45 protein-coding genes and 2 pseudogenes (2 of these 47 running past the window's edge) are annotated in these 57,671 nt (G+C 46.2%); 29 read left to right on the forward strand and 18 right to left on the reverse strand.

Going from position 1 to position 57,671, the window contains the following annotated elements:
* From NST07_RS17030 to NST07_RS17075, 10 genes and pseudogenes are all read left to right on the forward strand, one after another.
* Positions 1–836 carry the 3' portion of an AAA family ATPase gene (locus NST07_RS17030; protein WP_342479818.1) on the forward strand. Its footprint begins 670 nt before the window's first position, so 836 of the gene's 1,506 nt are visible here — the last part of the coding sequence; its start codon lies beyond the left edge, outside the window; the stop codon is at positions 834–836.
* Between the two features lie 19 nt (positions 837–855).
* Positions 856–1,257, forward strand: coding sequence for a DUF1257 domain-containing protein (locus tag NST07_RS17035; protein WP_342479819.1), 402 nt, complete (start codon positions 856–858; stop codon positions 1,255–1,257).
* 19 nt (positions 1,258–1,276) lie between these two features.
* On the forward strand, positions 1,277–1,453 hold the full coding sequence (locus NST07_RS17040) for a DUF2997 domain-containing protein (protein WP_342481953.1): 177 nt from the start codon (positions 1,277–1,279) through the stop codon (positions 1,451–1,453).
* Positions 1,450–2,064: a 4Fe-4S single cluster domain-containing protein gene (locus tag NST07_RS17045; protein WP_342479820.1), complete on the forward strand. Its 615-nt coding sequence runs from the start codon at positions 1,450–1,452 to the stop codon at positions 2,062–2,064. Before NST07_RS17040 ends, NST07_RS17045 begins: the two co-directional genes overlap by 4 nt.
* Before the next feature lie 102 nt (positions 2,065–2,166).
* A pseudogene (locus tag NST07_RS17050) lies at positions 2,167–3,207 on the forward strand (helix-turn-helix domain-containing protein).
* 96 nt (positions 3,208–3,303) lie between these two features.
* Positions 3,304–4,098: pseudogene (locus tag NST07_RS17055) on the forward strand (SDR family oxidoreductase).
* 262 nt (positions 4,099–4,360) lie between these two features.
* Positions 4,361–5,848, forward strand: a complete 1,488-nt coding sequence (locus NST07_RS17060; RefSeq protein ID WP_342479821.1) for a caspase family protein — start codon at positions 4,361–4,363, stop codon at positions 5,846–5,848.
* 75 nt (positions 5,849–5,923) lie between these two features.
* Positions 5,924–6,466 carry a GNAT family N-acetyltransferase gene (locus tag NST07_RS17065; RefSeq protein ID WP_342479822.1) on the forward strand — a complete coding sequence of 181 codons (543 nt, stop codon included), beginning with the start codon at positions 5,924–5,926 and terminating at the stop codon, positions 6,464–6,466.
* Between the two features lie 575 nt (positions 6,467–7,041).
* Positions 7,042–7,464, forward strand: coding sequence for a chemotaxis protein CheW (locus tag NST07_RS17070; RefSeq protein ID WP_076112872.1), 423 nt, complete (start codon positions 7,042–7,044; stop codon positions 7,462–7,464).
* 125 nt (positions 7,465–7,589) lie between these two features.
* On the forward strand, positions 7,590–9,245 hold the full coding sequence (locus tag NST07_RS17075) for a DUF6138 family protein (protein WP_342479823.1): 1,656 nt from the start codon (positions 7,590–7,592) through the stop codon (positions 9,243–9,245).
* Positions 9,246–9,254: 9 nt separating this feature from the next.
* Here NST07_RS17075 and NST07_RS17080 read toward each other — a convergent pair whose 3' ends face one another.
* A complete protein-coding gene (locus tag NST07_RS17080; protein WP_342479824.1) occupies positions 9,255–9,527 on the reverse strand; it encodes a hypothetical protein in 273 nt (90 codons plus the stop codon).
* Positions 9,528–9,932: 405 nt separating this feature from the next.
* Between NST07_RS17080 and NST07_RS17085 the strand changes: the two genes are divergently transcribed.
* Together NST07_RS17085 and NST07_RS17090 are read left to right on the forward strand one after the other, a co-directional pair.
* Positions 9,933–11,324: a DHA2 family efflux MFS transporter permease subunit gene (locus NST07_RS17085; protein WP_342479825.1), complete on the forward strand. Its 1,392-nt coding sequence runs from the start codon at positions 9,933–9,935 to the stop codon at positions 11,322–11,324.
* Positions 11,325–11,531: 207 nt separating this feature from the next.
* The gene (locus tag NST07_RS17090; protein ID WP_341093277.1) at positions 11,532–12,782 is read left to right on the forward strand and encodes an MFS transporter; all 1,251 of its coding nucleotides are present in this window, start codon (positions 11,532–11,534) and stop codon (positions 12,780–12,782) included.
* Positions 12,783–12,944: 162 nt separating this feature from the next.
* On the opposite strand, the gene NST07_RS17095 is transcribed toward NST07_RS17090, so the two are convergent.
* The 8 genes from NST07_RS17095 to NST07_RS17130 all read right to left on the reverse strand — a co-directional run bounded on the left by NST07_RS17095 (position 12,945) and on the right by NST07_RS17130 (position 22,368).
* Entirely contained in the window at positions 12,945–14,063 is a 1,119-nt protein-coding gene (locus NST07_RS17095; RefSeq protein WP_341378671.1) for an endospore germination permease, read from the reverse strand.
* A 16-nt stretch (positions 14,064–14,079) separates the two neighbouring features.
* The gene (locus tag NST07_RS17100; protein WP_342479826.1) at positions 14,080–14,319 is read right to left on the reverse strand and encodes a hypothetical protein; all 240 of its coding nucleotides are present in this window, start codon (positions 14,317–14,319) and stop codon (positions 14,080–14,082) included.
* A gap of 58 nt (positions 14,320–14,377) precedes the next feature.
* A complete protein-coding gene (locus NST07_RS17105) occupies positions 14,378–15,580 on the reverse strand; it encodes a Ger(x)C family spore germination protein (protein ID WP_341093281.1) in 1,203 nt (400 codons plus the stop codon).
* A gap of 40 nt (positions 15,581–15,620) precedes the next feature.
* Complete coding sequence (locus tag NST07_RS17110; RefSeq protein ID WP_341378673.1) at positions 15,621–17,216, reverse strand: spore germination protein; 1,596 nt, start codon at positions 17,214–17,216, stop codon at positions 15,621–15,623.
* 251 nt (positions 17,217–17,467) lie between these two features.
* A complete protein-coding gene (locus NST07_RS17115) occupies positions 17,468–19,519 on the reverse strand; it encodes a serine hydrolase domain-containing protein (protein WP_341093283.1) in 2,052 nt (683 codons plus the stop codon).
* A gap of 150 nt (positions 19,520–19,669) precedes the next feature.
* Positions 19,670–20,953: a GHKL domain-containing protein gene (locus tag NST07_RS17120; RefSeq protein WP_342479827.1), complete on the reverse strand. Its 1,284-nt coding sequence runs from the start codon at positions 20,951–20,953 to the stop codon at positions 19,670–19,672.
* Position 20,954: 1 nt separating this feature from the next.
* A complete protein-coding gene (locus NST07_RS17125; protein WP_342479828.1) occupies positions 20,955–21,695 on the reverse strand; it encodes a LytTR family DNA-binding domain-containing protein in 741 nt (246 codons plus the stop codon).
* Between the two features lie 253 nt (positions 21,696–21,948).
* Positions 21,949–22,368: a hypothetical protein gene (locus NST07_RS17130; protein ID WP_341378676.1), complete on the reverse strand. Its 420-nt coding sequence runs from the start codon at positions 22,366–22,368 to the stop codon at positions 21,949–21,951.
* 50 nt (positions 22,369–22,418) lie between these two features.
* On the opposite strand from NST07_RS17130, the gene NST07_RS17135 reads away from it, so the two are divergent.
* The 4 genes from NST07_RS17135 to NST07_RS17150 all read left to right on the forward strand — a co-directional run bounded on the left by NST07_RS17135 (position 22,419) and on the right by NST07_RS17150 (position 31,811).
* Positions 22,419–22,775, forward strand: a complete 357-nt coding sequence (locus NST07_RS17135; RefSeq protein WP_342479829.1) for a hypothetical protein — start codon at positions 22,419–22,421, stop codon at positions 22,773–22,775.
* A gap of 159 nt (positions 22,776–22,934) precedes the next feature.
* Positions 22,935–24,245, forward strand: coding sequence for a YheC/YheD family protein (locus NST07_RS17140; RefSeq protein WP_341093287.1), 1,311 nt, complete (start codon positions 22,935–22,937; stop codon positions 24,243–24,245).
* Positions 24,246–24,454: 209 nt separating this feature from the next.
* Positions 24,455–26,098, forward strand: coding sequence for a response regulator (locus NST07_RS17145; RefSeq protein WP_341093288.1), 1,644 nt, complete (start codon positions 24,455–24,457; stop codon positions 26,096–26,098).
* 4 nt (positions 26,099–26,102) lie between these two features.
* Positions 26,103–31,811 (forward strand): HAMP domain-containing protein, encoded by a 5,709-nt coding sequence (locus NST07_RS17150; protein WP_341378681.1) that lies wholly within the window; start codon positions 26,103–26,105, stop codon positions 31,809–31,811.
* A 160-nt stretch (positions 31,812–31,971) separates the two neighbouring features.
* On the opposite strand, the gene NST07_RS17155 is transcribed toward NST07_RS17150, so the two are convergent.
* From NST07_RS17155 to NST07_RS17165, 3 genes are read right to left on the reverse strand one after another with little or no spacing between them, the layout of a single operon-like run.
* On the reverse strand, positions 31,972–32,583 hold the full coding sequence (locus NST07_RS17155; protein WP_341378682.1) for a DUF4097 family beta strand repeat-containing protein: 612 nt from the start codon (positions 32,581–32,583) through the stop codon (positions 31,972–31,974).
* On the reverse strand, positions 32,580–34,178 hold the full coding sequence (locus NST07_RS17160; RefSeq protein WP_342479830.1) for a hypothetical protein: 1,599 nt from the start codon (positions 34,176–34,178) through the stop codon (positions 32,580–32,582). The genes NST07_RS17155 and NST07_RS17160 overlap by 4 nt, the downstream gene beginning before the upstream one ends.
* On the reverse strand, positions 34,175–35,050 hold the full coding sequence (locus NST07_RS17165) for an ABC transporter ATP-binding protein (protein ID WP_341093295.1): 876 nt from the start codon (positions 35,048–35,050) through the stop codon (positions 34,175–34,177). Before NST07_RS17165 ends, NST07_RS17160 begins: the two co-directional genes overlap by 4 nt.
* Positions 35,051–35,242: 192 nt before the next feature.
* Between NST07_RS17165 and NST07_RS17170 the strand changes: the two genes are divergently transcribed.
* The 3 genes from NST07_RS17170 to NST07_RS17180 all read left to right on the forward strand — a co-directional run bounded on the left by NST07_RS17170 (position 35,243) and on the right by NST07_RS17180 (position 38,110).
* Positions 35,243–35,971 (forward strand): response regulator transcription factor, encoded by a 729-nt coding sequence (locus NST07_RS17170; protein WP_341097675.1) that lies wholly within the window; start codon positions 35,243–35,245, stop codon positions 35,969–35,971.
* Position 35,972: 1 nt separating this feature from the next.
* Entirely contained in the window at positions 35,973–37,088 is a 1,116-nt protein-coding gene (locus NST07_RS17175) for a HAMP domain-containing sensor histidine kinase (protein WP_342479831.1), read from the forward strand.
* A gap of 146 nt (positions 37,089–37,234) precedes the next feature.
* Positions 37,235–38,110 (forward strand): DMT family transporter, encoded by an 876-nt coding sequence (locus tag NST07_RS17180; protein ID WP_341093299.1) that lies wholly within the window; start codon positions 37,235–37,237, stop codon positions 38,108–38,110.
* 98 nt (positions 38,111–38,208) lie between these two features.
* Here NST07_RS17180 and NST07_RS17185 read toward each other — a convergent pair whose 3' ends face one another.
* Positions 38,209–38,916, reverse strand: a complete 708-nt coding sequence (locus tag NST07_RS17185) for an alpha/beta hydrolase (protein WP_341093301.1) — start codon at positions 38,914–38,916, stop codon at positions 38,209–38,211.
* A 176-nt stretch (positions 38,917–39,092) separates the two neighbouring features.
* On the opposite strand from NST07_RS17185, the gene NST07_RS17190 reads away from it, so the two are divergent.
* The 5 genes from NST07_RS17190 (at position 39,093) to NST07_RS17210 (ending at position 45,278) form a co-directional block, all read left to right on the forward strand.
* Positions 39,093–39,551, forward strand: a complete 459-nt coding sequence (locus NST07_RS17190) for a MarR family transcriptional regulator (protein WP_341093303.1) — start codon at positions 39,093–39,095, stop codon at positions 39,549–39,551.
* Between the two features lie 151 nt (positions 39,552–39,702).
* Positions 39,703–40,347, forward strand: coding sequence for an SDR family oxidoreductase (locus NST07_RS17195; protein ID WP_341097676.1), 645 nt, complete (start codon positions 39,703–39,705; stop codon positions 40,345–40,347).
* Positions 40,348–40,429: 82 nt separating this feature from the next.
* Positions 40,430–41,458 carry an NADH:flavin oxidoreductase/NADH oxidase gene (locus NST07_RS17200; RefSeq protein ID WP_342479832.1) on the forward strand — a complete coding sequence of 343 codons (1,029 nt, stop codon included), beginning with the start codon at positions 40,430–40,432 and terminating at the stop codon, positions 41,456–41,458.
* A gap of 57 nt (positions 41,459–41,515) precedes the next feature.
* Positions 41,516–42,556, forward strand: coding sequence for an NADH:flavin oxidoreductase (locus NST07_RS17205; RefSeq protein WP_341093306.1), 1,041 nt, complete (start codon positions 41,516–41,518; stop codon positions 42,554–42,556).
* Positions 42,557–43,022: 466 nt separating this feature from the next.
* Positions 43,023–45,278, forward strand: coding sequence for an excinuclease ABC subunit UvrA (locus tag NST07_RS17210; RefSeq protein ID WP_342479833.1), 2,256 nt, complete (start codon positions 43,023–43,025; stop codon positions 45,276–45,278).
* Between the two features lie 93 nt (positions 45,279–45,371).
* Here NST07_RS17210 and nrdF read toward each other — a convergent pair whose 3' ends face one another.
* The 3 genes from nrdF to nrdI are packed head-to-tail and all read right to left on the reverse strand — an operon-like array spanning position 45,372 to position 48,802.
* A complete protein-coding gene (nrdF, locus tag NST07_RS17215) occupies positions 45,372–46,331 on the reverse strand; it encodes a class 1b ribonucleoside-diphosphate reductase subunit beta (RefSeq protein WP_341378689.1) in 960 nt (319 codons plus the stop codon).
* A gap of 40 nt (positions 46,332–46,371) precedes the next feature.
* A complete protein-coding gene (gene nrdE, locus NST07_RS17220) occupies positions 46,372–48,456 on the reverse strand; it encodes a class 1b ribonucleoside-diphosphate reductase subunit alpha (protein ID WP_342479834.1) in 2,085 nt (694 codons plus the stop codon).
* Positions 48,443–48,802 (reverse strand): class Ib ribonucleoside-diphosphate reductase assembly flavoprotein NrdI, encoded by a 360-nt coding sequence (nrdI, locus tag NST07_RS17225; RefSeq protein ID WP_038592234.1) that lies wholly within the window; start codon positions 48,800–48,802, stop codon positions 48,443–48,445. The genes nrdE and nrdI overlap by 14 nt, the downstream gene beginning before the upstream one ends.
* 439 nt (positions 48,803–49,241) lie before the next feature.
* On the opposite strand from nrdI, the gene NST07_RS17230 reads away from it, so the two are divergent.
* Positions 49,242–50,414 carry an MFS transporter gene (locus NST07_RS17230; RefSeq protein ID WP_342479835.1) on the forward strand — a complete coding sequence of 391 codons (1,173 nt, stop codon included), beginning with the start codon at positions 49,242–49,244 and terminating at the stop codon, positions 50,412–50,414.
* Between the two features lie 158 nt (positions 50,415–50,572).
* Here NST07_RS17230 and NST07_RS17235 read toward each other — a convergent pair.
* Both NST07_RS17235 and NST07_RS17240 read right to left on the reverse strand, forming a co-directional pair.
* A protein-coding gene (locus NST07_RS17235; protein WP_341377036.1) for an IS1182 family transposase occupies positions 50,573–51,933 on the reverse strand; the annotation gives its coding sequence in 2 pieces (ribosomal slippage) (positions 50,573–51,366 and positions 51,366–51,933; 1,362 coding nt in all).
* 186 nt (positions 51,934–52,119) lie between these two features.
* On the reverse strand, positions 52,120–53,007 hold the full coding sequence (locus tag NST07_RS17240; protein WP_038592247.1) for a LysR family transcriptional regulator: 888 nt from the start codon (positions 53,005–53,007) through the stop codon (positions 52,120–52,122).
* Between the two features lie 99 nt (positions 53,008–53,106).
* Here NST07_RS17240 and zwf point away from each other — a divergent pair, with 99 nt between their 5' ends.
* From zwf to NST07_RS17260, 4 genes are all read left to right on the forward strand, one after another.
* Positions 53,107–54,618: a glucose-6-phosphate dehydrogenase gene (gene zwf, locus NST07_RS17245; protein ID WP_342479836.1), complete on the forward strand. Its 1,512-nt coding sequence runs from the start codon at positions 53,107–53,109 to the stop codon at positions 54,616–54,618.
* Between the two features lie 39 nt (positions 54,619–54,657).
* On the forward strand, positions 54,658–55,326 hold the full coding sequence (gene fsa, locus NST07_RS17250) for a fructose-6-phosphate aldolase (RefSeq protein WP_342479837.1): 669 nt from the start codon (positions 54,658–54,660) through the stop codon (positions 55,324–55,326).
* Positions 55,327–55,361: 35 nt separating this feature from the next.
* A complete protein-coding gene (gene gndA, locus NST07_RS17255; protein ID WP_342479838.1) occupies positions 55,362–56,780 on the forward strand; it encodes an NADP-dependent phosphogluconate dehydrogenase in 1,419 nt (472 codons plus the stop codon).
* Positions 56,781–57,168: 388 nt separating this feature from the next.
* Positions 57,169–57,671: the 5' portion of a GNAT family N-acetyltransferase gene (locus NST07_RS17260; protein ID WP_341093315.1), read on the forward strand. It continues 16 nt past the right edge of the window; only the first 503 of its 519 coding nucleotides appear in the window; its start codon is at positions 57,169–57,171; the stop codon falls past the right edge of the window.

A 57,671-nucleotide genomic window follows, 5' to 3' on the forward strand; every position in this document is an offset into this window, starting at 1 on the left:
TCGGCGGGCTGGATTTGCTCAAATCATGGTTGTCTGAGAGAAAACGGGCCTTTTCCGAGGAAGCTCAAGCCTTCGGTTTGCCAAACCCAAAAGGAGTTCTGGTTGTAGGCGTGCCCGGCAGCGGTAAATCCCTTTCAGCCAAAGCGATCTCGAGCGCTTGGAACTTGCCACTGCTGCGCTTCGATATCGGGAAGGTATTCGGAAGCCTTGTAGGGCAGTCCGAGGAGCAGATGAGACGGGCGCTGAATTTGGCCGAGACGATATCGCCTTGCATTTTATGGATCGATGAACTGGAGAAAGGGATGGCCGGATTGCAGACATCGGGCTCCTCAGATTCCGGTGTAACGGCGCGTGTACTTGGGACCTTCCTCACATGGATGCAAGAAAAGTCGCGGCCCGTTTTTGTATTCGCCACGGCGAATAACGTGAATGCTCTGCCCCCTGAAATGTTGCGGAAAGGGCGGTTCGATGAACTGTTTTATGTAGATCTGCCCAACGAGCTAGAACGAAAGGATATTCTTCGCATTCATCTGATAAAACGCAGGCGGAATCCGGACGCTTTCGATCTGGGACAGCTTGCCCGGGAAAGCGACGGTTTTGGTGGAGCCGAGATTGAGCAGGCAATCGTGTCCGGGCTCTATCGGGCTTTCAGTGAACATCGCGATTTGCAGACGGGTGACATCTCGGAAGCATATCGGGCAACCAAACCACTTTCGCAAATTATGAAGTCGCATGTCGAGCGTATCCGGGAATGGGGCATGGCGAATGCGCGTCCCGCCTCATCCAGCATGGTGGAGATGAACGGCGACGACAATAAGAGACGCTTATTTATTTAAGCGGAGTTAGGAGGAACTGGTGTCACATTTTACAACATTGCAGACAACCATTAAAAATATCGAGGCGGTCCGTATGGCATGCCGGGAACTCGGATTAGAACTTGTGCAAGAAGGCCAGGCGCGGGGCTATGGGGGACGAACGATAAATGGAGATTATGTCATCAAATGCAAAGGACCGTATGACGTTGTTTTGAATAAGCAGCAGGACGGCCACTACGGAATTATCACCGACTGGTATCAGGGACATGTGGCCAAAGAAATCGGTGAGGGTGGAGGCCGCCTTCTGCAAACGTATGGTGTAGTTCTAGCCACTATGGAGGCCCGCAAATTGGGTTATTCGGTAAGCCGCCAATCCATGCCCGACGGGTCAGTGAAAGTGGTGCTAACGCAGGCGCTATCAGGTGGAGGAAGGGAGCTGTGAAATGAAGCAGATTATCATAATGGTCGGACCCGACGGTTCCGTTTCGATCGAGGCTCAGAACTATAAGGGTACTGAATGCGACGCCGCGACCCGGCCATTTGAGGTTGCCTTGGGACAGATAACGAAAAAACAGCGAAAGCCGGAATTTTATTCTGCGAAGCATGGAACTATGAACAAGTACGAAAAGCTTTTATGAATAGCAGATCACCATTTAATGAATCTGTTCAGGACACCGAAATTCAGCTCCTGCTTCATACTAGTGTTACTCCTTACTCCTTGGTGAATGGCCCGGGGCTGCGTTCGGTCATACATATGCAGGGTTGTACCCTTGCTTGCAATGGGTGTTTTAATCCGGCTTCTCACGAACCAGGAATTGGTATCAAAATGAGCATTGATGAGCTCTGCAAAAGCATTCCAAATGACGTGGAAGGCATAACCGTAAGCGGCGGGGAGCCTTTTCAACAACAGGATGGCTTGCTGCTACTGCTCAAGAAGCTACGTCAACATGGATATTCCATCATCGTGTTCAGCGGGTATACCCAAGAGGAAATTTCCAAGTTGCCGAAAGGGAAGAACATTATGGAGTATATCGATGTGCTGATCGACGGCCGCTATGAGGCAGACCAGTCAGCTGATATAGGCCTGCGAGGAAGCAATAATCAGGTAATCCACCTTTTGACGGACCGTTATCGGATGGAGGATCTGCAGGTTCGCCGGACGGAGCTAACTTTCCAGCAAGATGGCACAGCTACGTTGGCAGGGTTTCCAAGCAGGGCGTTACGAAAGGCTTTTCGGCAAATAAGATAAGACGAATAATAGACTAAACCTAATAAACAGCTAAGAGCCGCGCTCCGCGCGGTTTTCTTAATTTTAAGGGACCAGGTATTTCAGACAAGGAGGCTTAACAGCATGACATTCCATACCCCTGACCGTATAAAGCTCCCGCCAGGGTTCTGGGCTGGTTTGCGAGAATTAGGAATTGCCGCTCACGATGTTGTTCGTCAAGCGCGGCTGCCGCTCACCATTATCAACGGACCTGCAGGAGTCACGGTCGCCCAATATTTTGCGGTCTGGCAGGCATACTCTGATCTCGTCGGCGATATCTCCCAAGGAATCATCAAACTTTCTACTGCGTTTGATACAGCGCATTATCCGCCGTCCGTCATGGCGACATACCATGCTCGCGACTATCGCGATGCGCTTAACCGCATGGCCCGGTACAAGCAGTTGTGTCCTCCTGAGAGCTTACAGATTACCGAGCAAGGCGAAAGCTGCAGGATCGAACTGGATTGGCAGCCTACCGGACAAGTCGGTCCGGCATTGCTGGTAGGGATTACACTTGCCACGCTTCTGGAGCTCGGTCGCCGGGGCAGCGGACAGCCTTTAACCGCGAAGCTTGTTGAATTCTCACAGCCAATGGGCGATGTAAAGTCGCTTGAAACTTACTTCGGCTGCCCGATACGGACCGGCACGGAATGTAACCGGTTGACGCTGCGTTGAAGAGATCTGGACTGCCCTTTTGTTTCGTACAACGAAGAGTTGTTGTAGATTCTGACTCCCGCTCTGGATCGTACGCTGGATGAACGGCAATACGGCCGCTCCATGACCGAAACAGTCAAATGGATCATGAAACGCAGCCTCACAGGAGGGCGGCCCGACATTCAGGCTATCGCCAGGGAACTGGGTATGAGCGATCGCACCTTGCAGCGTCGCCTTACGGACGAAGGTACGAGCTTTAAGCAGCTGTTAATGCAAGCTAGACATGAGCAGGCGCTAGAGTATTTGTCTGACCCCTCACTAGATATTAAAGAAGTAGCCTTCCTTATCGGATATGAGGATCAGAACTCGTTCTACCGTGCCTTTCGCTCATGGCAAGGCGATACTCCATCCCATTGGCGTGCCGAACATATAGGTCCAAACATTCCGACAACCATAACATTGGCGCATTAAGCAAGAATAATGGCGTGAAAGGCTAGTTACCGGTCGACTCAGACAAGGTAATATAATCCCTATCTCGAACATCTAGAGAAAAAGGAGACAGATAACATGGATATGGGACTAGCCAATAAATCCGCACTTGTGACAGGATCGACGAAAGGCATCGGTAAGGCTATTGCCATCGAACTGGCCCGAGAAGGAGTTAATGTACTAATAAACGGGCGGAACGATGAAGAGGTAGAACGAACAGTACAGGAAATCAAGGCACAATTCCCGGCCACCTCTCCTCAGAATGCGACAGCTGATATCGTGGATATTAAGCAAAGGGAAGCTTTATTCAAGAAGTACCCCAGCGTGGATATTTTAGTAAACAACATGGGCATTTATGAAATCATGACATATGAGGGTATTGACGATGAAGTATGAGAGAAATACTTCCGTACAAATGTTCTCGCCGCAAACGGATGTTCTAAATTTTATCTTACTCAGATGTTAAAAAACGATTATGGCCGCATTCTCTTTATTGCGAGCGAAGAAGCCATCATGCCTTCCGGCCAAATGCCTCAGTATTGCATGACCAAATCGATGTTATTATCCTTGTCCAAAAGTTTATCTAAACTAACGATAGGAACGGAAGTTACCATCAACACGATTATGCCGGGACCCACGCTCTCCGAGAATGTCCATCAAATCATTGATAGCATTTACCCTAATGAAGAAATTAGTTTTGCGGAAAAAGAGAAAAAATTCATGGCGATAAACCTGCCTCAATCTGAAATCCAACGGTTTATCAGGCCGCAAGAGGTAGGCAGACTAGCTGCATTTGTATGCAGTCCAGATGCCTCCGCATTTAAAGGTTCTCCTATCCGAATGGATGGGGGAATGGTGCCGACGATTTTTTAACCTTCATTATTATTGCCAGACGCTTGAGCTTCCTCTTAATGGGTAGTTCATGCGTCTTTTTCTATTTTATAAAACCGATATTTAATATTTTCATATCTCCAAGTAATTCAAAACTACACACTTTTCAAGAAACATTTCACTTATCGCACGGGAGTAAGAATTTCTGGGTTGTTTAACAGGCAGGATAGTTCTGTGATTTTCGCGAATACTCTAAAGATGGACTTTTTTACGATGTTCGCAAATAAAAAACAGGGGAATAATTATGCTAAATAAACAAAGAAAAATACTAAATAAAATAATGGGTAAAAAGAATTTATTAGCGATAGGGGTTAATAGTTACAGTGATACTAATTTTGGAGATCTAAAAAGGGCATGTGGGGATGCTACTGCTGTATTCGAAACGTTTGAAAATGTATTGAATTTAAATTTAAACGTTTCCAATAGTAAACTACTTATTTCAGATGGAAAGAAAGTCGAAGCAACAAAAGCAAACATCCTGGAGGAAATTGAAACAATCTCAAAAAGCACTTCATATGACGAAAATATTGTTATCTATTTCAGCGGACATGGACATAGAATCAACGACAAGAATTTCATTGTCCCCTCTGATTCAATTAGTGCAACGGAAGAAGAGTTAATAGAAATAAAGAAAATTATAGAAATAATTGAAAAGTGTAATTGTAGACATAAATTAGTTATCATCGATGCATGTTTTAGTGGTGTTGTGGATTCGGGAAGAAAAGGAATAGGAGATTATAATTTCAAGAATATTAAAGACTACATGGAAGAATCTCGCTCTTTAACTTTAATCGCTTCAAGTGGAAAAGACGAACCTTCGTATGAGATATCTCCTAATAATAATCAATATAGTTTGTTTACCACTTTTCTAATTGATGCATTAGAGGGGAAAACTGAATGTTTGATTAATGGCTATCTAACTGTCCAAAGCATGTATGATTATATTGCTAATCGTGTCAGAAAAGTAGGCAGAGAGGATCGGGAAGTGAGACAAAGACCAAATCTTTCAATGAATTCTAATGGGGAAATTGTCTTGGGAATTTATGATGCAATGATATTCAAAGATGATAGTGATCTTGACAATTACAGCATAATACAAATAAGGGAAGAAGAGGACTTATTTAATAAACTTGAGAAAAATATGAAAATTAGGATTTCTGATGCTTTGTGGGTGGATACCAAATGCGCAATTAGTGAGTTGATTATGAATGGTTTCGAACATGAAAAATCTAACGATATTAACATTAACATCTCATCTAATAATATTGTTCTAAATATTAAAGGAAATATGTTTGATAGTATTACTATGGCAAGAAATGCAAATGAAAATGGTTTAAAGTTTGTAAATGATTATATTTCTAAATATCAAAACGATTTGACAATCGAATATCAATACAAAAATGATAATAATATAATTACATTTAATTTTGGTAATAAACATGCTTTTTTTATCAAAGGGATATGTGTGGTTAAAGTAGAATGTATCGGGTTTAGGAAATATACATCTAAAGATATCATTATGCCGATTGGAGTTTGTAAAAAATACTATTATTATATTGAAAGACAACATATGGCCATGAGCCAAACTCGTTCTGCTGTTTCTGCAATACTTGAAAATTTACCAAAAGAAAGTATTCTGATTGTCTATGATAAAAATGTAATATCTGGGAGTATGAGTTTTTCTGATTATATTGCTAATGAAAGAGTGATTTATAGGGGATTCCCTAATTAAGACTTTCTAGAAAGAGTAACAATCAAAGGCCAAGTTCATGATTATCTAAATATTTAAAATATGGGGATGGTGCAAATGTTAGATCAGCGAGTATACGTCCGGTTCCCGGAGGAAGCGGATGCCGAACAATTGACAGCAATGTTCAAGCGCAATCGGGAGTTTTTTGAGAAGTTTTCCCCAACCAACCCCGATGAGTTCTATACGGAGGAGCAGCAGCTCCAAATGATTAAGAAGAGTAAGGCCGATAGAGCAGAGGACCGGAAATATGACTTCATAGTATGCCACATGGCGGACGACCGGATTATTGGTAACATAGGGCTGTCCTTTGTTGTGCGGGGTCCGCTTCAGTGCTCCATGATCGGATACTGCCTGGACCAGGATTATAACGGCAAGGGCTATATGACGGAGGCTGTGAAGCAGGTGGTGCGCTATGCCTTCGAGGAGCTGAAGTTTCACCGGATCACAGGGGAGGCCTCTCCCCGGAATCCCGGATCCATGCGCGTGCTTGAGAATGCCGGCTTCCACAAAGAAGGTATCGCTCAAAGCAACGTAAAGATCAATGGGGTCTGGGAGGATCATCAGGTTCTGGCCATTATCAATCCCTCCGAGCGCATCTAGATATGGGGCCAATGGATGATCCATGTATGGAAAACATTCAACGCGGTGCTGAATAATATTACATATTGAAAATTACGTGGGTTCTAGCAGCGAGAAAAATCTTTAGGGAGGACATCTTTGTGACTTACTTTATATTGTCTATCATCTCTGCTCTCATTTGTTGGCCTGTGCACTATTCCTTGGTTAAAAGATACGGGACCTCTAGTTGGGTTCGTTTAATTCGCAAGGCACCGAAGGAGGCGTCCAAGCGTAAAAGGTTTATTGCAGAGGTTACCATCGTAAATATTATAGCTTTCGCAGGCATCATATTTTTAGGTTTATCCCTTGTAAGCTTTTGGGAAGCTCTCAAGACTATAGGCCCCTAACTTGAACAATTATATAATCGACCTTGATTGGCTCTGTGCCTATCGAGGTTTTTTTCAACAATCCATTATAAAATAAAAAAATTATCGTATCATATCTTCGTCACTTCCTTCCGAAAGTAAATAGAAAGACCTTATCAAAGTGTGATAAATTTGTTTGAGTATAATAAACAACAAAGAGCTTATTTGACATCAGAAGGGGCTGGCTAATTTATGGACCAAATCATTGTATTCAAACTCGGAAATGAAGACTTTGGACTCGATATCAATACTATCGGGGAAATCCAAGATTCTAAAAAATCCACACCGCTTCTATTCGCCGAACCTTGGCACGAAGGGTTTGCAACTATTTACGGAGAACTCTACACTGTCATTAACCTGAGAATAAAACTGAATATTTCTCGTCAGGAACGCCGTGAACAAGACAAGTTCATCATCTTGCATACACATAAATTAGCTTTTGTTGTTGATTCTGTTGAAGACATTGCCTCCGCTGCTGATTCTGTCGTTCATGAACCTCCTGATAATCCCAATAAGCAAGTGATCGAGTGCAGGTATGAATCCAAGAATCGTATGATTTCTGTCTTGAATGTCCAAGCACTTATTGATTCAACACTTCTTAAGGCAAGTGAGTAACGATATCCATACAATTTTCTGGAACCCGCCATATAACTGGGTCCCGCGCCTAATTGTTCTGCCTTGGAGGACAGGCTATGATAGAAAGTAACTCATAACAGCACTATAAGGAGCACTTTATGGATATGGATCACACTTTAGAAACAATTCTGGACGAAATGAAACAGGAGATTGACAATTGGATAGCCTATATTAGCAATAAGGACGCAGAAAAAATCGTGAAACGTACCAAGCTGCAGGTGGGAATTCACGATCATGCTCTGCTCGAATATGCCAAGGGCAGGGTTGACGTGACGGATGATGAGCTCAATTTCACTTTACCTGGAGGTAAGGCCATCCCTGGCGAGTTGCTGAGCGAGGAAGAAGTGCGAGAGCAGATTGTCCCTGAGCTTGCTTCTTATATGCAGCATAAATTGAATGCGCTGCCTTCGGCGCTAATTGATTATCAATTTACTTTTGACGGCAAGTTTCGAACGCGGGAGGGCAGAGTCAACGTTCGTATTCTCGAATACGTCGACGAGACGAAGAAACAACAATTGCTGGAACAAATCTCCACCTATATTTCGGATAAGCTCGAAGCCGGAAAATATCCGACTAAACCCTTAGAGACATTCTTCCTCACCAGGCACCTGTTGGACGAGGGGCTGTTCCCTGACACAGATCCCGGTGTAATCATTTCTATTTTCGAGAACATTCAACATGTGAATAAAGGGAACAAGCATCTTGCCGAGCATCGCAATAATGTTACCGGGGCTTTGAGGAATTGGGTAGAGAAGCATTGGTTACCCTGTTATTTCGATAATATAGGGACACAGTGGCAGAAAGAATATAAGAAAAGAAGCGATGCCCGGCTGGAAAATACGGAGAAAGGTCCGATTGAACTGGCTCTCTATGCTGCAATCCTGATTCTTAAATACGAACCTTCTTATAGTAGAAGTGTGGGGCTGGACATTTTGAATTGCGCTATCGAATTGGGAAGCTCCCAAGCAAAACGTCTGACAAAGGAAGGCAGTGGAACGTTCTCCAAGGAGGACGTCAGCTTTCGCGATGAACTGGCGGAATGCACAGCCAACGACGTGTTTGCCGAGGTGACCATAGCCATTAAGCAAGAAACGGAGGAGAGCTACGCGCGGGCACTCCGGTTTCTGACTCACTTACTAAGCCTGGGCTTCCCGAAAAGCTATCAAATCAAGCTGAAATCAAGCGTCAAGCAATGGCTGCCGATGAAAGGATTGGCCAAGTCGAGCACGCACCGCTTCTTTGCTAACGCTATGGAATATCCAAATTTGCACCCCTTACTGGAGGAGTACGCCCGGGTGGCGATGGAAACATTCGAATGGTATACGGATACGGAAGGCGAAAAAAATTGTATGCCGGGCAGTTATGCGGTCTTCGGCCTTGGACTCACAGATAGGATTTATTTTCCATTAGTAGAACAATACATGGGGATGGTTGACGAAGAACACCAGTCCGTTCAGAATCACTTCACAGTCGCGTTGGCCGAACGGCAGGGCATTCACTTGGAGACAATTCCTACGCTAGTGAAATGCATGCTGCATAGCACGGATTCGATGAAGCTGAAGATCCAAACCGATATGGAAGCTGAGGCTCATCTCCGGCTGCTGCTTGATCAAGTACGCGGTCTTCAGAACTATGAGGTGGAGCATATCGTTTATTTGATCTGGGGCGGAACGGACAAACTGAAGAAGATAGCCGCCAAAGCCGAAGGGGATCGGGAAAAGTGGCTTTCCGAGCTGGCGCAAGCCACCCGCCATGGTTAGCCCTGGGGCTTATTGGGATGGCAAAAGTTTAATTGGGGAAGCGTCCTCTTCCTTATAATTCGGAATGAGTTGGACGAGACCTTTGTCTTCGTCAACAACCGGAACTTCAATCAGATTCCGATCTGAAATTGGAAGTTGAGAATCAGAAATAAATTCCGAGCTAACGTTGTCTATCATTGGTGATTCTACATATTGTTCATTGAGCGTATCCGACTTTCCAAAGACGAAGACAGTAGTAAATAGTAGGGCACTCAAACTTATATATTTGATACGTAATTTCATTATTCTTACCTCCATAGACGATTAAATTGAAGATTTAACTATATTCTACATTAAAGTGGGGGAGGATCGTAGCAATATCATGGAGATCGAGTCCTCTCGACCGCATCATTTACAATCAAAGATCCGTTAACTGCTCTTGAAGCAGTTAACGGATCTTTTTATTTTATAAGTGCAAGCACAGGAATAAGTGAAAATCAGATTGACAAAATAATCAATCAGATATATTGTAGATATTCGAAGTCTATTATTTATCTTGATTATAGATATATTGTATCTATAATGTAGTTTATTAATCTTGAAAGGATGATTCATAACTCATTCAATCGAAAGGGATAACTGTATCCATACACGCCTTGCAGCAGCTCGCTGCATCCGAATAGTACTTCTGAAAGCGGTGAAGATAGCTTGACTAATAAACCCAGCATTATTGTTGCCTCCCTGGTGGTTGCCAATTTTTTAGCCCAATTGATGCAAACGATGTTAAACACGGCGTTGCCGCGTGTCATGCAGGATCTTGCAATTCATGAGAATCAAGCACAGTGGCTGATTACAGTGTATTACCTGATGATAGGTATAACTGTTCCAGTTGCCGGATTTTTGATCGGAAAGTTTACCACGAGGGCCTTGTTCATGGCTTCTGTCGGAGCGTTCACAGCAGGAACACTGATTGCCGGGATCGCCTGGGGTTTCCCGCTAGTCCTGACGGGGCGTTTGGTTCAAGGCATCGGTGCGGGTCTGCTGTTTCCGCTGTTTCAGACGACAATACTAAGAGTCTTTCCGAAGGAGAAAATCGGTGCAGCGATGGGAGTAGTCGGTTTGGTCTTGGGGCTGGCTCCGGCGCTTGGGCCCACTCTGTCTGGGTTCGTGGTTCAGAACCATTCATGGAGACTGTTGTTTTACGCTGTGGCGCCGCTTGCAGCCGCCAATTTATTCTTAGCGCATTTCACGCTGCGGAATGTAGGAGAGACTCATCAGACCAAGCTCGACACCAGGTCCATTATCTATTCTTCACTCGGATTCGCCGGTATTTTGTATGGATTTAGCATTGTCGGGGAAGAAAAGGGAAATCCCGCTGTCGCTGGGGTCATCCTTCTGGCTGGATTCCTGATCGTGGCGGTGTTTATTAAAAGACAGCTCAAGCTCACGGCACCTTTGCTTGATTTCAAGCTGTTTCGGCACCGATCCTTTACCCGATCTTCCATTGCGGGGGTGATCTTGTTTGCGGTGATGGTGGGGGTTGAACTCCTTCTTCCTCTGTATGCACAGACGATAAGAGGCTTAACACCTCGGGAGTCCGGGCTTATGCTGTTGCCGGGTGCATTGCTGATTGGTGTCTCCGGTCTGATCTCAGGCAGACTATATGACCGGTTTGGGGTTAGCCGCGTAACTCAGGGAGGATTTATGCTCATTCTGATCATGGCATTAGCTCTTGCCCTCACGTTATCAATAGAGACGTCCTTTATTCTACTGGTTAAAATGTATGCCCTGCTTATGTTTGGAGTAGGGACAGTGATGGCTCCAATTACGGCCTATGCCATGGCAAGTATCCCAAACACCATGGTTGCTCATGCTTCTCCAATGACGATCACGCTACGCTCGCTCAGCAGTTCAATAGGAGGTGCCTTACTTGTAACGATAATGACTTCAACTGCAAGCGCCAGTTCCTTATCCTTTCCGCTGGATATGCTCCAAGGCATCCACATTGCATTCTGGACATTGACGGCTTTTGCCGGATTAGGATTATACTTGTCATTTCATCTGCAAGAAGCGAGAAGGCTCAAACCTGCTAATATTTGATTTCTTAAATCAATCCTGCATTAACTGGCAGAATCCTCTGCCGGGTTTTTTGATAATTCCAGATTGAACGTCTCGTGGATATGCATTCTGAAATTTCAGACTTTAGAAGGATGTGCACGATGATGAGGTCAGTATAATTAGGAATTGAAAGGAGAGTCATTCGATTCATTAAGAAAAGTATTTTAGACAAATTGGGGGTTGAAAAGATTGAATAGGCATGAAAATAGCTCCAATGCACCAAGTCTGTTTCGCAATCGGTTCCTGCAGACGATTTTATTATCAAGTGTGCTCCTGCAGATCGGCATCTGGGTACGTAATTTCGCTATTCTCCTATACGTTGCGGATAGAACAAACAATGATCCCTATGCCATTTCGCTAATCAGCGTAGCTGAATTCGCGCCTATTTTTGTTTTTTCTTTCATCGGTGGCACATTTGCCGACCGCTGGAGGCCGAAGCGAACGATGATCTGGTGCGATCTACTATCCGCGGTGTCGGTATTCGTAGTACTTCTAACTATCCACTACGGTTCCTGGCATTCCGTTTACCTTGTCGCCTTCATCTCAGCTATTCTTTCGCAGTTCTCGCAGCCTTCAAGTATGCGATTGTTTAAGTATCATGTGCGGGAAGAACAGCTGCAGCAAGGGATGGCTTTATTCCAATCGCTGATGGCTATCTTCATGGTGCTTGGTCCTATGCTTGGCACCTTCGTTTACAGCAAGTTTGGCCTTGAAACTTCGATCGCTGTAATGGGCGTGGTATTTCTGCTTTCTGCACTCGTCCTTATCCGGCTGCCTGAGGATAATATGGAACCTCAGACAGCTGCTGTAAAAGGGCAGTTCCGTAAAGATTTTATTGAAGGCTTCCGTTATGTCTGGCAAAGCCAAGTGCTGCGTATGCTTGGACTTGCGTTTATTCTCGCGGGACTCGCTGTTGGCATAGCCCAAGCGCTCAACCTGTTTATTGTAACGGAGCGGCTAGGCAAAAGTGAGGAGTTCCTGCAATATCTGCTGATGGTGAATGGTGCAGCCATGCTGATCGGGGGCGGGATCGTAGCCGTATTCGCGAAACGGGTTCCACCGCAGCTACTTCTTGCGATAGGGATGCTGGCAGGCGCGGTCTGTACGGTCATTGTCGGGTATTCGACGAGCGTTCCGGTTACGCTGACTGTTCAATTTCTGAATGGGCTTGTTTTCCCTTGCATTCATATTGGGATTAGCACAATGATTCTGAAATGGTCACATGCTTCCATTGTCGGCCGGGTGAATGGGGTTCTGAATCCGATGTTCGTTGGGATGATGGTCGTTTCCATGTCTTTCGCTGGTGTGTTAAAAGATGCCTTCTCGCTGGGTACGATCTATAGCGGAGCAGGATTATTATTTCTTCTTGGCGCACTGGTCATGTTGCCGATCATGAACCAAAAAGCACCAGATCACGCACATATGACACAAGAGACATAATATCGTGATCTCTTTAAGGTTTAAATGAAGAAGAACCGGCCATCAATAAGTGGCCGGTTCTTCTTCATTCCATGGTGGTTAACCTTCAGGGAGTACCGGCAAGAATCGGGATGGTTGTTTTAAGCTCGGCCATCTGACTGGCCAGGCGGTGCCCAGTGTGACTTACCCTTTGGATTCTGTTCTTTTCTTTGACCATAGTTTTCGTATCACATGAATACTGAGCAGCAGTAAAGGCAAAAGAAGCCCTATAGATAACGTATAAGATAACCATACTGTCCCATCCCACGTTTGTTGGTAAGGGACATTCGGATATATGACTACCGACATGACAACCAAGATCATTCCGAGTGGTGAAACTAGAGGCCGATAATCTTCTAATTTAAAAATTTGAGCAATGGCCAACACAATTACGTATATGTATATAGTGACCCTAAAATAGAGCGAAATAAACCACATGATGGCCATGATGGCTTCAATGCGCTGCAGAAAATTGCCGATGTTGATTTTCTGGGCTAACGAATAGCTTGGAAATATACTTTTTGCCGTTAAATCAGCTCCTAAAACCAAAATCGACAATGCAACAATCAGGACCATCATCAGCCCGCCAAGCATGCTTCCGTTGAAAAAAGCTTTACGGGCATTATCAATACGATTCACAGCCGGAAAAATCATTAACAAAGCGATATGGGGTAGAAACAAAACACTGATAAAGGATAGTGCAGCAGGCCAGATCGGCCCTATTCCTGCTTCCAGCACGGGCTCGACATTTTCCAGTTTGATCTCAGGCCCAATTAAAATAACTAAAGAAATATAAAGAAGGATAAATAAGGGGAACAATAGTTCAGCAGAACGGGCAAATGTTTCAATTCCAAGCCGTGCCCCCATGACTACAATGACGGCAAAAAGAATATTTACGGATTGAGCCGGCGTTTCCGGCATGATTTGGGTAGTTAGAAAATTTCCTACATCATACAACGCTGAGGCAGGACCACTCAAGAAAAGAGTAACGATCAATAGAAGAGAAATGGTTTTGCCCAACCATTTTCCGAGAAGGGCTTCAATGATCTCAACCAATGTCATCCGTGGATAAAGGGTCGCTATTGTGTTGTAAATCCATACGAGGAAAAAACCGGATCCCACGCCAACAAACGCAGCGATCCACGCATCCTGTTTGGCCAGGAAGGCCATACCTGAGGGAATGACAAGGATTGCGCTGCCGATCGTAAATAAAGTCGTTAAGACCATAAATTGACGTCCGGAGATTTTGACTTGCTTAGACACCACTTTCACCTCGTTTTTATTTTATTAGACCGATATGGGTTAGAAAATCAGTGAATGGTTTATACACAATTGTAATCCAATCCAAAGGGGTGGGAATATCCCATTGCAATGCCTTGGCGCTGCTGATCCCCACCCCAAGGAGGAGCAGGATGGAAAACACCCATAGCTCCTTTTTTAACCTTTTTCTCAACATGTAGGGAACTTCGAGAAATATGATCGCAGCAGCGGACAGCATTATTCCCAGTATGACCGCCATCTGGGTTAGCATCGTTAATCACCTTCTTTCGCATGGTAAAATGATACCGATTGGCAGCCTACTTCTTAATTTCATTCAGGAATGAGCTTCCAGTCGTACCCAAGCGTCGAATCCTGAAATCAACTTTGATGTTCACCGGCAGTTCTGCAAAGTACTCATTATCCCAATTTTGTTTAAGTGACTTCCAAGCCTTCGGGTTACTGCGGTGAATGGCTTCACCGAATCCGAAAATGTCAGCTTTGTACGATTTTTGAGCCTTCTTGATGGCAGACTCTATCACTCCTGCTATCTTTTCTTCGCTTCTCTTCTGAAGGTCATAAATCGTGCTCACCTTAGTCAGATCCAGTTCGCTACACTCAACTTCCCCCACGTTGGCTTCAATCTTAAGGTGAATATTGATCTGGGGCTCCCCTCTATAAATGTACCCTTTCATGGAGGCATGGGTCCGGATGATTTCCATTACGACTTTGCCACCTTTAGGACAGGCTACAAAGCCAACAGAGCTTTTCACTTTGCCGAGGATGAAGTTGTAACCCTTACTTTCTGTTTCATTTAACCAGCCGATCAATCTGTCTTTTTTGAATACAGCAAGCCCAGAAAATTGTAGGCTAGTAGGGGGGGAGATCTTTTCGACATTCTTTTTTGTTTCTCCAGAGTCTTGATCTCCAGCGATTTGAAGTCCAGTCAAGATAGGCTGCTTTCCTTCACTTATGAGATCGGCCATTAATTGGTCTAAGGTTACCGTTGTACTGGGGGACCAGTTTTTTTCCGAAGATTCCAGGGATGAGAATAGCTTGTCTGCTGGAATAGGATCAAAGGGCGTCATGATTTTGAGCGTATCCTCCGCACTTGCGCCTTTCGATATTACAAGGTAAAAATCGGAGCGGAATTCATGGTCCCTGGACAGGAAGTCCATGGCTTTTGCTATTCCTTCCATGGCCATCGACTCGCTGATCACGCATATGCGAAGGTGGGGAAAATAGATTTTTCTAGGGCTTAGCGTTGTTATTTTTCGGACCGCTTCAAATACGGTATCGGCTTCCGATGTATACAATATGGCGGGGGCCCGCCCGCTTGCCCCTTTTTGGGTAGATACTTCTCCAGGATCTACGACTTGGACAGAAACCCGGAATTGATCTCCCTGTTTATCAATTCCCAAACCAACGGCGATTGCAAGCTCATTCAATTCTTTGCGGTTCCAACAGCCAGTCAGAAGCGTGCCCAGTGTAAGAATTAGAAAAAGAAAGGCCTTCCGTTTCAAGCTTGTCCACTCCTTTCCATCCGCACTTGTCTCCTCTGGTTTATTCCCGTGATTTTCGGGATGAAGCGTTGTTTTGGCGATTCACGTTCTTCTGATTAAGTAACCGGGGACGGGAGACCATCATCCAGTGCGGGAGCCGTATTAACGTATCCTTGTTGTCTGCCGGGATCAGGGGCGCAAGCGGACTCATATACGGAACGCCGAAAGAACGAAGGCTGCACAGATGCAGGATGAGGGCAATGCCTCCGATGATGATCCCGTACAGCCCAAATGAAGCGGCTAGTCCCATCAAGGGGAACCGCAGCATACGAAAAGCGATGGACATATTATAGGCAGGGAGAAGAAAGCTGGAAATCGCGGTAATAGACACGACAATCACCATTGCTGCAGATATGATGCCCGCCTCGACGGCTGCTTGCCCGATGACAAGTGTGCCTACGATAGAGACGGCTGCCCCGATGTACTTCGGCATGCGAACGCCAGCTTCCCGCAATATTTCAAAGGTCAATTCCATCATGAGTGCTTCGATAAAAGCGGGGAAGGGAACAGCCTCCCGCTGTGCTGCCAGACCGATCAGCAGTGAGGTCGGCAGCATTTCCTGATGGAACGTAGTGATGGCAATATATAAGGATGGACCGAACAGGGAGATAAAAACCCCGGTGTAACGAATAATCCGGATGAAGCTGCTGATGTCTGCACGCTGATAATAATCCTCTGCCGAATGCAGGAAGGATACAAACAGCGCAGGTACGACAAGCACAAACGGGGTTCCATCAATTAGGATAGCGACCTTTCCTTCCAACAGTTCGGCGGCGATGACGTCTGGGCGTTCGGAGTTGTACACTGTTGGAAAAGGGGTGAAAGTTTCGTCCTGGATTAACTCCTCGATATACCCGCTTTCGAGAATACCGTCTATATCAATATGATTCAATCGCTCATGCACTTCCTCGACCAATTTATGGTTCGCGATCCCCTTGATATACATGACAGCGACATCGGTCTTGGTCACGCGACCGATTTGTTTTGTTTCCAGCCACAGATTCGGATCTTTAATCTTGCGCCGGATCAAGGCCGTATTCGTGCCCAGTGTTTCCGAAAATCCTTCCCGCGGTCCACGAATGACATTTTCCGAGGCAGGTTCGGTGACACCGCGATCCTTCCATCCACGTGCGCTGACCACTATTCCCTTTGTCTCACCGTCAATCAGGATGATTGCATCCCCGGACAACAGAGCGTTATATAAGGTATCAAAGTCGGTAATATCCCGGATGTCACCGATGGTCAGAGCGTAATCTTTCAAAATCTGCAAGACATTGGAGGAGATTTGAATCCTGCGGTTCACGTCCTCAGACAGGCTGCTATCGAGCATCATCGACTTCATGATGAAGTCGGAGACTATATTTTTATCCACCAAGCCGTCGGTATAGAGGATCGCGATGATTTGGCTCCCGTCCTTGCCAATGCGAACTTCTCTGATGATAATGTCGGTGCTGTTACCGACGGTTTGTCTGATCTGCTGAAGGTTTTGTCCAAGACATGCACTGATCGGTTCCTCTGAATGTGCAGGTTGACTCTCGCTGTGCTGGACCTGGGGCTTTTTAACTTTGTTAAGGGGGTTGCTTTTACGAAAACGCATGAACGTTCTCCCTCTCCTTAAGGATTCTTTTAATCCAGTATGGGCGCAGAGGTCTCCTGATAAACTTATTGTTGGAATTTCATTGTAGAAGGCGGGTACAAATCAGAAGTGACGGCACCTTTATTGAATATGTAGAACCTGAAGGACAATTAAGGATTCGATAAAAAAACAGCCTGATTTCAGTGAGTCTCCACCGAAATCAGGCTGTTTTTTTAATGTAACTCCAGGGATCATCCTGTTGTTCCAAACCTCTATTTCTTCATACTAATCTGAAAAACATCTCCTGCCTCGCCGCCGAAAACAATCATCCCGCCTTTTGGGAGAGCGACTGGCTTATCTTTATTAAAGATAGAGGAGAACACAAGCATTCCTTTCTCATCGTAAACGACGAATCCTCCGGTTGCAGGAGCATCAACGCTCATCATTTTAGCAGCTGATTTGTCACCGATTTTGAACCATACGGCATGACCGCTATCCTCAATCGTGCAGATCGAAGTTTTTCCGCCGTAGATCGGATTAACAGCATCCTCACTTAGATAAGACTGCCCATCTATTGTCAAATACTCTTTGTTGTTCACGGTATGGAAGCTCAAATTGAAGGCATCCCTTCCGCTCATAACCGGAATTTCAACGGCATTTACAGCTGTATGCTCATCAACAATTTTAGTGCCTGATGCATAGCCGTTTTCACTATCCACAGCTATATTTTTGACTAAGATGGCAGGGGAGAGATAGAATAGCGAATTGATCTTTTCTCCCAACTCATAGTAATTTTTACCGTTTCTTTTTTCCCATGCGGCTTTGGTTGCCGGTTGCAGAGGATTGGCTTCAAGCTTCTGATATTCATAGGTGACCATAATCGTTTGCCCGATTCCAGGGATATCCACATATGAATCAAGCTTAATATAGGTATTTCCATTTGATTGTTTGTCAAAGCTTATCGTCACATTGCCATCGTTGTTTTTGAATTGTCCTTTGCCTGTATACACATAGGTTTGTGGCGGGATAATCCCCCCGACCAGAGCGGGAAGCTTCATCTCTCCGTTCTTCATCTCCACATCTATCGTTGTGCCAACTGCGCCGTATAATCCAGAATAAGCGAGCTGCTCCTCCGGCATGTTGACCTTCACAGATGGTTCAAAGGTTCGATCCGGCAAAATCTCTTTAATCTTGCCTTTGTCCTGCAAATATTCAAGTAGAACGTTAGATGCAAAAATACTATTGTAGATCGAACTCCCTCCCGATGACAGGACAGCGATTGAAATATTATGCTCAGGCAATGAAGTTAAGGCAGCATGATACATAATGGTATCCCCGCCTTTGGATAAGGCCTTGATGCCGTAATCATCAAACGGAGCCAAGCTAACGGCATCCCAGCCTAAACCATAGTTATAGATGTTTGTCTCCTCAGGTACCCATAAGCCATTTCTATATTCAGGATTTTGCATCGCGGTGGATGACTTCTCTGATAAAATATTCGTCCGATTACCGATCAAAACATCCCCGAAAATTGTAAGCTCTTCAGCAGTGGAGTAGAGCCCGCCTGCACCAATGACGTTGGCATTCTCAACGGGTAAAGCCTGTTCCATTGTAGGGTAATAGGTTTTCGCCAGTTTTTCTCTGTCAAAAGCACTAAGCGGCGTTTGGGTGGAGATTAATTTCAGCGGCTGGATAACCTTCTGATCCAGAAATTCGGTATAGCTTAAGCCGCTTACTCGTTCCACGAGGATTTCCAGCAGCTGAAATCCATCGTTACAATACACCGAATATTCGCCCGGGTTGGACTTTAAGCGCTCGGATTGAAGCCTCAGCAATAACTCATCATGACTGCGGGTATCATTGTCATCGAACAGCATGCTATTTGCATAATGAGTTCCGTAAAGCCCTGACGAATGATTCATAAGCATGCGTGGTGTAATTTTCTTATATCTTTCGTCGGCCATGGTAAAATCCCTGATATACGTGACAAGCGGTTGATCAATATCTATTTTGCCTTCATCAGCCAGCATCATCGCTGCTGCCGTTACATGCATTTTGCTGACGGAGCCGATACCAAACATCGTGTCCTTCGTAATTGGAGCGTTGGTGGCTTTATCCTGGACACCCGCGCTGTCCGATAATACAATCGATCCCGAATCCATAATGGCGTACTGCAAGCCGGTTACCCCATAGTCGGACACGATTTTTGCAGCCAGTTTTTGAGCCTTCTCCTGTACGGTTTCCTTGCTGATTTGTGCTGAAGCCGAACTCATGGGTATGACCACGAGCATAGCTGCCATTACTACAGTAATGATTTTCTTCATGATAACTTCCTCCTTAGGTTCCTTTACCGGAATTCACCGGGGTTTAATGGTCTGTATTCAGCATACAAGAGAGGAGGCTGGTATATGCAAAAACACCCCGAAACGCTAAAAAACAATCCCTAAACAACAGCTTGTTTAGGGATTGTTCGTTCAAAAGGGCAGCATGACCATATTGTGAAAGGTTTTTTGCTTGGTTTCAATAGTCATGTGGCCGCCATATTTATCACAGAGTCTGGCGATATTCATGAGCCCGATGCCATGATTCTCCGGGTTAGGCTTTTGGCTGCGCAAAGGAACGACTTCATTATCCATATGGTTAAGAATGTGTATGAACAGAGCGGATTCATGGGAAAATATCTTGATCACGACGTACCGGTCCTCTGCGATTTTCACATGCTTGGAAGCTTCAATCGCATTATCCAGCATATTTCCGAGTACGACACATAAGTCATAGCGATCTATCAATATCTCAGGAGAATACAAGTTCAGCTTCGTATCTATCCGAATGCCATTCGCTTGGCCGATGTTAAGCGTATTAGTAACGAGGGCGTCTATTACCAAGTGGCCTGTATTTACCCGCTGATAAGCGTCTTCGACTTTATTTAACGTCGTTCGGATATGCTCTAATGCTGCCGCTGGCTCATTTCGCTTAATACACTCCTCGATATAGAGAAACTGCTGGTTCGTGTCGTGAATTATTCTTTTGATCGATTTAAAGCTGTGTACAGTCTTTTCATAATTTGCATCCTGGTAGTCCATCTGCTGCTGCAGCTGGGCATTCTCATGCTTGAACTGGAATTTATCAATAATCGTATCAAAAATGTAGATGATCATCACGTTTATAAAAAGAAATCCAATAGCAGAAAGGAAATAATGGATGTTCATCTCATTGTAATTCGTGAGCACATTCAACTGGTAGATGCTGATGATAGGGACAAGTATAAATAATATATAATAACGATAATGCAAAGAGAAGCTTCTGCGTTTCGCAATCAGCCGGATAATCTGAATGACGGCAAACATAATCGTGAAGCTGAGCAGGGTGGCCTTGAATAACAAGCTCTGATTCTGTTCATTTACTGGATCAAGACTGGTTAGGTCAACCGAATCCAACAGATAAAAAAAATAGATCGAAATAAAATTAACAATAGACATTAACACACCATACAGCACAGTAAAAATGATCTTTGTTTTCAGTTCCACAGTATAGGCTAACGCCAAACTAAAGATGACCACTAAAGCCAGGATCGAAGAAATCACAAAGGAAACCGGAACGGAAATATAAACGTAACCAAGCACCCCGAAAATAATAAAGTATATCCACCGCTTTTGCTTTTGGGCAGATTTGTCGAACACTGAGTTAAAGAAATAAAGGATCTGAAGGCACATCACAACCTCAACACACACCCCAAACATCCAGTTGTTCGTAATCATCTCAATGGACCTTCATTATCATAAATTTGGTGTAACAATCCTTAACCTCTTTCAGTTTAGAGCGGCCGATCGGCAGCTCAATTCCACCCGACATAAGCACAACTCCGCTGGAGAACTTCCGCACATGAAGCAGATTGATAATAACGGAACGGTGGATTTGCAGGAAGTTGTTGTGTTTGAGTGCCAGAGCATAATCGGCAAGTATGCCTTTACTTTCATAGATTTGATTGAGGGTAATAAAATTCAGCTTACTCTTTATGGTTAGGCTTTTAGCTGCTTCGATCGCAATGATATCATCATGCTTCAGCACAACTTCTTCAAAGGCCGACTTGATGATCATAAACTTTTTATCAAGGGCTTGGAAGTACTGGCATAGCTTGATCATTTTCTCCTCCAACACCTGGGGAGTAATAGGTTTGATTAAATACTGGAAGGTCATTACGTCAAAGCTTTCCACCATATATTCCGGGTAGCTTGTCAGAAACATGATTTGTTCATCCAGGTGTTTTAGACTCCTTATTTGGCGGGCAGTCTGAATCCCGTTTATACCACCCATTTCAACATCCAATATTAATATGTGAAAAGGGGGTTCATTACGCTCATAATGAGAGACAAGCTGCTCCCCCGAGCTGAATTCCTCAATTTCAAAATCAATATTCACCTTGATCGACAATGCAGTCAACAAGCCTCTGACAATCTCCCTTTGCTTGTCCTCATCATCACAAATAGCCACTCGATACATAGTGGATACACCTCTCATTTCTAATGCCGTTTGTTCTAGGAACTTGTTCTAACTATAATACAAGCTTTCGGGTTTAAATGAATCATTTTTGGATGAACTGCAGATTTAAATCCCTCAAGTGCATGTGGAAACGAATCCTCTCAAATTCCTATGTATCAAAACTGCAGTATGAAAAGCGCACTGCCAGCAATTGCAGAACGCTTTTATTATTTCACCAGAATTTAATGAAAAGTGATTTGAGTCTTTGCATAATTTACAATTCAGCTATTTTGAATATGACAAAGCTGCTCATATTTACCTGCTGATTTCCGGCAAATGGTAGTAATACAGCATTAGTAGTACCTGTATTTGTGAGACGTATTGCATCACCGGCATTAATTGGAATGATCCCTTGCCCAACCAGATGTACATCATTTGCCGTGCTTGTGTTATTTCCGGAAATGGTTATGGATTGTTCAAAATTATTCACTGTGACTACAAAAGCAGCACCTGGTAGTAGAGGATCCCCTTGAATGTACAAAATGTAGTTAACATAATAAAATCCTGATTGCTCTGCTATTGCCGCTCTTGCACCAGCATCAAAAGTAAATCCTCTTTTCGGATCTGATATTAGTGAAGATAATGGTATAGAAACATTTGGAGGTATAACTGTTGGAGCTGCAGATCCTAACACCAAATCTGCAAAAGCGCTGGATAAGGTTCCCTGAGGGCCAGTAGATCCTGTTGGTCCTGCTGGACCAGGTAGTCCTTGGGGGCCTGTTGATCCTGCCGGGCCAGGTAATCCTTGAGGTCCTACTGGTCCAGCTGGTCCTAGTAATCCTTTTGGTCCAGCTGAGCCTGATAATCCTTGAGCTCCTGTTAGTCCTTGAGGTCCTGCTGGTCCTTGAGGTCCCGTTGATCCTTGAGGTCCAGCTGGTCCTTGGGGTCCAGCTGGACCATGAGCTCCTGATAATCCTTGAAGTCCCTCGGGACCTTGAGGCCCTGGTACTCCTTGGGGTCCCGGTAATCCTTGTGGTCCCTGAGGTCCCTGAGGTCCTTGTGGACCTTGAGGCCCTGCTATTCGGTTTTTCACGCCCATAATATCATCCCCTCTAATCGATATGCCGTTAGTATATATACCCAGGAGTTTATTTGTCTGGGCATATTTCAAATTGGGCAAATACCTGATTTTTGAAATGTGATGTTTATTTAGCGTAATTAATCATATTGTGGGTTATCACCTTAAATGGGGGCATCCTAATGTGGATAGAATGGTCTAATGATTCAGAACATATTGTTTTACCTAATAAATACAGTTTGCAACTGGGTGCGCAGATTCCTCCAATAATAAAATTTCACTTTGGTTCGTTTGAAACAGAAAGAGAATTGACATTAAGTACCCTAATAACTAAGAATACAATCGTTTTACCTATATCAATCAAACTCAATTTTATGATTCCTGATACACTTCCTTATGATTTAAGAATAGATGAGAATGGTCTGCATCTTGGCCCGGTAATTGCTATTTTAACTTCGAGAGTACATGTTTCCCCAGGCATTAGAACAAAGTACCTTGAATACCTGTGGGATTATAAGAATTTACAAGGATTAATTTACCTTTGTCCCTTAGAGGGGATTAATCCTGCGAAAACAGGAATAGAAGGTTACTACTATCAACCAGATGAATTAGGGAACACAGGAATTTGGAAGAAAGGGGTATTTCCATACCCTAATGTTGTCTATCGCAGGATTGGAGTAAACAGAAACGATAAATACGACCACTTGCTGGTTACTGTTGGCCAGAAGATCTTTAATCCAAGCTTTTTAGATAAATGGGCAGTTTGGAAGGCTCTTCAGGATAATCCTAAGATAAATCCCCATCTACCTAAAACAGCAGTATTGAGAAATGCAAAAGAGGTTATTTGCATGTTAAAAGACTATGGTTCAGTTTATCTTAAACCGGTGAGCGGCTCCTTCGGAAGAGGTATAGTAAAGATCGAATTAACCAGTAAGGGTTACCTGTGGAAGCATAAAAATACAAAAAAAAAGTTGAGTCAAAAAAAATTAATAAAGATATTGTGTTACCAAAAGAGGCGGCGGGCTTACTTGTTTCAGCAATCAGTAAGTTTGAAGGTCCATAATAAACACGTCGACTTTCGAGTTATAATGCAGAAAAACAATACACAAACCTGGAACTGTACTGGCATTATTGCTAGATATGGTATGAAAGGAAAGCACTACACCAATGATGTAAGTGCGCTGGAATTGGGAGTGGATGGGTTGAAAAATGCATTAAATTTAAATGATCAACAGATTAAACTCAAGACTCAGGAGATTCTGTCTTTATGTACTTTGGTTTGCGAAAACCTGGATGAGTTACATGGACCCTATGCAGATTTAGGGTTAGATGTGGCAATTGATACTAATTATAAGGTGTGGTTACTGGAGATCAATTTTAGGCATATGCATAACATCGCTGCACTAGTTGGCCAACAGAGTAGTATGTATAGTAAAGTAATAACACGACCGTTAGAATTTGCAAAAGCATTTGCCGGATACAGCACTCCATAAATATAGTTTATTATGGACAACGTTTTTTAGCTTTATCAACTTAATCTATCTTTAGATTACCGGTTTATTCTAACCGGTTTTTTTAACGTGCAGTAAGAACTAACGATGATACCCAAGTTAGCGTTTCATTCTTTAAAGATAGGGGTATATAAGCTATATTTTCGAAATATAACCGCAAGCAAGTCACAAGTTGGGAAGTGAGGGGCGTCATGGATTCTGCAGTCAACATCCTGCTCGTAGACGATCACCCGGAAAACTTGGTTGCCATTGAGGCCGTTCTCAGCGGAGAACCTTATCGTCTGGTTCGGGCATATTCCGGTATTGAGGCTTTGCGCTGTTTATTGGAAGAGGAGTTTGCCGTCATTGTCATGGATGTGCAAATGCCGGAAATGGACGGGTTAGAGACAGCCAGCATCATCCGGACCCGGGAGAAAACCAAATTCGTCCCCATCATCTTTATGACAGCCACCAGCAATAAAATGGAACATATCTTCGCAGGCTATTCCGTTGGTGCTATGGATTATATGACGAAACCCTTCGTTCCGCAAATTTTTAAATCCAAAATCGAGGGTTACGTCAGTATGTATGAAGCTAACAAAACCCTTCAGATCCAAAGTGAAATGTTGAAGAAACAAACGAGGCAGTTAGAGAAAACCAATCAGGAGCTGATCCAAGCCAAGGAAACTGCGGAGATCGCTTCCCGTGTGAAATCAGAGTTTCTGGCCATGATGAGCCATGAAATCCGGACTCCGCTTAATGGGATCATAGGCATGTCTGATCTGCTTCTTGCCTCCGATTTACCGGAAGAATATTCAGAGATGGCAGGGATCATCCATACAAGCAGCAATGCACTGCTTTCTGTCATCAACCATGTCCTCGACTTTTCAAAAATTGAATCCGGAAAAATGGAATTGGAGGAGGAACCATTCTCTCTTCAGCACTGCCTGATTGAAACGATTGATTTGTTTACAGCTAAAATCAGGGAACGAAATCTGGAAGTGGTGGTGCTGGTTGATCCTTCGCTGCCGCCATGTATAAAAGGGGACATGAATCGCCTCCGTCAGGTGTTGAATAATCTGGTGGGTAATGCCGTAAAGTTTACGCATGAAGGCAGTGTATACATAATGGTAAACAAGCTCGCGGAGACGGAGAATTCGCTGACGCTTGAGTTTATGATTAAAGATTCCGGGATCGGAATCCCTCCGGATAAGATAAACGAACTGTTTCAGCCGTTCTCCCAGCTGGATGCCTCAACTACACGTAAGTTCGGAGGCACGGGGCTCGGATTATCGATCAGCAAATCCTTGGTGGAACTAATGGGCGGCACGATCCGGGTAGAACCGTCGAATGAACCCGGCGCAACATTCATTTTTACAATTGCAGTCAAGACGCTCATGAGCCCAGTTCAACCTCCAGACGAGTCAGATCGGAAGCCGCTGCAAACGGATGCTACGACCGACAACCATACGCCGGCTCCGATTCGTGTCCTGGTTGGAGAAGATGACAACGTAAGCCGGAGGCTAATGAAACAAATGCTGGAAGCACTCGGCTTCTTTGCCGATTTGGCGGAGAACGGTACAGAGGTACTGGCAGCTTTGGAACAAACGCCTTACGATCTGCTTTTCCTCGATCTCCGTATTCCCTTTAAAGAGGGCTGGGAGACTGTACAAGATATCAAAACGAAAGTTATAGACAAACAAACTGTGATCATTGCCATGACGGCTAACGTTTCTAAGGAAACGATGCAGCGGTGTTTGTCCTCGGGCATGGACGATTTTATCGCCAAGCCTGTTCGATCAGAAGATATAAAACAGGTCATTCAAAAATATGTGATGAAAAAGGGGCAGTGTTGAGTTTATGAGCAATCAAGACCAAATCAACGAAACGAGCGACGATCAAATTGTCGTCGGCGAACTGCTCAACGCCTTAATGGCGATGAAGAAAGGCAACTTCTCCTACAGAATGCCCTATGACCGTACGGGTATGGCTGGAAAGGTAGCGGATACGTTTAATGAGATCATGGATATTCAGGAAGCTCTGGTGTCTGAAGTCCAGACAGTAGCCAAGGTTGTCGGAAAAGAAGGGAATCTTTCGAGAAGGTTTGTGCAGAAGAATCTGGGTGGATCATGGGAAACAATTACAGATTCGTTAAATGGTCTGGTCATCGACTTGATTCAACCGACGAGTGAGATGGTCCGGGTTATTAACGCCGTAGCCAAAGGCGATCTGTCTCAGAAGGTGGAGCTTGAAATCGAGGGACGAGCTCTTACGGGTGAATTCCAGAGAACGGCAAGCAACATTAACATGATGGTGAATCAGCTCAGTACCTTTGCCTCCGAGGTTACTCGTGTGGCGCGCGAGGTCGGTACGGAAGGTATCTTAGGCGGCCAGGCAGACGTCAAAGGGGTGTCAGGCACCTGGAAAGATCTTACGGACAGCGTGAATTATATGGCGACAAACCTCACGGATCAAGTGCGTAATATCGCGGCGGTAACCACTGCCGTCGCCAACGGTGATCTGTCAAAGCAAATCACGGTTAATGCGCGCGGAGAAATTCTCGAACTCAAGAATACGATTAACACGATGGTGGACCAGTTGTCCATGTTCTCCTCCGAGGTTACTCGTGTGGCGCGTGAGGTTGGCACAGAGGGCAAACTCGGCGGGCAGGCGGACGTTAAAGGCGTATCCGGCACTTGGAGAGATTTAACCGAAAGTGTTAACTACATGGCGTCCAATCTGACTAACCAAGTGCGCAACATCGCAGTTGTTACGACTGCGGTCGCAAATGGCGACCTGTCGAAGAAGATTACTGCTGATGTGCAAGGCGAAATCCTGGAGCTTAAGAACACCATCAACACAATGGTGGATCAATTGTCGACCTTTGCTTCCGAGGTTACCCGGATGGCGCGTGAGGTCGGTACGGAGGGGATACTCGGCGGGCAGGCGGATGTTAAAGGCGTATCCGGCACATGGCGGGATTTAACGGAAAGCGTTAACTACATGGCGTCTAACTTAACCAACCAGGTGCGTAACATTGCGGAAGTGACCACCGCCGTTGCCAAGGGCGATTTGTCGAAGACAATTACCGTTGATGCGAAAGGCGAGATCCTCGAATTGAAAAGCACAATCAACATCATGGTGGACCAGCTCAGCAACTTTGCCTCCGAGGTTACCCGGGTGGCTCGGGAGGTTTCAACGGAAGGAATCCTGGGCGGGCAAGCGGACGTTAAAGGGGTATCCGGCACTTGGAAGGATTTAACTGACAGCGTTAACTTTATGGCTGGTACGCTGACCGATCAGGTGCGCAATATCGCTGAAGTGACGACTGCGGTTGCGAAAGGGGATCTTTCCAAGCAGATCACGGTTAATGCGAAAGGCGAAATCCTTGAGCTTAAGAACACAATTAACACGATGGTGGAGCAGCTTTCCACCTTCGCTTCCGAGGTTACCCGGGTGGCGCGCGAGGTTGGTACCGAGGGCATGCTGGGTGGACAAGCCCAAGTTAAAGGCGTTGCAGGGACATGGCGGGATTTGACCGAGAGTGTAAACTATATGGCTTCGAACTTGACCAACCAAGTGCGCAACATCGCCGTCGTCACTACGGCCGTCGCAAACGGGGACCTGTCCAAGAAGATTACGGCGGATGTCCAAGGCGAAATCCTCGAGCTCAAAAATACCATCAATACGATGGTGGACCAACTTTCTATGTTCTCTTCCGAGGTTACGCGTGTGGCGCGGGAGGTAGGTACGGACGGGAAACTGGGCGGACAAGCGCAGGTTAAAGGGGTTGGAGGGACCTGGAAGGATTTAACCGAAAGCGTTAATAATATGGCCCGGAATCTGACGGACCAGGTGCGGAACATCGCGGACGTTACGACGGCGGTAGCAAAGGGTGACCTGTCCAAAAAAATCACCGTAGACGTCAAAGGCGAAATCCTTGAACTCAAAAATACGATTAACACAATGGTGGACCAGCTCTCGACCTTCGCCTCCGAGGTTACGCGCGTAGCGCGCGAGGTTGGCACAGATGGAAAACTCGGCGCGCAAGCGGAAGTTAAGGATGTTTCGGGTACGTGGAAAGATTTGACCGATACGGTTAACTATATGGCCAGTAACTTGACTATTCAGATGCGCAACATTGCCGGCGTTACAACGGCAGTTGCGAACGGGGACCTGTCCAAGAAAATCACCGTCGATGTAAAAGGTGAACTATTGGAACTGAAGAACACGATAAACACGATGGTAGATCAACTAAATTCGTTCGCATCCGAGGTTACGCGGGTGGCGCGGGAGGTCGGTACGGACGGCAAGCTGGGCGGACAAGCTCAAGTACGCGGCGTCGGCGGAATCTGGAAAGATCTCACCGATAACGTTAACATCATGGCGACCAATCTGACAGATCAGGTACGCGGGATCGCCAAGGTCGTGACCGCAGTTGCAAACGGCAACCTGAAGCAGAAACTGACTGTAGAAGCCAAAGGCGAAATCGCCGAACTCACGGACACCATCAACAATATGATCGAGACGCTGGCCACCTTCGCCGACCAGGTGACTACCGTAGCGCGGGAAGTAGGTGCCGAAGGGAAGCTGGGCGGACAAGCGAACGTGCCTGGTGCAGCCGGTACTTGGCGCGATCTCACCGACAATGTTAACTACATGGCGAGTACGCTGACCACTCAGGTACGTGCGATCACCAATGTCGCCACAGCGGTGACGAACGGTGATCTGTCACGTGCGATCGACGTATCCGCATCCGGAGAAGTCGCAACGCTGAAAGACAACATTAACGAAATGATTCGGAATCTGAAGGAAACGACCCGGATCAATACCGAGCAGGACTGGCTCAAAACCAACCTCGCCAAATTCTCACGGCTGCTTCAAGGACAAAGAGACTTGTATGCGGTCAGCCGTATGATCCTGTCCGAGCTGGCTCCGCTCGTGTCCATGCAGCATGGTGTCTTCTACATCAATGAACCGTTTAACGGCGAACCGGTGCTGAAGCTGTTTGCCAGCTATGCTTACCAAAGCCGCAAACATTTGGCGAACGAATTCCGTGCCGGGCAAGGCTTGGTCGGCCAGTGCCTGATTGAGAAACAGCGGATCCTGCTCACTAACGTGCCAGGTGACTATGTCGTGATATCGTCCGCTTTGGGAGAAGCAGCCCCTCTCAACATCATTTTGCTGCCGATCATATTCGAAGATCAGGTGTTGGCGATTCTGGAACTCGCTTCCTTCCGGCCATATAGTGATATCGACATCGCCTTCTTGGATCAGCTTACGGAATCCATCGGAATCGTGATTAACACGATGCAGGCGAACCAACGTACGGAGGAGCTGCTGATCCAATCCCAATCACTCACCGAAGAGCTCCAAAAACAGCAGATGGAGCTGCGGAATACGAACGACGAACTCGAAGATAAAGCAAAGTTGCTCGTGCTGCAGAAGGCGGAAGTGGAAAGCAAAAATCATGAGGTAGAGGTGGCCAAACGATATCTGGAAGAGAAAGCGGAACAGCTTGCCCTCACGTCCAAGTACAAATCTGAATTTTTAGCCAACATGTCGCACGAACTTCGTACCCCGCTGAATTCCTTGCTGCTCTTGGCAGAACAGCTTGCCGAGAACCCGGAGGACAATCTTCACGAGATTCAGGTGAAGTTCGCGAAAACCATTCAGGACTCTGGACTCGAATTACTTAATCTTATTAACGATATTCTCGATCTGTCCAAAATCGAATCAGGCACAATCACGCCAGATTACAGCGATGTATCTTTGGCCGAACTGACAGACGGGCTCGACCGTACCTTCCGCCACATGGTGGACGCTAAGAAGCTTGACTACCGTATCAAAATTGATCCCGGCGTGCCGGCAAGCTTAGTGACGGACTTCAAGCGGCTTCAGCAAATTTTGAAAAACTTGCTTTCGAACGCCTTTAAGTTCACGGAGCAAGGGCAGATTATGCTTCAGATCCGGAAAGCGGGCGAGGGCTGGCACCAAGAAAATGAATCGCTGAATCGTGCTAAAACGGTCATTTGCTTCTCTGTCAGCGACACGGGGATCGGCATCCCGCATGAGAAACAGCAGATCATTTTCGAAGCCTTCCAGCAGGCAGACGGCAGCACGAACCGGGAATATGGCGGAACAGGCTTGGGACTTGCAATATCCCGGGAAATTGCCGAGATGCTGGGTGGAGAAATCACCCTGTACAGTGAAGTGACCAAGGGAAGCGTATTTAATTTGTACCTGCCAACTGAAGCAGAATTCACGGAACCGGAGACCAAGAGGATACATGTTCCAGAGGTGATTGATATCACCCCGCCCAAACGCAGAAGCAACCTGGGCAGAGCGGCGGAAGACACTTTGATTGACGACCGGGATAACATTGAGCCGGGTGACCGTGTATTCCTGATTGTGGAGGATGATCAGAAGTTCAATGAAATTATTCTCGATCTTCTCCACAAAAAAGGAATCAAAGCTGTCATTACGGCCAGCGGCTGGGATGTCCTGGAACTCGTTCAAAAGTACAATCCGATCGCCATAACGCTGGATCTGCATCTTGGTGGGGATACGAACGGTTGGCTGGTACTTGATCAGCTAAAGAACGATATCCATGTGCGGCATATTCCGATTTGCGTCATGACCGTTGACGAGGACGAAGTGCTTCTGCTGCAGAAGGGGGCTCATGATTACTTCCGGAAACCCGTGACGAACGAAGAGCTGGAGAATGCTTTGGATCGTCTGAACCAATTCGCGGACAAGAAGGTTCAAAACTTGTTGGTGATCGTCAATGATGAGCAGGAGCGCAAGCAAATTGTCGACCTGCTAAGCAATCAGGATCTCAAGATTACGGCAGTGGACACAGGGCGCAAAGCGTTGAACCAGATCAACACAAAAGATTTTGACTGTGTCGTGCTGGACAACAGTTTGCCGGATATGAATCTTATCCGGTTCGCCCGGGATATGTACAAGAATGCCAAAAACAAAAGAGTTCCCGTCGTAGCCCGCCTGAGCAAGAAGTTGACACCTGCGGAGGAGAACGAGTGGGATGAGTTAGTCAAGATGGTGGTTCTCAAAGAGGTGAAATCGAATCTCCAATTGATTGATGAAACGACTCTCTTCCTGCACAGTAAGGCGGAGAACCTTCCGTCCGGCTCAAGGGAAAAGCTGGTCAAACTGCATAATTCGGATGAAATGATCGAGTATAAGAAAGTGCTTGTTGTGGATGATGATATCCGTAACATTTTTGCACTCACGTCAATTTTAGAACGCCATCAAATGAAAGTCATTCCTGCTGAGAACGGCCAGGATGCCATTAACCTTCTGGAACAGAGTCCGGACATCGAAATCGTGCTGATGGATATCATGATGCCGGGAATGGACGGTTACGAAACAACCCGCGCTATCCGGCAGAAAGAGCAATTCAAGAACCTGCCCATTCTTGCACTCACGGCGAAAGCCATGAAGGGAGACCGGGAGCTGTGCCTCGAAGCCGGCTGCTCGGATTACATCACCAAACCGGTCAACAGCGCACAGTTGTTATCTATGATGCGCACATGGCTAGACCAATAACCCATACGTTCGACAAGAAAGCCCTCGTCTTAAAGTTAAAGACGGGGGCTTTTAGACTGCCAACTAAACGATTCCCAAGAACACAATATAACTAATTTCCAGACCGATTGGCCCATGGAAGAACTGCCATCGGAATAAACAGGTGATTATCGGAGGCTATCTACTTCTCCAAATTTATATTACCTGAAGCTGAGTGTACACTCAGTGTAGAAGCTTCCGTATTAGCTATGCCTACCGTGCCCTTCAGGCTTTGGCCGCCGCCATCCGTGTGAATCTCTGTGGATGCTTCGATGCCTAAATTGATCTTGCCAGTTTGGGTAGATGCATCAATCTCCCCCGTGAAACCGTTGACGGTGATATTGCCTGAATCAGCGTCCAGCATGATTGTCTGTCCCTCGCCTTCAAAGGTAATATTGCCGGAAGCTGTGGCCAAACGGATGGATTCAAAGCTTTGTTCCGGCAGCTCCAGGTATACGGTCTCATTCTTTAAATGGATGAATCCGGATGCCGGTTCAGCGTTAACCGTAAGCACACCCGCCTCCAGCGCCGCCGGCAGCCCGCCATTCGTTTTCATACGGAGCTTCACTTCTGAATCTTTGGAACGGCTCACCTTAATGGATTGTCCTTCAGTTTTCACTTCAATCTGCTGCACCCTGGAGCCCTCGAAAGAAGCTGTTTTCTCCACGGTTTTGTCCCCGCAGCCCGCAAGTACGAGGATCAGGAATGCTGCCGCGATGAGGACAAACCATTTGTTGCCTTTATATTTTGTCATATGGATCTCCTTCTTATTGATAAATTACCGGTCTGTAAGAGCCGGATGGTTATGCCTGCAACGAATAAAAGAACAGTCAACATGAGATAAAGCGCAGTGTTCCTTTCGAATATCCCCAAAAAGTCAAGTGAGGGCACATGATTGAGCGGTCCCACATACCACCAGAGCAAATAAATAACCTCAAACAGCTTCTTTGAGCCGCCTAATGTGCCCAGTGCAAGCGCCAAAGTCGGAATAAAGAGGATACCCGTTCCCCAAGCCAACAGGGAAGCCATCTGACCCTCCACGATAATGCGGGTGATTGCACCTGTCGAAAACAGCAAGGTGATGAGGACGCCAGAGAGCCATTCCGTCAACCACTTCACCAGCGGCGAACTGCTGGACAAGATAAGTTCAGTGGTAAAATTATGTTTATCCCGCGTACCCAACTGCGACCATAAAGCAAGAGGCCATATCATAATAAAGGGCAGCCAGTTGTTTATGGAGTTTGACGTAATCAGCATAGGCCCCAAAATGAGCGCTATGGCGGGCAGCGTCCACCACAGGGACATGCCTTTCAGCATAAGCTTCAGCTCGGCTTTGACCCGCCCGGGCAACCTTGCACTCTTCACTTTTACTGCTGGAGACAGCTTCAGCGAGACACTGTGTTCTATGCGCGCAAGCGGCAAAGGTGTTGTTTTTTCCTTGCCCGAAGCAAGTAGAGGATGAACTTTGGATGAGCTTTCCGAGTTTTCAAAACGCCGAAATAGCAGGGCAGAGAGGACGACACCTACTATACCCGCAGCTATCCAGACTAGCCGGATTAGGATAAGCGAATGATCCCATGCTACGCCTTCCCACACAAACGTGGAGATCGGGCCTTGTGTCGGATAATATCCAAAGCTTCCGCTCTCCTCAATACTAGAGAGGGTAGGATAATGCTTAGCTGCACTATGGGCCATCGTTTTCAAAATACCGTTGATGCCGAACAAATCCCCCCAATCGCTTGGCGCGGCAATGGACATCACACCGATAGCGATCCATAGGCAGAAGAACAGCACATTTCCCATAACTCCCTTCAAACCGGGAAACACATCAAACAGGACGGTTAAAGAAGAGAGCAGAAACAGGGAGGGGAAGGTTAAATAAAAAAAGGGAGCCATATAATCCATCAGCCGGAGTTGGGAATCTTCTGCCCTCAGCAGTTGCATGGCCATAAAGGCCACCAGCAAGACAGCTCCAATCACCAGCATTACCACAAAATTGGCCGCCGCCTTACTAGCGATATACCTGATTTTTCGGACAGGGGTGGAGGCAATTAACGGCCCGAGCTTCAGGCGCACATCTCCCGATATTTGGCTTCGAAGCATGAAAAAACCGAATAGCCAAAGCATCATTGTGGACAGCATTGCCGCAAGCCCGCCCAGCCAGGCCGAGTTATAGATCCCTCTGACTCCGCCGATATAAAAGATTTCATACCCGGCAGCAGCATCCGGTACGCAGGCATAGCCGGCAAACACACTGATTCCTATGACGAGCAGGAAGGAATAGCTGCGCATCTGACTTTTCAAATTGCTTTTGATTAAATAAAAGTAGGCAGAGAGCGTTCGGATCATGGCTGAACTCCTAACGAGGACACTGTATACAGGTACGCATCCTCCAGTGAAGCGGGCAGCAGGGTGGCGTTTGCGCTGGGGCGCAGATCAGAAACGATCCGGGTGTGGATGCCGTCGCTGCGCTGAATGGCGCTGCTTATCGTGTATTTGGCCTGCATGTCCGGCAGGGCGGAGGCAGGCAAGACACAGTTCCAGACTTTCTGCTCCACACTCTGAATCAAGTTCTCCGGTGCCGCATGCTTGACAAGCCGTCCCTTAGCCATCAGAGCGATGGAGGGAGCGATGGACTCAATGTCGGTCACGATATGTGTGGATAAAATAATGATTCTGTTCCCCGATAAGCTGGACAATAAATTGCGGAACCCAATTCTTTCACCGGGGTCCAACCCGACCGTAGGTTCATCGACAATGAGCAGCGACGGATCATTAAGCAGGGATTGGGCAATGCCCACCCGCTGTCTCATGCCGCCCGAGAACCCGCCGAGTAATCTCTTCCGGTCATTTGAGAGATTCAAGATTTCCAGCAGTTCGTTGATTCGTGACCGGGCAGACTGGGCGGATAAGCCTTTCATTGCCGCTATGTATTCCAGAAATTCAAGCGGGGTCAGATTCGGATACACACCGAAATCCTGTGGCAAATATCCCAGCTCCTTCCGCAAACCCTGCGGCTGTCTGGCAATATCCACACCGTTCCATTTGATGCTCCCTTGACCGGGTTTCTCAATAGTCGCTAGCATCCGCATTAATGTGGATTTACCTGCACCATTGGGGCCAAGCAGTCCGGTCACACCCTGTTTGAGCTTCAAGGTAATGCCGCTGAGGGCCTGCTTTGCGCCGTAGCTTTTCGATACCTGTTCAATCTGTAGTTCCATCTCTATTCCTCCGTCACAATCCAATTGCCATACCATTCCTTGGCGGCGTAACATAAGATTAGCCCACAAAAGTAAAAACAAAGCAAAATTGCGGTTAAAAGGAAACAGCAGGGAAGAGAAATTCCAAAAGGAATGATAAACTGAGAGAGTACTTATGCACTCAGGGAGGAAATACTGTTGCTGAATGACAATATGAACGCAGAGAAAATTCTACTGGTCGATGATGAGCTGGGGATTTTGACTTTGCTGGAGATTTCGTTGAAGAAAGAGCGCTACCATAACATCACAAGCTGCTCAACCGGGGAACAAGCATTATTTTTCGTGAAAAATCATACCTATAACCTGATCCTGCTGGATGTAATGCTGGGGGATGTGAATGGCTTTGACCTGTGCCGTGAGATCCGCAAGCATACGGACACACCTATTATTTTTATCACCTCCTGCGCAAGTGATTTTGATAAATTGACCGGGCTCGGGATCGGCGGGGATGATTATATTACGAAGCCTTTTAATCCGCTTGAGGTCATTGCCCGGATCAAAGCTTTGTTCAGAAGGCAGAATCTCACCCAAGCCTCTTCTTACGGGAATTCGGAAGGTACCGGGGACAAAGAATACAATTACGGGCGTTTTATTCTGAGGCCTGCGGACGCCGCATTGATCGTGAATGGACAGACTGTGGAATGTACGGCCAAGGAGTTGGAGCTGCTCAGCTTCTTTTGCCGGAACCCGAACCGGATCTATACGACCTCTCAAATCTATGAACTGGTATGGGGCAGCCCCGGGTATGGCGATGAGAAAACAGTCACTATTCATATTTCCAAGATCCGGAGAAAGTTGGATGACAATCCGAAAGCCCCTGAGCTGATCATTAACCTGAGAGGGATCGGTTATAAATTTGTGCCGCCGGTCAAGGGAACCTGAGATGAAAACGGGATTTCGGTTCAGTGTCCATTTTGCCATCGGATTAATTGCCTGGATGCTTGGACTCGGCATTACCATGATGATTACCGTGGATGTGCTGTTTCCTCTGCTGGGCCTTCTGGAAGGGCAGGAGTATTATGATCTGTACATTCTGGCGGTATTTGTACTTAATATTACCGGATGCAGCGTACTGTTCGGCTGGTATTTCGGGAGTCCGTTAAGATTCATGATGTCTTGGATTGCTTCCTTATCGGGCGGGAATTTCGAACCTCCGCCTGCGGCACAGAGCATCTTCAAACGGAACCAGAAACTCAAATCCAGATACCGGCTGTACAGTGAATTGATTGTGAACATCGAGTCGCTGTCCGCCAGCCTGAAGCAGTCCGAACTCGAACGCCGCAAGCTTGAAGATAACAAAAAAGATTGGGTGGCCGGCATCTCGCATGATCTCAAAACACCGTTAACGTATGTCACGGGATACTCAGCTCTGCTTCTGAACGAGGAGTATAGCTGGAACGCGGATGAACAGCGGACATTTCTGCAAGAAATCCAGTCCAAAGGGCTGCATATGGAGGAATTGATCAGCGACATTAACCTCTCTTTTCAGATGAATGAGGATCATGCCTCCTTCCCCATGCATTTTGGCACGCTGGAGTTGATCGGATTCCTGCAGCGGCTGATTGCCGATGTTGGCAATGATCCGAGAGCGGTGTCCTACCTGTTGAGCCTGGAGGCAGAGATAGAGTCGCTGGAGCTTGTTGCTGACGAGAAGGTGCTCTACCGGGCGCTGCAAAATGTGCTGATGAATGCTGTACTTCACAATCCGGCAGGCACTGCCATTCACGTGACTGTGCGGCGGGAAGGGGAGGAAAGTGTGAATATCATGATTTCCGACAATGGCACTGGTATGGACGAAGATACGCTGAACAATCTGTTTCAAAAATATTACCGCGGAGCAAAAGGCAGCTCCCATAAGCTGGGAACAGGACTAGGTATGGCTATTGTAAAAAACCTGATCCTCGCACACGGGGGCTTCCTGACTGTAGATAGCGAAGTAAGTAAAGGAACCACATTTCATATCCGTCTACCTGTCCGGGAGCATGAAAAGTCTACTTGAGCTTGAGAGATCAGTTGAAATTTTAAACAAGATATGAAAAAATAAGTTGCTGTATCAAACCCGGAACTTCCATGAGCAGTATTAGCTGACTTCGGACAAACGGATAAAATTGAATAGGGGTGAATATGATGTTTTGGACATAAAAGATGAAAAACACCTTATTAGGTTCTTTATATTTAACTTTAGCTTCCATGATCTGGGGCGGTATGTACGTTGTTGTTAAAATTGTAGTATCGGTCATACCTCCATTAGAACTTGTATGGATGAGATATTTAGTAGCCATTGTTGCACTTCTAGTTATCGGCTTCATCACACGACAGAACTGGCGAATTGAGAAACGTTATTTTATCTTAATCGTAGCTATTGGGCTCATTGGTAATACGATTTCAATTGTTGCACAGGAAACTGGTACCATGTTATCCACAGCACAAATGGGAGCCATTATAACTTCTTCAACCCCAGCATTCATGGTTATTTTTGCTCGCCTTATTCTTAAAGAACAGTTGACACTAAAAAAGGGAATCTCTGTTTTATTAGCGACAATTGGGGTGCTTCTCATTGTTGGAATTGGTGATGTGAATTTATCCAGTACACTTGGAGGTATTGCCCTGCTTATTGCTGCATTAACATGGGGCCTCATGTCTGTACTTGTAAAACGTTTGCCAAGTGATTACTCACAAATTGTGGTAACCACCTATTCCATCTTAGTAGCCTTAATCGTGTTGACTCCTTTTGTATTGCCGCGGTTACACGAGATTAGTATCTCTCAACTGGCTCACCCGACGATTTGGGGAGGACTCTTATATTTGGGTATTGTTTCAACAGCAGGCGGATTTCTACTTTGGAATCGTGGATTACAAATGCTTAACGCTTCAAGTGGAGGAATATTTTTCTTCTTTCAACCCCTGGTTGGAACATTACTTGGATGGCTTGTTCTAGGAGAGAACATAGTTGTAGCGTTTTGGATCGGCTCTATTCTAATTCTCACAGGTGTTCTATTTGTTATCAACGAGAAAAAATAGTATTTAGGAAACTCCATTCGAATGTATGAAGTGCACATTTCTTTCGGAGTAGGAGAGCCCTTATGCAGGGCTCTTTTTCATATTCCTAAGTGGGAAGATCATTCGGCGATATGTTCTTGCAGCCACTGTCTGAAAAATTGCAGCTGCTCTTTGGTGTGAAAATAATGTTCGCCATGCTCCATCACGCCCAGTTCACAGTGAAACCGATCACTAAAAGCAGAGACTACGTCAAACTCGCACAAGTTATCGTCTGAGCCATAAAGAATTGCAGTTGGACTTTTCCATGTATTGATAGGATGTGATTTAACATATTGATAATAATCCCAATAAAGTATTTGTCCGATAGGGGTGGAAACTTCTTTTTCAGCTTTTAATTTCTCTTCACTTACGTTGAACCATGTCATCATACCTTTGATAATTCGCTCCATATCCAGAACTGGAGAAAGGAACAGAGACTGCTTAAGCGGTAACTTGTTGTAAGAAAGCAAGCTAAAGTATGCCCCCATACTACAAGCAAAGATACTGATGTCATTCGATAGATTTTGTGCATAACGCATGATAATCTCAAGATCATGAACACAATTTTGAACTTTGCAAGCGTATTTCTCTTCTTCGCGGTCACCATGCTCAGGCAAATCAAAGCTAAGGACCTGATACCCCCGTGCCGATGCTTCTTCAGCAAAGATAACAATCGCATCATCTGCTTTGTTGGACATATTACCGTGGACAGCAATAAATAGTTTGTTTGATTTCTCACCCCATACTATTGCTGGGATGCCCTCAATTTTCAATTCCTGCTTCATCATTTCATTACCTTCTTTGTAAAATATTAATAGCAATTATACCATGAATTAATAGTTAATTAAGGATATAATTGAAGTAGCAGGTCGCGTGGATGATCACGCGTCCCTTTTTTTGCTTTATTCAAATCATAGTTTTGACCATTTCAATTTAGATTGATACAATTAGGCAACTATGTCGAATGACTTTAAAAACAGGTGGTGATCTAAGCTTGCAACATGAAAACGAACTTTTGGATGTATGGTTGTCTTGGTCCCGCATCAATACAAATTTAAGTGAAAAGTTAGAACAAGCTCTGCTGAACAATTATAATTTATCTTTGAAGGAGTTTTATGTTTTAAATTTTATAACCAATTCCGGGGATAAAAAATTACGGCTACAGCAACTTCAAGAACTTGTGGGACTAAGTCAAAGTGCTACATCGAGACTCGTAGTAAGAATGGAAGCTGAAAAATGTGGTGCTTTAGAAAGACATATATGTGAGGATGATCGGCGTGGTATTTATACTCGAATTACAGAGTTAGGCGAGAATAAATACCAGCGGGCACTTCAGACCTTTCATCAGGTCTTACAAACAGAACTGAAAAAAGAGGGATTTAATACAGAAGTAGAGAATCTCACGAAAAAATTGTTTTTGTGACCCGTGCAGAGATCTTATTATTGGAGTTGAGTGGATGGTTAAGTTTAGGAATAAGACTTGACATAATTATTTTCATCCGTTAAATTATATGCATGCGCATGCTTATTTATTGTTACTGTAATTCAATTCAGCTGATGAGGAGTGGGTAGCTATCAAGGTGTTAGTGGTCGGATCGAATGGACAAATCGGACAGCACCTTATTCAACTGTTGAAAGAAAGCAAAGATCACACCGTCCGGGCGATGGTACGGAATAAAGAACAAGCCGATGCATTTGTACAACAGGGAGTCGAAACTGTTCTCGCGGATTTGGAAGGGACAGTAGACTCCATTGCAACGGCCGCCAAGGGTTGTGACGCTATTGTGTTTACGGCTGGATCAGGTGGAAAAACGGGTGATGACAAAACACTGTTAATTGATTTGGACGGTGCAGGAAAAACTATTGAAGCTGCTGAAAAAGCAGGCATTGACAGATTCATCATGGTCAGTGCAATTCAGGCGAATAACCGGGACAACTGGCACCAGAATATTCTACCGTATTACGCAGCTAAGCATTATGCAGACAAAGTGCTCGAAAGCAGCAGTCTGACATACACGATTATACGTCCAGGAATTTTGTTGAATGAACCAGGAACGGGAAAAGTGTCTGCTGCGGAGAATATCACTGTTGGCAGTATCCCTCGTGAAGATGTAGCACGTACCATTGTGGCTGCTTTGGAAAAGAAGCACACCTATAAGCGTGCTTTTGATCTGATTTCTGGTTATGATCCGATTCCTGATGCATTGCAAAAGTTCTGAAAAAACCATAACCTGAAAGTACATACATGCTTGCGCATGCATGATAACTTTAACATATAAGAGCAAAAGGGAGCGTTTATCCATGAAAGATTTGTTTAGTCCGTATTCTTTTAAAAGTTTAAATTTGAAAAACCGTGTTGTGATGCCTCCAATGTGTCAATACTCCGTCGACAATAAAGATGGAATTTCCACAGATTGGCATTACATGCACTATGTTAGCCGTGCTGTAGGCGGAACTGGTTTAATCATAATTGAAATGACTGATGTGGAGCCCGATGGGCGCATTTCCGATTTCGATCTTGGTCTTTGGTCAGATGATCAGATTCCGGCTCTGAAACGGATTGTAGATGCTTGTCATAGTCACGGTGCCAAAGTGGGAATCCAATTCGCGCACGCTGGACGCAAGGCGGAAGATGCTGAAGTTCCCGTAGCCCCGTCAGCTATCGCTTTTGATGAAAATTCTAAACAACCCCGGGCACTTACCACCGCAGAAGTAAAAGGAATGGTTGAGAAATTCCGCACTGCTGTAGCTCGAGCTGTCCAGGCTGGATTCGATACTATCGAGCTTCATGGCGCGCATGGCTATTTGATCCATCAATTTCATTCTCCGCTTACGAACAAACGGGACGATGAATATGGGAAAGATCTTACATTATTTGGCCGGGAGGTCATTCAGGCTGCAAAGGCCGAGATGCCGGAGGACATGCCACTAATCATGCGTATATCAGCTAAAGAATACGTTGAAGGTGGTTATGGGCTTCAGGAAAGCCTTGCTTTTGCCAAGGAATATCAAGATGCAGGAGTAGACATGTTTGATGTTTCATCAGGTGGCGAGGGAGCTATTGCTGCATGGGGCAGACCAGGAACTCACGCAGCTTATCAAGTACCGCTCGCTAGAGATATCAAACAAGCACTCGATGTTCCAGTGATCGCTGTTGGAAGATTGGATGATCCAATTTTGGCGAATGCAGTCATAGGAAATGAAGAGGCAGATTTGATTGCTGTCGGAAGAGGAATGCTGAGAAATCCATATTGGGCCTTAGAAGCTGCATCAAAGCTGAGAAAAGAAACAGCAATTCCTAAACAGTATACTAGTGGATTTGGATTCTAAGCCCGATTTGTCGAGAAATTAATGGGTTTAATACGAAAAAAACTTAGGAGGTTTATGATGTTTAATACCGAATCAGTACAACCATTACTCCGTCCCTTTACTTTAGGAAATCTTAATCTGTCTAATCGGACAGTAATGGCGCCAATGACCCGGAATCTGTCGCCCAATGGGGTTCCTGGAGCAGACGTTGCTGCATACTATCGCCGGAGAGCCGAAAATAATGTGGGTCTGATCGTAACAGAAGGCACGGTTATTGATCATGCGGATGCATCAAATCAGGAGAATGTCCCTTTCTTTTATGGTGAAGAAGCATTGAATGGCTGGGCAAATGTTGTGTCTGAGGTTCATGAAGCCGGCGGCAAAATTATCCCTCAAATCTGGCACATGGGTGCACGGGGCAACGTCAATGATTATTCCGAGTCCGAAATCAGTGACATCGTTGATGCTTTTGCACAATCGGCAGCTGAAGCCAAGCGCATTGGTTTTGATGGAATTGAAATCCATGGAGCTCACGGCTATTTGATTGACCAGTTCTTTTGGGAGAAAACTAATGAGCGTACAGATCGTTACGGAGGCAGCATGATTGCACGTACCCGCTTTGCGGAAGAAGTCATCCGGGCTTGCCGCCAAGCCGTGGGTCCCGACTTTACCATCGTGCTGCGCATCTCACAGTGGAAAGGAACGGAATATACAGCCAAATTAGCGAAAACACCCGACGAGCTTCAACAATTTCTGCAACCTTTGGTTAACGCTGGAGTGGATATTTTTCATTGCTCGACACGTCGTTTCTGGGAACCGGAATTTGAAGGCTCTGACTTGAATCTTGCTGGTTGGGTTAAGAAGCTTACAGGCAAACCAACTATTACTGTGGGTTCGATTGGCCTTGATGGTGATTTCATGACTCTTTTCACCGAAGGAAAAGGTGCAGAGAATGCAAGTATCGAGAGATTGGTTCAAAAGCTCGAAAATCAAGAATTCGATCTGGTTGCTATCGGTAGAGCCTTGCTTGTAGACCCTGCATGGGTCAGTAAAATTCGGGATGGGAAATTGGATGAATTGATTCCATTTACTCCTGAAGCACTCAAAACTCTTTATTGATCGGTAAATAAACCTCTATATAGATTGAACTTATAATTCTTCTATTTTGGGATTGGCCGTGACTACAGTGAATGTTTAGACTTCCGGCCGCTGTTAGATTTGGATTTCCTGAATTTAGCCGCGAATCGCGGTAGAAATCCAACCTTGCCCATGCTTCCGAAGCGAGCTTTCCTGCGGAAAGCTTTCAGGCGGGCGCTATCGCTCCTCCAGTTCCCAAATTCCCCTCCGCCACTTTTCCCTAAATGTATATTCTCAAGTTCAATATAGAAAACAAAAGACTGGTATTATACCGGTCTTTTGTTTGTTTTTCTTTTGTTCGTCAATCCATGTAACAGAATATGCAGCCCCCAAATGTTAAATTAACGGGGACACGGGTGGAAGTTCGGGCTGTCCGACTATCTATACACGTTGAATGGTACAATGTGAATATAAATAGAAATTAACACTACCCGGAGGGATGTTTGTCATGAGCGAATCGAATCAGGAGTATATCGTAATTTCGGGTGCGAGGGAAAACAATCTCAAGAACGTATCCTTGCGCATTCCAAAGCGGAAGATCACGATCTTCACCGGGGTGTCCGGATCCGGCAAGTCATCGATCGTCTTCGATACGATCGCCGCAGAATCCACACGATTGCTGAACGAGAACTTCAGCATGTTCGTGCGGAGTTTCCTGCCCCGTGTTCCGCAGCCGGATACAGATACGATTGAGAATCTTAGCATGGCTGTTATTGTGGATCAGAAGCGGCTGGGTGGGGGATCCCATTCCACGTTGGGCACGATTACTGATATTTCTCCCATTCTCCGGCTTCTCTTCTCCCGGGTAGGCCAGCCCTATGTTGGACAAGCGCACATGTTCTCGTTTAACGATCCGCAAGGTATGTGCCCCGAATGTAACGGACTTGGCCGCCGGCTTGGCGTCGACATGAGCAAGGCGCTGGACAAGTCAAAGTCACTCCATGAAGGGGCTATTCTGCTGCCGGACTATTCAGTGAACGGCTGGGAATGGAACATGATCGTACAGTCAGGAGACTTTGAACTCGACAAGAAGCTGAACGATTATTCGGAAGAGGAACTGGAGCATCTGCTGTACGCCAAAGCAAGAAAAGTTAAGATGGATTTCGCCGGCAAGGCAACAAATATTACAGTAGAAGGTGTCATTGAGAAGTTCACCAATAAGTATATCAAGCAGGATGTGAAGCTGAAGTCCGAGCGCACACAGAAAGCTGTTGCGCCGTATATTTCTGAGGGGCCTTGCTCCAGCTGCCACGGTGCGAGACTCAGTCAGGCTACGCTCAGCTGCAGGATCAATGGTCTCAATATTGCGGAGCTATCCTCCATGGAGGCCGGGAACCTCATCCGCGTCATTCGTGAGATTGATAACCCTGTCGCCGTGCCGGTCGTCAAGTCGCTGACGGAGCGGTTGCAGCATCTGGTGGATATCGGACTTGATTACTTAACGCTGGACCGTGAAACGGATACTTTATCCGGCGGCGAGTCACAGCGCGTCAAGATGGTTAAGCACCTGAGCGGCAGTCTGGTGGATGTCACCTACATCTTCGATGAACCCAGCGTGGGTCTGCACCCCCGTGATGTTCACCTTTTAAATGAACTTCTGCAGAAGCTGCGTGACAAGGGGAATACTGTGATTGTTGTCGAGCATGATCCCGATGTGATCAAGGTGGCGGATCATATCGTCGATGTCGGGCCTCACGCCGGTAGCCATGGCGGCAGCATTGTGTATGAAGGAAGCTTCCAAGGCCTGCTGGAAGCCGGTACACTGACAGGCACACATCTGAAACGTCCGCTCCAGTTGAAGCAAGAGTGCAGGCAGCCTTCCGGTAAGCTGTCCATCAAGGAGGCGACACTTCACAACCTGCGGAACGTGAGTGCAGATATTCCAACCGGAGTGCTGACAGTAGTAACGGGTGTTGCCGGTTCCGGTAAGAGCACGATGATTAACGAAGTCTTCCTCAGTCAGCATCCAGACGCTATCGTCATCGACCAATCGGCAATAGGAGTGTCAACACGTTCGAATCCCGCGACCTACACAGGCATAATGGATGATGTTCGTAAGGCGTTTGCATCCGCGAACAAGGTGAATCAAGGTTTGTTCAGCTTCAACTCTAAGGGGGCTTGTGAGAACTGCCAGGGACTGGGTGTTGTGTACACAGACCTTGCCTTCCTCGACAGCGTGAAGCTGCCCTGCGAAGTATGCGGAGGCAGACGATTCAAAGAAGAGGTGCTCGCGTACAAGCTGAACGGCAAGTCAATTGCAGAAGTGCTGGAGATGAATGTGGAGCAGGCATTGGCGTTTTTTAAGCTAAAAGAGGTTGTGCGAAAGCTCCAGGCGATGAGTGATGTGGGGCTGAATTATATTACACTCGGCCAGCCGCTCAGCACGCTTTCAGGCGGGGAATGCCAGCGCATCAAGCTGGCCAGCGAGCTGCATAAGAAGGGCAGTATCTATGTGATGGACGAGCCGACGACCGGCCTCCACATGTCAGATATCGGTCACCTTCTGGAGATCATAAACCGCCTCGTGGATACCGGCAATACGGTGATTGTTATCGAGCACAACCTCGATGTGATCAGCCAAGCGGACTGGATCATTGATATGGGACCGGACGGAGGCAGCAAGGGCGGTCAGGTTGTGTTCGAAGGCACACCTCTGCAGATCATCCATGCGGAGCAGTCGATCACGGGAAGATACCTGATGTAATTAATGGCCGGAAGAGTTAACGAATTAATTTAAGATGATGGTAACTAACAATACCGCCCTCGAAAAGGGCGGTATTGTTAGTTACATATGAGGTTAGAATTGAAAGTCTTCATCCTTCAGCGGTTCCACGTTAAGCGCCCGGATATATCCGTTGCCTTTCTTCGAGAAGAAGTCATGCTGCTTGGTGTGGGTACTGATGCCGTTCTGGACAATCGGATTGATCTCTTCCTCGTCGAACAAAGGATCATGGCCCAGATTCATCATCGCTTTGTTAGCGTTGTATCTGAGGAAGGTCTTGACCTCGTCCACCAGTCCGATGGGAGCATAGATCTGCTCCGTATAACGTTCTTCATTCTCATGCAGCAGGCGGAGCAATCCCACCAGTGTCTGGTGCAGGTCGCGCTGATCGTCTTCCGCAAGTCCGTCAAAGATTTCCTGCGCGAGCACCCCGACATATACCCCGTGAATGCTCTCATCCCGCAAAATAAGGTCGATGATCTCACCGCTGCAGGTCATTTTACCCTGGCCGGCCAGATACAGCGGATAGAAGAAGCCGCTGTAGAACAAGTAGCTCTCCAGCAGCACGGAGGCCGCCATAGCGAGATACAGGTCTTTAGGCGAGTCTATATTTTTGTAATATTGTGATATGGTCTCCGCCTTGAACTGCAGGTACGGGTTCTCTTCCACCCAGCGGAATACACTGTCTATCTCCTCTGTGGAGGCTAATGTGGTGAAGATGCTGCTGTACGACTTGGCGTGAATCTGTTCCATCATGCCCATGAAGCCCAGCACGGCCTTGCGCTGAAGGCCTTCAACATGCTCCATAATCTGGGGCATGCCGACCCCTCCTTGAATCGTATCCAGCAGTGTCAGTCCGCCCAGCACCTTCATATAAGAGTCCTTTTCCCGCTCACTGAGCGTGAGCCAGGACATTTTATCATCGGACAATGGAATTTCATCATCCGTCCAGAATTGCATAATGTTCTGATTCCAGAACATCAATGAGAAATCGTCGTCGGGACGGTTCCAGTTAACGGCTTGAATAGCGCTCATAATCGTGCAATCTCCTTTTTTTACGGCAATAGCCTTCCATTTAGATCGAGCAGGTGAGGCATTCCTCGACGGACAGCTTTTTGGTCCGGGTGTAATACAGCGACTTCAGTCCTTTATGTGCTGCATACAGGTAGGAGCGGGCCAGTTCCCTGGTGGATACATCGCTGTTGACATGCAACACGGTCGAGATGCCCTGGTCGATATGAGGCTGAATTTCCGCGATCAGGTCAATGACCTTGAACTGATCCATCTGGTAAGCCGATTTATAGAAGAACACATTGTCCGGCCGCAGGTACGGCATCGGATAGTATGTGGTTGAATTGGCATAAGTCCGGGTCTCAATCTGCTCCACAATCGGCATAACGCTCGAAGTGGCATTCTGGATATAGGAAATACTGGCTGTTGGCGCAATCGCCAGGCGGTAAGCATGGTACAGACCGTTAGACATTACTGCATCCCGCAATTGTTCCCAGTCTGCAGGCGACGGGATATACATATCCCCGAACAGCTCCTGCACTCTTGGTGTAGCCGGACGGTAATCCGTTGTCAGGTAACGCTCAAAATAAACGCCGGTGGCGTAGTCTGATGCCTCGAAGCCATGGAAAGATCTGCCGGTTGCAGCAGCGATCTCCATGCTCTTCTCCAGGGAGTGGAAGTTCATTGTCATGAAGAAGGTCCGGGCAAAGTCGCGGGCTTGCTCGCTTTCATAAGCGATGTTGTTCTTCGCGAGATAGCCGTGAAGATTCATGACGCCTAGACCAACAGAGTGCATCTCTTTGTTCGCTTTAGCTACGCCAGGGGCATTGGAGATACTGGTCATGTCGCTGACGGCAGTCAGGGCGATCATACCTTCATGTACGGATTCACGGATCTTGCCGTGCTCCATCACGTTGACAATATTCAGGGAAGCCAGATTACAGCTTACATCGCGGCGGATGGTATCCTCCTGTCCGTAATCGGCAATCTCGGTGGTCTCCTGGAGCTGGAAGATTTCGGTACAGAGGTTGGACATTTTGATCTGTCCGACATTTTTCAGGGCATGGGCCGCATTGGCGTTGCTCTTGTTCATAATATAAGGGTAGCCGGATTCCAGCTGGATCATGGCAATTTTGGTCAGCATATCGCGTGCACTCATGGCCTTCTTTTTCTTGACACGCGGATCGGCCAGCAGCTTATCGTACATGTCATCCAGATCCATATCGTCGAGATGTGTGCCATAGGCTTTGTACACAGTATATGGGGCAAATACATGCAGCGGTTCATTGTCCTTCGCCAGCTTATAGAAGCGATTCGGTATGATCAGCCCAATGGACAGAGTTTTAAGCCTTGTTTTCTCGTCGGCGTTAATCTTCTTGCTGTCGAGGAATTCCAGGACATCCCAGCCAAAAATGTTATAGTAGGCTGCTCCTGAGCCTTTGCGTTGACCCATTTGATCAGCATAGGAGAAGCCGTCCTCCATGAGCTTGAGCACAGGCATGATGCCCTTGGCTGCATCCTCGACACCCTTGATCGTCTCCCCGCGTGAGCGCAGCTTGGACAGGTTGACTGCCACACCGCCGCCGATCTTGGACAGCTGCATGCAGGTATTGAGTACATAGTTGATCGAATTGAGCGAATCGTCCATTTCGATAAGGAAGCAGGAGACAAGCTCACCGCGCCGGCTTTTACCGGCATTCAGGAAGGTTGGAGTTGCCGGCTGCAGACGCTGCTCCATCATCGAACGGGCAAGCACTCCGGCAGTATCGGCGTTGCCGCGTCCCAGGTGGAGGGCGACTGCCGCCACACGATCCGGGTAGTGCTCCAGATATTGCTTGCGGTCATTGCTTTTTACAGCGTAGTCCATGTAGAACTTCGAAGCTGCCATATAGGAAGGGAAGCTGAAGTTGTAGCTATGGGCGGTCTGGTAGACTTGCTCAACTTCCTCTACGCTGTACTGCCCGTAAAAGTTCTCGTAGAAGTCCTGTTCAATCATGTAATCGACCTTAGCTTTTGTATTTGCAAAAACCAGGCTCCGCCGCTCTACATCCCGCATAAATTCGGCTACTGCCTCAAGGTCTTTGTCCAGTTGAAAGAAGCCGCTCTCGTCCCGCTTCATTAACATGTTATTCAGTTCAATATGCCGCAACCCGGCTCACCTCCTGTTTAATTCGTTCCACATCGCCAAATGTACCCGATAACTCAAATTTACCGATAACCGGCACATTGTACTGGTCTGCAATCAAGTCTGCACTGTTTGCGAACAGCTTGCCCCAGTTCTTATTGCCGCTGGCAGCAATGCCTTTCAGATTGGCATAATTATTCCCCAAGAAAGCAGACACCTTCTCTGGAATCTGTCCAAAGCCGGTGGTATATGTAATTAGCACATAGGGCTCGTCAATCGTCATATGCTCCTCAATCTGCACAGCCGGCAGCTTCAGCTTGCCGATGAAGCGTTTGACGTTTCCTGTTTTTGAATCATACGCGACTAGCATGGTGTCAGTCCCCCTGTAAATATTGAAACTACTCTTAAAATTGTAAAGATTGAATTGCTTAGTTTTAAATACTGAAAAATCATATTAACACTATATTTAGTGTGCGTTGTTTATTTTAATCACTATATGTTGGAAAGTCAATATTGACAAACCGCCTTATTCGTTATAAATCCGTCTAGTAAGCGCTTTGCTAGAGTAGCGGAATCCCATAACTTCAGGCGGTGCAAGCACTTTTCCGCCTCTGAAGTAGCTGACACATTTGTAAGGGGGCTACCCATTACCTTATTATCTGGTCTTTATACGGTCCGTTGACTGAATATTGCTATAATCAATCAAAATATAGCAAGATCCCATGAAAGAATATCAATATTATTATATTTGTGTTTCGATTTGAAGTTGGATCAGATTACAAATACCCCAATAGAGGAGAACCCTAAAGATGGTTACATTATTACTAATGATTATTTATCTCGCATTTATGGGTCTCGGATTGCCAGATGCTTTACTAGGCAGCGCTTGGCCCATTATGCAAGACGATATTGGTGCTACAACGGAAATGGCAGGTTATATATCGTTAATAGTCTCATTCTGTACGGTAATATCGAGTTTATTTGCCAGCAGATTGTTGCACAGATACGGTACGGGGAAGGTAACCTTGTTCAGTATACTCTCTACGACTATTGCTTTGCTTGGATTCTCTATTTCATCAGATTTTATATTTCTAATTCTACTTGCTATTCCTTTGGGCTTAGGAGCAGGTTCCGTGGACGCTGCATTGAGTAACTATGTAGCACTGCATTTCAAAGCCAAGCATATGAACTGGTTGCATTGTTTTTGGGGAATTGGAGCATTTACGGGTCCAATAATAATGTCGTTTTGGCTGAACCGTGATAACAGCTGGCGTGCAGGATACGTTACAGTAGGCTTACTTCTGCTTACTATAGCGATGATATTACTGGCGTCTTTGTCTTTATGGAAGATTTTTGAGAAGGAGAGTATAGAAGAAGGAAGCGACGAAAAGAAATTGATCAGCAACAGAGAGGCTTTACGAATCCCAGGGGTGAAAATATCCATGGTTACCATGCTCTGTTACAATGGATCGGAAGCTGCTGCAGGTCTATGGATGGCATCTTTTTTTATAGGGAATAAAGGGGTTTCACCTGGCACAGCAGCAGCTTTATCTTCCTTATTCTATATTGGAATCATTATTGGAAGAATCATATCTGGATTTCTGTCGACAAACGTATCCAGTAAAAACCTGATAAGATATGGTGGAATCGTGGGCTGTTTTGGACTTTTGATTCTTGTTATGCCAGTCCATTATTGGATTTCTGCAGGTGCCCTATTTATTGTGGGGTTGGGCGGAGCACCAATTTATCCAAGTATTGTTCATTCCACACCGGAACGTTTTGGCAAAATAGCTTCCCCAAGTGTCATTGGACTTGCAATGGCAAGCGCTTATACGGGTTCAACACTTATCCCATCGTTGATGGGGATATTTGCAAGTCAATTGGGAATGATTATGGTTCCTGTTATTCTGCTCATTCTTTTTAGCATCATGCTGGTATCTTCTGAAATGGTTAACATAGTTTACAAACGTAAGGTTCAATAGGACAAGCGCATTTGGAACTGCAGGAGCGATCCTTTTATAAAGGTCAAATAGAAAGCCGCTTAAATAGCGGCTCAGATTGTCGAGAAACCCAGGTCATTTTTATGACTGTGGGTTTCTTTTTACGTTCAGGCAGAGGTGAAATGGGGAAAAGGAGGGGGTTACCCCCGCTTTTCCAGGCGATCCAGGTGGATCGCTATCTTTTTCATGTTCTGCACGGAAGCCGTCATCAGTGCTTGTTCCCTGACGTTTGGAAGTCCGCGCAAACGGCAATAGCGAAACCCATGGAGCTCTTTAGCATCCGCGAAGCTTCGCTCTATTGTCTCTTTTCGTTTGCGGTATAACTTCTTGCCGGACGTGCTTAGCCGGTTTTTACGGACCCATTCTTTGCTGTCCTCCCACACGTGCCTCGTCACCACTTTTCGATGATTTCGGGACTGTGTACATTGCTCCAGCAACGGGCAACTTTTGCAATGTTCCGGATCGGAAGCGTACTGCCGGTAACCCTTGCGGTCTGTGGTTCGGTATTTCAGTTCGTGACTCGCTGGACAAACATATAGATTACGTTCGGCATCAAAGGTAAACTTCCACTTCGGAAACAAGCCTTGCTTGGGATGAAATCTCCGGTGAGCAATCACGGCAAAGATCTTTCGACGTTGTAGTCCCCGGCAAATCGGTGTAGTCAAATAACCTGAATCAAGTGCAACAGCTTCTACGGCAAATCCAAAACGTTCTCGTTGGCGATCTAAACGCAACAAATAGGGCACGGAATCATGAACATTTCCGGGCGTCACGTGCACATCAGTAATGAGATTGTATTTGGTATCGACTGTACGGTGGTCCAAATAAAAGAAGCCTTCTGGTTTGCCATCTCGAATCATATATCCACTGTCTGGATCGGTTTTGCTCACTTTAATTTCTTTTTCTTCGTTCACTTCCTCTCTGAGTTTTAGGGCTTTTTTCCATGCTCTTTCCGGTCTTCGGCCACGGCGGCATTGAGCTCGTCCACGTAATCCTTGGTATTTTGTAGCACTTGTTGTTTCGTGTACTGGTGTTTATTCGCATTGGCCTTCACATGAGTAGAGTCGGTTACGAGAACACGTCCGCCAACCATTCGGTGTGAGATTGCTTGGAGAACAATCTCATCGAAAATATCTTGGAAGATGCTCGTATCTTTAAACCGGGTTCGTCGGTTCCAGCTAATCGTCGAATGGTCTGGAACCTTATCTGTCAATCCCAGTCCTAAAAACCAGCGATAGGCTAAATTGGTTTGGATCTCTCGCTCCAATTGACGTTCAGAACGAATACCGTAAAAGTAACCGAGAAAAATCATTTTAAATAAGACGACAGGATCAATGGCAGGACGACCATTATCTGCACAGTATAACGGTCGAACTATTTCATCGATAAAGGAAAAATCGATATATTTATCTACTTTGCGCAGCAAATGGTCTTGTGGCACTAGATCTTCGATTGAAACAAACTCGTAGGCTTGCTGTTTTTCTCGGTTGGACCGCAACATACCAAACACCATCCGTTCTATAAATAGTTACCTATATTATACAACATTAACGCGGTGTCGTCTTAAATTATTTACATATAAATAAGGCTGTCGAGACTTTCTCGACAGCCTGAGCCGCTTAAATAGCGGCTTTTTACGTTCTCCCCGAAATGGGAAAATCCTAAATTCAATCATACTCAATGTATTTCAGTCTCCCTTAGTAATCTCAATGAACTTGCTGGCTGCGGTCGTCAGCGGCATGTTGCGCATGGTCATCATGCCCACCCGGGCAGGGGGAAGCTGAACATCCAGTTGAATCTCGAAGAGAGAACCTTCCTCCAGCTCCTTGGACACGAATTCCCGGGTCACGAACGAGATGCCGAGTCCTTTGCGGGCAAACTCGATCAGCAGGCCAACGCTGCCGACCTCGAATTCGGGCTTCAACTCATATCCGTAGCCTTGGAACAAGTCCGTAATCGCCATACGTGCGCGGCTGCTGCGGGAGAAGAGGATAATGGGGTACTGAAGCAGTTCCTCAATCGAGAGCACCTTCTGGTTCAACTCGGCATAGTGACTGCCCGCGATGAAACAGTCCTGCAGCTGAAGTCCCTGCCGCACCTCAAGCTGGGGGTCGGTGATCGGCATGCGCACTACGCCCAGATCGACGAGGCCTTCTTTTAAATATGAAATGACCTCCGGTGTCGTTCCGTGGATCAGATGAAGCCGGATGCCAGGGTAGCGCTGGTGAAAGATTTCGATAAAAGGCAGCAGATAATGCTTGAACAGTGAATCACTGCCGCCAATCCGCAGTTCGCCGTTGTCAAGGTTTTTGAGCTCGGCCATTTTCTTCTCGGCTTGGGTGATAAGGATATGGGATTGTTCAATATAGGAGTACAAAGTGGCCCCCTCAGGTGTCAGCACGACGCCCTTGGAATTCCGGGTGAAGAGGGTAAGGCCGAAGCTGTCCTCCAGTTGCTTAATCGCATGACTGACGCTTGGCTGGGTAATGTACAGGGATTTGGCGGCTTGGGTCAGGCTTCCAGTCTTAGCTGCCCAGTAAAAAACCTTGTATAGCTCGAAATTGTTCATAGACATGGTCTATAGCTCCTGTGAAATATATTAATTACTTGTATGGATCGTATTTGTATTATAGTGTAACCAGGAAAGATAAACCAGAGCAAAAGGAGAATGGAGATGGAGGCAACCACATTTGTTTTATTTGGAGCGACAGGGGATTTGGCCCGAAGAAAAATCTACCCCGCGCTGTATAATCTGTTTCTCGACCACAAGCTGCACCATTCATTCTCTGTGATTGGTCTTGGCAGAAGAGAACTTGCTGATGAAGCCTTTCAGGCTATGGTGGAGCGGTCTATCCGGGATTTCTCCCGGCGGGAAGTGAATGTTTCTGCGTCCGTGCGCAGCTTCCTGAAGGCCTTCCGATATAATGTGCTGGATGTAGGGCATACAGAGGATTATCTTAAACTGCTGCAGCGGATTGAGAAGCAGGAAGAAAACATGGGCAGTTCCCCGAACCGGATGTTCTATTTATCTGTCGGTCCTGAGTTTTTTGAGCCGATTGCCTTGAACATTAAGGAAAGTGGCCTGGGTGCCGCCAAAGGCTGGAAACGTCTGGTGATTGAGAAGCCCTTCGGACATGACCTGCAGTCTGCGCAGGCGCTGAATCTGAAGCTGAGCGAGGCGTTTAGTGAGGATGAAATTTTCCGGATCGACCATTACCTGGGCAAGCCTATGGTGCAGGAGCTGGATGTATTCCAGCAAACGAATCCGGTGCTTCACGCACTTTGGAACAACCGCTACATTGCCAACGTGCAGATTACTGCGGGGGAAACGGTGGGCGTGGAAGAAAGAGCGGGTTATTACGATCATGTGGGTGCACTGAGAGACATGTTCCAGAATCATATGCTGCAGCTGCTGATGATGCTTGCGATCCGCTTGCCGAAAGACAGCTCCGCAGACGAGGTGCGCTACAAGAAAAAAGAAGTTATGGAAGCCCTGGAACCGTTGGAAGAAGCGGATATCCAGTTTAAAGTGATCCGTGGGCAGTACACTGCTGGTACCATCAATGGCAAGCCGGTTCCAGGCTATCTCTCTGAACCGGGAATTCCGGCAGGTTCGATGAACGATACATTTATTGCAGCCAGACTTACGATCGATGATCCATTCTGGAAAGGTGTGCCGTTCTATATCCGAACCGGGAAGAGAATGAAAGAGAAATCAACACGGATTGTGATTGAATTCAAAGAGCCGCTCAAGCAGAACTCGTCAGCCGCCGAGGATGATATCCCCAATCTTCTGGTGTTCGAGATCAGCCCGAACGAGGGGATTACGCTACAGCTCAAGGCAAGAGATCCCCAGCATAAGGGGAAGTTCAAAGCAATGCATATTGACTTCCATACCAGATCTATTGAGATCCCTGAGGCTTATGAGAACCTGATTTATGATGCCTTACACGGAGATCCGTCATTTTTTGCACATTGGAATGAGGTGGAGCTGTCCTGGAAATGGGTGCAGCCGATCCTGAATGCTTTTGACAAGAATACGACTCCTCTTCATTCCTACGCTGCGGGCACGTTCGGACCTGAAGAATCGAATCAGCTGCTGGCGAAGGATGGAAATCACTGGTGGCTCGACTCTGCGATTGAAGAAGTAAGCGAGCTATCTTTGCCTGATGCTTCAAATTTTTAAAACTAATATTAGTTCAACTAAAAATGGAGGTTTACGAATATGAAATTTTTTATCGATACTGCAAATGTGGAAGACATTAAAAAAGCACACCAAATCGGTGTACTGTCCGGAGTCACAACGAATCCTTCTCTGGTAGCCAAAGAAGGCGTGAAATTTGAAGACCGCATTGCCGAAATTCTGCGCACTGTGCCAGAGGTAGAGTCCGTATCCGCTGAGGTAACACCGGATGCCGTCACTGCGGAAGAAATGATTGAACAAGCGAACGAGCTGATCAAGATCAATAATTATGATAAAAACATTACGATCAAGCTCCCGATGACGCTCGCAGGTCTGGAAGCCTGCCGGTATCTGACTAAAAAAGGCGTGAAAACAAACGTGACGCTGATCTTCACGGTGAACCAAGCGCTGCTGGCTGCCCGTGCAGGAGCTACTTATGTATCGCCATTCCTGGGCCGTCTGGATGATATTTCAGAGGATGGGGTGCAATTGATCGTAAAAGTTGCCGAGTTATTCCGCATTCATAACCTGGATGCGCAGATTATCGCTGCTTCGGTCCGCCATCCGGACCATGTGACCCGCGTTGCCATGGCCGGTGCGCATATTGCCACTATTCCGTTCAGCGTGATCGAGCAGATCTCCAAACATCCGCTGACCGATCAGGGACTGGAGAAGTTCGCTGCCGACTGGAAGAAAGCGCCGCAGGTCTAATTGTCCTGCACATATCATAGGGAGGTTTATTGACGATGGGTAAACAGCAGATTGGTGTGGTCGGCTTAGCCGTCATGGGTAAGAATCTGGCCTTGAATATGGAGAGCAAAGGGTTCTCGGTGGCCCTGTATAACCGTTCCCGGGAGAAAACCGATGAGCTGCTTGCAGAAGCTGCGGGCAAAAATTTCGCAGGTGCCTACAGTATTGAGGAGTTCGTCCAGTCTCTGGAGCTGCCGCGCAAAATCATGATTATGGTCAAGGCCGGCAAGCCGACCGATGATACGATTCAGCAGCTGGTGCCGTATTTGTCGCCAGGGGATATCCTGATTGACGGCGGGAACGCCTTTTTCCCGGATACGCAAAGACGTAACAAAGAGCTTCAGGCTCAAGGCTTCCGCTTCATTGGTGCAGGGGTATCGGGCGGTGAAGAAGGGGCGCTGAAGGGACCCGCCATTATGCCAGGCGGACAAAAGGATGCTTATGAGCTGGTGGAACCAATCCTGACCGCCATTTCGGCCAAAGTGGACGGCGATCCGTGCTCCACTTACATCGGAGAAGGTGGAGCCGGGCACTATGTCAAAATGGTCCATAACGGCATCGAATACGGCGATATGCAGCTTATTGGCGAAGCGTATCAGTTATTGAAGGATGTACTGGGACTGGATACCGGTGAGCTGCATCAGATTTTCTCGGAATGGAACCGAGGCGAGCTTAGCAGCTATCTCATCGAGATTACAGCCGACATCTTCGCCAAAGCAGACCCGGACACAGGCAAGCCGATGGTCGATGTGATCCTGGATTCCGCCGGACAAAAGGGGACGGGCAAATGGACGAGTCAAAATGCACTCGATCTGGGCGTTCCGTTGTCCATCATTACTGAATCCGTCTTTGCACGCTTCATCTCTGCCATGAAGGAAGAGCGTGTGGCTGCAAGCAAGCGCCTGAAGGGACCTGAGGTCAAGAGCTATGACGGAGACGCCAAGGCATTCATCGAGGCAGTCCGCAAAGCGCTCTATGCCAGCAAAATCGCTTCGTACGCCCAAGGCTTTGCCCAGATGAGAGTGGCTTCGGATGAATATAACTGGAACCTGAACTACGGCAGCATTGCGATGATCTTCCGCGGAGGCTGCATTATCCGCGCAGGCTTCCTGCAAAATATCAAGGACGCCTATGACCGCGACCCTGAGCTCAAAAACCTCTTCCTGGATGAGTATTTCAGCAGTGTGGTTCATAACTACCAGGAAGCGTGGAGAGATGTAGTTGCGATTGCCGTCAAAAGAGGAATTCCGGTTCCGGCCTTCGCTTCCGGGCTGGCCTACTATGACAGCTACCGCTCCGAACGTCTCCCGGCCAACCTGCTGCAGGCACAAAGAGACTACTTTGGAGCGCATACCTTTGAACGGGTGGATCAGCCGGGAAGCTTCCATTTTCAATGGATGAACAACAACGAATAATAAGCTATCATCAGATATAAATATCTTTGCAGAAGTCCGGGTGAATAAGCCCGGGCTTTTTTAGCATCTGAGGGATTACGGAGTAAAGAGCCGCTCAACCTTCATTGAGTCATTTAGTAGCTCGATTTCAATGATTATGTGGGATACATAAAATAAATTAAAGTAAACAGCCAGCAAATCCACCACTTTTAATGAGTTGGTGATTATGCACCGATCTGCGTCCGTAAGTGAAACTGCCCCTAAGCTAAGGCTGTAGCCCAGATGAGAATCCCTCTAATAATATGTTGTAAATGCAACAATAATATTATAAAATATTAAACGTGGGCGACAAGTTAAAAATTGATGGAATTGCAGAATATCTTAATCTTATATAAAGGAGCTTCCTAGAATGTCAGTAATAATAAAGAAGTGCAGCCGTGAAGATTTACAAATACTACAGCAAATTAGCGTTGAGACATTCAATGATACGTTTAAACATCAGAATTCACCTGAAAATATGAAAACCTATTTAGAAAAAGCATTTACCTATAAACAGTTGGAAAAGGAATTGAGCAATGTTTTTTCAGAATTCTTTTTCATCTTTTTTAATGAAGAACTTGCCGGATATCTAAAAGTAAACATCAATGATTCCCAATCTGAAAAAGCAGGTGATGAGTCACTAGAAATTGAAAGAATCTATATAAGAAACAATTTTCAAAGGAAAGGGCTTGGAAAATATCTAATAGACAAAGCAATGGAAGTAGCGGTGATACAAAATAAAAAGATGATCTGGCTAGGAGTTTGGGAAAAGAATGAGAAGGCCATTGATTTTTATAAAAAAATCGGTTTTGTTCAAACGGGAGCTCACTCTTTTTACATGGGTGATGAAGAACAAATTGATCTTATCATGAC

Source organism: Paenibacillus sp. FSL L8-0340, from assembly GCF_038593145.1.
Lineage (GTDB): Bacteria > Bacillota > Bacilli > Paenibacillales > Paenibacillaceae > Paenibacillus_AQ.

What these genes read in the sequence shown, in the direction of transcription:
- NST07_RS17120 (WP_342479827.1), bottom strand. Translation starts at nt 20,953, where the DNA reads ATGATTACGAACAACTGGATGTTTGGGGTGTGTGTTGAGGTTGTGATG.
- NST07_RS17060 (WP_342479821.1), top strand. Translation starts at nt 4,361, where the DNA reads ATGCTAAATAAACAAAGAAAAATACTAAATAAAATAATGGGTAAAAAG.
- NST07_RS17045 (WP_342479820.1), top strand. Translation starts at nt 1,450, where the DNA reads ATGAATAGCAGATCACCATTTAATGAATCTGTTCAGGACACCGAAATT.
- NST07_RS17170 (WP_341097675.1), top strand. Translation starts at nt 35,243, where the DNA reads ATGAACGCAGAGAAAATTCTACTGGTCGATGATGAGCTGGGGATTTTG.
- NST07_RS17185 (WP_341093301.1), bottom strand. Translation starts at nt 38,916, where the DNA reads ATGATGAAGCAGGAATTGAAAATTGAGGGCATCCCAGCAATAGTATGG.
- fsa (WP_342479837.1), top strand. Translation starts at nt 54,658, where the DNA reads ATGAAATTTTTTATCGATACTGCAAATGTGGAAGACATTAAAAAAGCA.
- NST07_RS17075 (WP_342479823.1), top strand. Translation starts at nt 7,590, where the DNA reads ATGGATCACACTTTAGAAACAATTCTGGACGAAATGAAACAGGAGATT.
- NST07_RS17150 (WP_341378681.1), top strand. Translation starts at nt 26,103, where the DNA reads ATGAGCAATCAAGACCAAATCAACGAAACGAGCGACGATCAAATTGTC.
- NST07_RS17040 (WP_342481953.1), top strand. Translation starts at nt 1,277, where the DNA reads ATGGTCGGACCCGACGGTTCCGTTTCGATCGAGGCTCAGAACTATAAG.
- NST07_RS17210 (WP_342479833.1), top strand. Translation starts at nt 43,023, where the DNA reads ATGAGCGAATCGAATCAGGAGTATATCGTAATTTCGGGTGCGAGGGAA.
- NST07_RS17190 (WP_341093303.1), top strand. Translation starts at nt 39,093, where the DNA reads ATGACTTTAAAAACAGGTGGTGATCTAAGCTTGCAACATGAAAACGAA.
- NST07_RS17080 (WP_342479824.1), bottom strand. Translation starts at nt 9,527, where the DNA reads ATGAAATTACGTATCAAATATATAAGTTTGAGTGCCCTACTATTTACT.
- nrdF (WP_341378689.1), bottom strand. Translation starts at nt 46,331, where the DNA reads ATGAGCGCTATTCAAGCCGTTAACTGGAACCGTCCCGACGACGATTTC.
- NST07_RS17110 (WP_341378673.1), bottom strand. Translation starts at nt 17,216, where the DNA reads ATGCGTTTTCGTAAAAGCAACCCCCTTAACAAAGTTAAAAAGCCCCAG.
- NST07_RS17070 (WP_076112872.1), top strand. Translation starts at nt 7,042, where the DNA reads ATGGACCAAATCATTGTATTCAAACTCGGAAATGAAGACTTTGGACTC.
- NST07_RS17180 (WP_341093299.1), top strand. Translation starts at nt 37,235, where the DNA reads ATGAAAAACACCTTATTAGGTTCTTTATATTTAACTTTAGCTTCCATG.
- NST07_RS17205 (WP_341093306.1), top strand. Translation starts at nt 41,516, where the DNA reads ATGTTTAATACCGAATCAGTACAACCATTACTCCGTCCCTTTACTTTA.
- NST07_RS17230 (WP_342479835.1), top strand. Translation starts at nt 49,242, where the DNA reads ATGGTTACATTATTACTAATGATTATTTATCTCGCATTTATGGGTCTC.
- NST07_RS17155 (WP_341378682.1), bottom strand. Translation starts at nt 32,583, where the DNA reads ATGACAAAATATAAAGGCAACAAATGGTTTGTCCTCATCGCGGCAGCA.
- NST07_RS17145 (WP_341093288.1), top strand. Translation starts at nt 24,455, where the DNA reads ATGGATTCTGCAGTCAACATCCTGCTCGTAGACGATCACCCGGAAAAC.
- NST07_RS17115 (WP_341093283.1), bottom strand. Translation starts at nt 19,519, where the DNA reads ATGAAGAAAATCATTACTGTAGTAATGGCAGCTATGCTCGTGGTCATA.
- NST07_RS17160 (WP_342479830.1), bottom strand. Translation starts at nt 34,178, where the DNA reads ATGATCCGAACGCTCTCTGCCTACTTTTATTTAATCAAAAGCAATTTG.
- NST07_RS17240 (WP_038592247.1), bottom strand. Translation starts at nt 53,007, where the DNA reads ATGTCTATGAACAATTTCGAGCTATACAAGGTTTTTTACTGGGCAGCT.
- NST07_RS17175 (WP_342479831.1), top strand. Translation starts at nt 35,973, where the DNA reads ATGAAAACGGGATTTCGGTTCAGTGTCCATTTTGCCATCGGATTAATT.
- NST07_RS17100 (WP_342479826.1), bottom strand. Translation starts at nt 14,319, where the DNA reads ATGGCGGTCATACTGGGAATAATGCTGTCCGCTGCTGCGATCATATTT.
- nrdI (WP_038592234.1), bottom strand. Translation starts at nt 48,802, where the DNA reads ATGCTAGTCGCGTATGATTCAAAAACAGGAAACGTCAAACGCTTCATC.
- NST07_RS17200 (WP_342479832.1), top strand. Translation starts at nt 40,430, where the DNA reads ATGAAAGATTTGTTTAGTCCGTATTCTTTTAAAAGTTTAAATTTGAAA.
- NST07_RS17140 (WP_341093287.1), top strand. Translation starts at nt 22,935, where the DNA reads ATGTGGATAGAATGGTCTAATGATTCAGAACATATTGTTTTACCTAAT.
- NST07_RS17125 (WP_342479828.1), bottom strand. Translation starts at nt 21,695, where the DNA reads ATGTATCGAGTGGCTATTTGTGATGATGAGGACAAGCAAAGGGAGATT.
- NST07_RS17065 (WP_342479822.1), top strand. Translation starts at nt 5,924, where the DNA reads ATGTTAGATCAGCGAGTATACGTCCGGTTCCCGGAGGAAGCGGATGCC.
- zwf (WP_342479836.1), top strand. Translation starts at nt 53,107, where the DNA reads ATGGAGGCAACCACATTTGTTTTATTTGGAGCGACAGGGGATTTGGCC.
- gndA (WP_342479838.1), top strand. Translation starts at nt 55,362, where the DNA reads ATGGGTAAACAGCAGATTGGTGTGGTCGGCTTAGCCGTCATGGGTAAG.
- NST07_RS17165 (WP_341093295.1), bottom strand. Translation starts at nt 35,050, where the DNA reads ATGGAACTACAGATTGAACAGGTATCGAAAAGCTACGGCGCAAAGCAG.